A 56,008-nucleotide genomic window follows, 5' to 3' on the forward strand; every position below is an offset into this window, starting at 1 on the left:
GATCCGACATCGAGCGGGTCTACGTCTCCTCGATCACCGCCGGCACCCACGCGCTGAGCTGCAGCACCAACAACAACCGGCCGTGCGGCGCGCTGCACGGCTACGCCTGCAAGCACATCCGCATGCTGGCCGACGAGGCGGTCGTGCAGTACGGCATCGACCGGGTGGCCCGCTACCTGCGGGTCGAGGTGCCGGAGGGTGATGCGCTGATGAGCTGCCTCCACGGGCAGCCCGAGCGCACCCCGGCGGCCGTGGTGTTCAGCAGGTTCCTGCGCCATCTGGCCTACCTCGAGGTGCCCGACAGCACCGACCCGCTGGTCGAGCTGCACTGGTTCCCCTCGACGGCGGCGGAGACGGGAGCGGCGCGCTGATGCTGGACGTACAGCTGGAAGAGGTGCTCGCCGGCGCTCCCGAGGGGGCGGGCGAGGCGCTCGGCCTGGTGGCGGGGTTCGACGACGCGCTCGCACTCGGGTTCGCCAGGGTCGGGGAGGAGGCGGCCGGTGCGCTGGCCGCCCTGGCGGGCGCGCTGGCGGCCAGCCCGATCGGCGAGCGGGTGCGCGAGGCGGCGGGCAAGGTGGCTGCGGGATCGGTCGGCGACGAGCACCTGGCGGCGCTGGCCGGCGGGCGCGCCGCACTGTCCGGAGCGGTCCACGACGCCCTGCTCGGCCGTCTCGACACGGCTTCGGGCAGATCCCGCACCCCCTGGAAGCCGGCCCGGGACGGCCAGGGCGCCCCGGGCGATCTGCCTGGTGGTCAGGCGGCGCCGGGCGGTCTGCCCGATGGTGAGGGCGCGTCGGGCGATCCGTCTGACCGTCAGGCGGCGTCGGGCGGTTCGGCCGGTGGGGGACCGGCAGCCGGCAATCTGCTCGACGGTTGCCGGGTCTGGTTGCGCGAGCTGGCCATCGTCGGGTGGCGTGGCGTCGACCACGACCTCGCCGGCTCGGCCGACCAGACGATCGAGGCGCTGCTCGCCGTGCCGGAGCTGCGCGGGCTCGCGGTGCTGCTCGACGGCCTGGCGGCGGAGCTGCGGGCGTCGAGCCCGGTCGCGACGATGGACCGCCTGCCCGCGCGCAGGTGGGCCGACCTGTGGGCGCGCGGCCTGCTGCTGGCGCAGCGGGGTCCGTGGCAGGGCGGCGCCGAGCCGGTGTCGGGGCGGCTGCTGATCCTCGGCGCCGACGTGCACGAGCACGCGACCGTGGTGCGGGCGCAGGTGCACGGCGTCCTGGAGCCCGCGGGAGGCGGCCCTTCCACGCTGGTGCGCACCAGCGTGGCGGCCGCCAAGGTCGACACGATCGTCGGCCCGGCCGTGTGGCGGCTGATGGGCGGCCATCCGGTGCTGCTGGGCGCGCTGGCCGGTCACCACAGCCTGGAGATCACGGACATGCCGCTGTCGCCGGGCGGCGACCTCGTGTGGCACGACGACCGGGCCGCCGCGGGCGAGCCCGCCGACCCGTTCACGACGGCGCGGGTGGCGCTGTCCGGGGCGAGCGCTCCGGCGGTCCCGCCGCTCGACCGCCACCCCGTGCGCATCGCCGAGCCGGTCTTCCTGGAGGGCTACTCCGTCGACAGCGGTTCCTTCGGCCTGATGCCGGCGGGGGGAGGCCGCGCGCTGCCGCTCGACCTCGACCGCCTGCCGCGCGGTGGCCCGCTCACCCCCGAGCTGGTGGCCGCCTCCTCGGCGTGCATCGGGCTGATGCGCTGGGACGGCCGCTGGCTGCTGCAACCGCTGGCCGTCCAGGCCATGGTGAAGAAGAAGCCGGTCGCCGCGCACAACGGCGACTGGGCCATGGGCCCCACCGACCCCAAGGTGGTCAAGGCCGAGGCCAGGGCCGGCGACGTGGTCGCCGTGCTGCGCGAACGAGCGGGACGGCTGCTGCGGAAATGACCGACATCCTGGACGACGCCGACATGACCCGGCGCCAGGTGCTCTACTGGCGCCTGCTGTCCCGGCTGTTCGGCCCCGACGAGCAGCCGGCGCTCGAGACGGCCAGCATGGCCATCGTCGAGGACCTCGGCCTGCCGCCCGCGCTGCTCGACCCCGGGGTGTCGGTCGACACCCTGGTGCAGCGCTTCCCCAGCCTGGGCGACGAGCTGCAGGACCTGATGGCGGAGCAGGAGCACGAGCAGGGCGCCGAGGTCCGCCGCGCGGCCCTGGTCTCCAAGCTGCTGCTCAACGTCTTCGCCACCGGCACGGGCAACGTCACCGCGAGCCGGCTGGAGAGCTGGAAGAGCGACGCGGGCTGGTTCGAGAAGGGCATGGGCTGCGAGCCCGGCGGGCTGCGCCACCGCGTGGGCGACGAAGAGCTGGCCGCGGTGCTCGCCGGCATCGAGGGCGACCTGGTCAAGCGCATGCACCTGCGCGAGGTCCTGGCCGACCCGGTCCTGTCCAGGCAGCTCACGCCCAGCATGTCGCTCATCGAGCAGTTGCTGCACGACAAGCACAACCTGTCAGGGGTGGCGCTGGCCAACGCCAAGGCGCTGATCCGCAGGTTCGTCGACGAGGTCGCCGAGGTGCTGCGCACCCAGGTCGAGAAGGCCAGCGTCGGCGAGATCGACCGGTCGGTGCCGCCGAAGCGGGTCTTCCGCAACCTCGACGTCGAGCGCACCATCTGGAAAAACCTCACCAACTGGAGCCCGGAGGACGAACGCCTCTACGTCGACCGGCTCTACTACAAGCAGACCGCGCGCCGCACCACCCCCGCCCGCATGATCGTGGTCGTCGACCAGTCGGGGTCGATGGTGGACGCGATGGTCAACTGCACCATCCTGGCGTCGATCTTCGCCGGCCTGCCCAAGGTCGACGTGCACCTCGTGGCCTACGACACCCGGGCGCTCGACCTGACCCCGTGGGTGCACGACCCGTTCGAGGTGCTGCTGCGCACCACGCTCGGCGGCGGCACCGACGGCACGGCCGCGATGGCCGTCGCCAGGCCGAAGATCTCCGATCCGCGCAACACCGTGATGGTGTGGATCTCCGACTTCTACGACAACCGTTCGCTGATCACCGACTTCGAGGCGGTGCACCGCTCAGGGGTGAAGTTCATCCCCGTCGGCTCGGTCAACAGCTCCGGCTCCCAGAGCGTCGACCCGTGGTACCGCCAGAAACTCAAGGACCTGGGCACCCCGGTGCTTTCGGGCCATATCCGCAAGCTCGTGTCCGAGCTCAAGAACTTCCTCACCTAGGAGACCCCCGCATGAGTGACGATATGCTGCGCGCCCCCGCAGAGGTGAAATACGCCGAGGAGCTCGACTGGCTGGAGTCGGTCGACGACGGCCCCAAGCCGTTCTCGTGGCGGCTCAGCCCGCGCATGATCCGGCTGTTCATCCTCGGCTCCGAGCGCTCCGACGGGCTCGACCGGGAGATCGCGCAGAAGTGGTTCGGCGACCGCAGCTTCGTCGAGCGCAGCATCGTGACCCTGGCCTCCGACCGGGGCCTGCTGCTGATCGGCGATCCGGGCACGGGCAAGAGCTGGCTGGCCGAGCTGCTGTCGGCGGCCATCTGCCGCAACTCCACGCTCGTGGTCCAGGGCACCGCCGGCACCACGGAAGACCACATCAAATACTCGTGGAACGTGTCCATGGTCATCGCCAAGGGCCAGTCCCGCGACTCGATGATCCCTTCGCCGATCATGACGGCGATGGAGCAGGGCGTGATCGGCCGCTTCGAGGAGCTGACCCGCTCCACCAGCGACGTGCAGGACGCGCTCATCTCGATCCTGTCGGAGAAATACGTCTCCATCCCCGAGCTCGACGACGACAACATCGTCTTCGCCCAGCCAGGGTTCTCCATCATCGCCACCGCCAACAGCCGCGACCGGGGCGTCAACGACCTGTCGTCCGCGCTCAAGCGCCGCTTCAACTTCGTGCGCATCCCCGTCGTGACCAACAAGAAGAGCGAGGCGGAGATCGTCCGCTTCCGTACGGAAGAGCTGCTGCGCCGCCACCGGATCGAGCTGGACCTGCCGCCCACGCTGCTCGACATCCTGCTGCAGAGCTTCGCCGACCTGCGCTCCGCCGCGGCCTCGGCCACCAGCGACGACGAGAAGCTGGAGTCGGCGCTGTCGACGGCCGAGCAGATCGGCGTGCTGGAGGACGCCATCCTGCACAGCCACTTCTTCGGCGACCGCACGCTGCGCGCGCAGACGCTCGCCGGCTCGCTCGTCGGTTCGCTGGCCCGGCGCAGCCCCGAAGACCTGGCGATCCTGAACAAGTACTGGCACGGCGTCGTCGAGCCCCGCAGCAAGAAGGACGGCGGGCAGTGGCCGGAGTTCCTCGAGGGCGGCCGCGAGGCCATCGCCACGCTCTCATGATCGACCAGACGAGCACGTTCGGCTCGCTCCGCGAGCAGCTGCTCGACGCCGCCGCGGCGTTCGCCGACAGCCCTCTGGCCGTGTCCGGCATCCTGGCGGGGCTGGTCGACGACGTGGACAGGGCGCTGCGCGAGAAGCTGGAGATCTTCCCGGTCTGCCACCACTCGCCGGCGTCCGCGCTGGCGATGGTGCGGCGGCTGCGCGAGAAGCAGCCGAAGGTCATCTACCTGGAGCTGTGCGAAGACCTGCAGCCGCTGCTGACCGAGCTGCGCAACTGCCGGCTGCCGGTGGCGGTGCAGGCGTTCGCGACCGACCTCGACGGCTTCCCGAAGTCGTGGGCGCCGCTCAGCGTGGTGGCGCCGATCACCGAGGCGTCGGCCGAATACCAGGCCATCGCCTACGCCCTCGAAACGCCCGGCGTCGAGCTGGTGCTGGTCGACCGCTCGACCGACCACGTCTTCCAGTGGGCCCCGAAGGAGGAGGCCAAGGAGCGCAAGGAGGAGGCCGGCCTGCACGGCGACGCGGTGGGCGTCGAGATCGGCGACCTGCGCCCGCGCTTCGCCGAGCTGGAGGAGCACCTGCTGCACCACGGCAAGGTGCGCCACTGGTCGGAGTGGTGGGATCAGTATGTCGAACAGCCGCTCTCGGAGGCCGACTACGACACCTACCGCCAGGTCATGGTGCTGATCGGCAGCCTGTTCCGCCGGCTCACCCCCGACGGCGACCGGCTGGCCGTCGACGAGGACCGCGAGCGCTACATGTGGACCCGCATGCGCGAGCACCTGGCCGCCAGCGGCGCCGACCCCGGCGACTGCCTCTACGTCTGCGGCGCCTTCCACGCCGCCAGCCGCGTCGAGGAGTTCGGCCTCGACTCCACGGCCACGTTCGAGATCAGCCCCCGCACCGGCACGACATGGTTGTACGGGCTCATCCCCTCCAGCCACTCCGCCATCGAGGCGCAGTTCGGGCTGGCACCGGGGTCGGTGTCGATCGCGGCGGCGACCTGGGCGAAGGCGGTCACCCGCACCAAGCTGACCCCGTTCCAGCTGGCCGGCCAGAAGGGCACGCGCAAACGCGCCGGAGCCCGCGGAGCTCGCGGAGCTCGGGTCACGCTGCCGCCGCCGAAGGCCGGCGCCGCGCCCGCCGACCGGCTGACGGGGTTCCTGTCCCGGCCGCCCGCCCTCGACGCGCTCGACGAGGCCGAGCTGCTCGGCTGGTGCGTCGACATCGTCCGGCTGGCCCGGCGCAACGGCTACCTGGCCAGCACGGCCGACGCCATCGCCGTTTTCGAGACGTCGATCCTGCTGGCCGGGCTGCGCAACAGGGCCAGGCCCACCCCCTACGACTTCCAGGACGCGGCCGTCACCTGCATCGAGAAGGACGTCGTGCCGGGCCGCCGCGACGTGCGCCGCCTGTGCGAGATCCTGCTCGGCGGCGACCGCGTCGGGGAGGTGGGCTACGACGCCCTGCCGCCGCTGGCCAGGAACGTCTATGACCGGCTCGCGCCGCTCGGCCTCGACCTGGACAAGCGCACGATCCAGCGAGCGCTGATCGACCTCAACGCCCACCCCGAGCTGGTGCCCTGCTCCGACCTGCTCTGGATGTTGCGCTACCTCCTCCCTGACGACGCCGTACGTCCCATCATGGGCGAGCGCGGGTTGGGGGAGCGGTCGATCCAGGAGAGCTGGGACCTCGCGTTCGGCAAGCACCAGCGCTCCATCATCGAGCTCGGCTACGAGGGCGTCACCATCGAGCAGGTGCTGGAGCAGCGGCTGCGGCGCTCCGTGTGGGACCCCAAGGCCACCGCGGCCGTCGCGCTGGCGGCGGTCGAGGACGCGGTGCTCTTCCTCGGCAGCCGGCGCTTCGCCGACGAGCTGGGGGCGCGCGCCGTCGAGCTGCTCGCGGCCGAGCGCGGCGTCGACGACGCGCCGGAGGTGCTGCGCAGGATCCGGCGGTTGCTCGCGTACTACCGCGCCAACGAGCCCGAGCTGCCGGCCTGGTGCGAGGCGTTCGTGACCGCCGGCTACGCCCACTACTGCACGCTGCTGCCGACGGCCTTCGTGGACGACGACACCGGCGTGCGGCAGGTGGGCGCCATGCTGGGTTTCCTGTTCACGATGGAGAGCCTCGCGCTGGCGCTCGGCTGCGACCGGGCGCAGCTGGAGCTGGCCGTGCAGCAGTCGCATCCGGAGGCTCCGGCCAAGGTGGCGCTGTTGTGGGCGGCGCACACGCAGCTCGGGCTGCTCACGATGGCCGACCTGCGGGCTCGTTGCGACGAGCTGCTCGCCAACCCGCTGGTCATCCCGTCGGTCCCGCAGTACATCATGGGGTTCGTGCAGGCGATGGAGCCCGCTCCCGCGCTGTCCGGGTTCGTGGTCGAGGTGATCTCCAAGGCGTTCGGGCGGCTGCCCGACAGCGTGCTGCTGCCGTGGCTGCCCAAGCTGATCACCACGCTGCGCGCCGGGGCGGCCGAGCTGGTGCCGGTGCTCGTCCGGGAGGCCGGCCGTACGTTCCCCGCCTCGTTGCCTGCGGTGGACTCCTGGGTGCCGCCGTGGTCGGCCCGTCCCCAGCCCGCCGACGCCGGCGCGCCCGTGGCGTCCGGGCCGGTGGCGGAGCTGCTCATGGGGCATCCGGCGGCCTGCGACGGGGTGGCGGCGCTGCTCGGGTGCGAGGGTGAGTGGCGCGACCCCGGCTCGGGTGGCGGGCGCGCGGCACCCGAGGTGACCGCCCTCCTGGCGGCTCACCCCGAACCCGCCCTGGCCGTCGCGGGGCTGCTCGCCTGACGCCTCGCTTCTCCCGTGCGGGAACGCGAGCACCGTCCGTGGCGGCTGCGGCGCAGGTCGTGGCGCGGGGTCGCGGTGCCTCCGCCGAGACCAGGGCCCGGCCGCCTCGCAGGAGGTGGCCGGGCCCTGGCGGGGGTGTCGTGTCCGCCGTCTGAGGGGTGGCTCGCCGTCGCGGGCTCGCTTCGTTGCCTGGCCCAGGAGCCCGGCCGGGGTCATGACGCAGGTGGGTGGCAGGTGCTGCCGGGCGCGGGAAGGCGCAGATCGGTGAGGTAGGCGTCGGCGTGGGCGATGACGCAGGCGTTGCCCGTGAGATAGAGCCCGTGGCCGTGCCCGTCGAAGCGGACCGTCGCCGACCCCGGCACCCTGCGGACGATGTCGGCCGTGTCGTCGTGGTCGGTCCACGTGCCCGCGCCGAGGAACGGCGGCAGCCCGGACGGCAGCGGCTTGGCGGGGTTGGTCACCGGCACGGGCCAGCCCGTGCACCCGAGGCGGTGCCACAGCCCCATGCCGGCGAGGTTGGGGGAGACCCGCTCGCCCATCGCCCGCACGGCCCGGTATTCGCGATAGCCGCTGAAGCGCAGCCCGTCGGCGCACTGGGTGGCGTTCATGCCAACGAACGACGGCGGCTTCAGGCTTCCGACGCCGGCGTCGACATAGCTCGCGAACCCGGCGGCGTCCCCGCGCTCGGCCTGTCGCATGGCCGCGGCGAGCTGCCGCCAGCGCGGATAGCCGGGCGCGGGGCCCGGCCCGACCAGGTTCGGCATCGCGGCGACCTGCAGGTCGAACCCGCTGTACGCGACCGCCTCGCCGTCCGGCCGGCCCTTGACGGGGATCGGCGCGCGGTCCGCGCTCGCGACCAGCTTCCGCCAGCGCTCGCCCATGTTCTCGCCGCACACGTCCACCGTCCGGCACCAGGTCAGGAAGCGTTCGAACTGCGCCTCGTACGTGCGGTACCGCACGCGGGCGTCCGTCGCCGCGTCCCGCAGCTGGTTGACGGCCCCGTCCAGGTACATGGCCCGGACTCGTTGCGGGAACAACCGGGCGTAGGCGACGGCGGGCACCCCTCCGTACGACGTGGCGACGAAGCTCAGCTGCTCGTCCCCGAGCGCGGAGCGGACGGCGTCGATGTCCCGCGCCACGGAAGCCGAGTCGAGATGGTCGAAGAAGGCGGGGTCGAGCTTCCTGCACTCCTGCGCGCCGCGCCGCACTTTCGCTCCGAGCTTCGCGTACGCGCTGGGTGTGTCCGGCCGGGTGAGCCACGGCCCGGTGCCGAAGCACCTGACCGGCAGCCTGCCGTACGTGGTGGCGTTGCGCGGCTCGAAGCTGACCACGTCGAACCGCTTGCGCAGGCCGGAGAAGTTCCCGCCCCGGTAGGAGAGGTCGTCGATGCCCGACCCGCCCGGCCCGCCGGGGATGCTGAACACCGTCCCCTTGCTGGTCCCGGTCGCGGGCAGGCGGGCGATCCGCAGGGTCAGCGCGCGGCCCTCCGGTTTCCGCCAGTCGAGCGGCACCTGGATGGAGGCGCACTCCAGTTCCTTGGGGCGGTCGTCGCCCTGGCACGTCCCCCAGCCGAGAGCCTGGGAGGAGGGAACGACGGCGAGCGAGCCGAGCAGGAGGAGGCTGGTCGTTGTCAGATGCATGCCTCCCAGGCTGGCCGCCGCGCCGCCGGATCTCGATCGTGCGGCGGCCCGTCCTGGAGGTAGTGCCAGGACTACCGTCCCACGGGCCGATCTCCCGCGCAGGCCCGAACGCGGCGGATGGAGCGGCTAACCGAAGACGCGCGCGGCCGCCGGGCGCAGGTGATGGGCCGCTCAGCGGTTCCAGGAGCGCTGGAGGGCGTCGCGGAACCTGCGGCCGGCGGGTGGCGGCACCTCACCGTGGTCCCGGCTCTTACCGGAGCCGTTGCCCGAGCCGTTTCCACCGGGCAGGGCGGGCCGCGCGGCGGGTACGAGCACCGCGGTCTCCTCCTCGGTGACCGGCCGCTCGATCTCGCTGTACGCGCCGTCGTGGCCGCGGACGATGACCCCGGTCTCCACGCCGTGGGCGACGGTGTGCCGGTCGCGCGCCAGCAGCCCGAGGGCGATCCGCCGGGTGATCACGTAGCCCAGCACAGGCGCGGCGAAGATGGCGACGCGGAAGATCCACGTGGTGGCGTACAGCGAGATGTGGAACGTCGAGGCGATCACGTCGTTGCCGCCGGCCAGCCAGAGCACGCCGTAGTAGGCGATCCCGGCGACGCCGAGGCCGGCGCGTACGGGCACGTCCCTCGGCCGGTCGAGAAGGTGGTGCACGGCGTGGTCACGGGTGATCCAGCGTTCCAGGAACGGGTAGAGCGCCAGCGCCGTGAACAGCAGTCCCGGCGCCACCAGGGCCGGGATGATCACGCTCATGGTCACCGTGGACCCGAAGACGGTGAACTCCCACGGCGGCATGATGCGCAGCGCGCCCTCCAGGAAGCCCATGTACCAGTCGGGCTGCGAGCCCGCGCTGATCGTGCTCGGCAGGTACGGCCCGTACAGCCAGATGGGGTTGATCTGGAACAGCGTCGCCAGCAGCGTGATGACCGCCAGCACCCACAGGAAGAACACCGTCGTCTTGGCCAGGAACGTGGGGAAGAAGGGGGCGCCGCGCACCACCCGGTTGTTCAGCCCCTGCGCCCTGAACTGCGTGTGCGTCTGCCGCCAGGTCAGCACGATCGCGTGCAGCGGGATGAGCAGGAGCAGCAGCGCGGGGAACAGCAGCACGTGGAGGCTGTACAGCCGGGAGATGATGTCTCCGCCGGGGAACTCCCCGCCGAACAGGAACATGGCGAGATACGTGCCCACCAGCGGCACGGAGATCGTGACCCCGTGCAGGATGCGCAGACCGGCGCCCGACAGCAGGTCGTCGGGCAACGAGTAGCCGAACAGCCCGTTCAGCATCACCAGGCCGAACAGGGCCACGCCGATCAGCCAGTTCAGGTCGCGGGGCTTGCGGAAGGCGCCGGTGAAGAAGTTGCGCAGCATGTGGGCGACGATGGCGGCCAGAAAGACGAGCGTGCCCCAGTGGTGCATCTGCCGCATCAGCAGCCCGCCGCGCACGTCGAAGCTGATCTCCAGGGTGGAGGCGTACGCCTCGCTCATCGCGACGCCCTGCAGCGGCACGTACGAACCGTCGTAGACCACCTCCTGCATGCTCGGCTTGTAGAAGAACGTGAGGAAGACGCCTGTGAGCAGCACGACCACGAACGCGTAGAGGGCGATCTCCCCGAGCAGGAACGTCCAGTGGTCGGGGAAGACCTTGCGCATCGCCTTCTTCAGCCAGCCGGCCCCGCCGATCCGGTCGTCGAGTGCTCCGGCCAGTGAGCTGCCCTTCATCGTCAATCCGCCTATGTCTCGATGGGCTCGTCACCCATCTAGACGGAGAAGACGCGGAGAATGTGACACCCGGCGGGCGATCGGTCTCAGGCGAAGCGTTCGATCGTGACGGGGATCAGCCCCAGCGCGCGGATCGCCTGCCGGTGGTGGTGCAGCAGCGCGCCGAGCGCCGTGGCGGGGGCCGCGCCCAGCCGCGCGGTCACGTCCACGCACCAGGCGATGCCCGACCCGATCCGGCGCAGCTCCCAGGAGAAGCCGTGGCCGTCGGCGTCGGCCGCGGCGGCGCCGGCCACGCGCGGGTCGCCGGTCGGCTCCAGCCGTAGCGCCGTGCGCGCGCTCGCCAGCGCGCCGGTGCCCAACTCCCCGGCGAACAGGATGCGGTAGCGGCGCGCGCCGGGCGAGGTGCCCAGGTCGAGCGGCCTGTCCCCGGGAAGGGGCTGGCGCTCGGACCGTGCCCGCAGTTGCGGCTCGGCAGGCAGCTCACCGCCGCCGAGCCGCGCGTACGCCTGCGCCGCCGCCCGCCGGTCCACCGCCGTCATCCTCGCCCGCAACCCGGCGTCGGAGCGCAGGTCCCGGCTGAGCGGTGCACCGCCCGTCCAGGCCCCGGCCGCCGGCACCGCTGCCGAGCACGTGTGCCCGCCTGCGTGCCCGTCCGGTGCGGGGCGCGCAGCCGCCGGCCGCCACGCGGCGGTGTCGATGCCGGCGGCGGTGTAGTCGTCGCAGAGGACGAACTCCTCGACGAGGATCGCCGCCGGTGACGGGCCGCCCGCCGTGGCGGCGATCAGGTAGTAGTCCACCCGATGAATGATCCTCGGCGGCCGGACGCGGTGGCAAGCTCATCACCCGGCCGGAGCGCCACGACGGCTCCGGGCCGCATGGGTCCCGCCCGTTCCGGGCAGGTAGGCCATCTGGCACCACGACCCCTATCTGCCAGGCACGGGAGGCATGAGCGATGCGGAACGGCCGGACCGGCGGGGCGCTCGCCGGCACCCTCACGGCGGCGGTGCTCCTGAGCGCCGGATGCACGGCAGGCGGCGATCAGGCACCGGACGGGGAGCGGGAACCGGCGGCCAAGCTGTCGATCACGCCCGCGGACGGCGCCGGGAAGGTCCCCCCGGACACCGGCGTCAGCGTCAAGGCCACCGGAGGCAAGGTCGGCGCGGTGAGCGTCGCCGACGCCAGGGGACGCGAGGTGCGGGGCTCCGTGGGCGCCGACGGCACGTGGCGGCCCCGGTGGTCGTTGCGGCCCTCGACCACGTACACGGTCAGCGCCCGGGCGACGGGCACCGACGGCAGGCCGGTCACCGGCCGGGCGACGTTCACCACGCTCGAACCGGAGCGCGTGCTGAAGAGCGGCATCTCGCCCCTGGACGGCGAGACGGTCGGGGTCGGGATGCCCGTGCAGCTGCTGCTGTCCCGGCCGGTGACGGGCAAGGAGCACCGGGCCGCGGTCGAGCGGTCGCTGGAGGTGCGGATGTCCCAGCCGGTCGAGGGGGCGTGGAGCTGGGTGAGCGACCGCGAGGTGCAGTTCAGGCCGCGCGCGTACTGGCCGGTGGGGGAGCAGGTGACGGTCGTGGCGCATCTTGCGGGCGTACGGGCCGGTGACGGCCTGTGGGGCGCCAAGGACCGCAGGCTGACCTTCACCGTCGGGGCCGAGCACATCACCAAGGTCAGCGCCGGAGCTCACAAGGCGGTGGTGCGGAAGAACGGCGACGTCGTCAGCACCATGCCGGTCAGCCTGGGCAAGCCGGGCGACGACAGCTACTCGGGCGTCATGATCGCCCAGGAGAAGGCGCCGGAGATCGTCATGGACTCGGCGACCGTCGGCAAGCCGGGGGAGTACCGGATCCGTACGAAGTGGAACGTCCGGATGACCTACAGCGGCACGTTCTTCCACGCCGCTCCCTGGTCGACCGGCGCGCAGGGCAGCCGCAACGTCAGCCACGGCTGCGTGAACGCCAGCCCGGAGAACGCCCGCTGGTTCTACGAGTTCACCCAGCGGGGCGACATCATCGAGGTCACCGGCACGTCGAGGAAACTGCGGTTCGGCAACGGGCCGACGCCGTGGGCGAAGTCGTGGGAGGACTGGCTGGCCGGCAGCGCGCTCGGCACCCCGGTCAACGGCTGACGCCCGCCTCCGGGCAGGGCACCATGCCGGGGACGGGGTGTTCGGCCTTGACGTGGGCCTCGGAGATGTATCCCCACCCGCCGTGCGCCCACGGCTCGTCGGCCACGGTGCGGTACCAATGTCCGTCGCCCGTCTCGACCACGCACAGGAAGACGTCGGGGCCCTCCCGGTCGAGCCGCCCGACCTTCGCGGTCGCCGCGCCCGGCCCGGCGTGCACCGTTCCTCCGGCGTTCGCGCAGGCGAAGCCTCTCTCCCAGGTCACCCCGAGGTCGGGGTCCTCGACCGGCGGCTTGATGGACGTGCGGGGATCGGCCTTCGCGCACGCGGGCGCCTCGCCCGGGGACACGGGTGCGAGGACCAGGAAGCCGGTCACGACGACGGCGACCAGTGACACGGCCGCCGCCCGCACCGGCCCGCCGAACCACCGCGACGGCCCGGCGAGCAGCAGACCGGCGTGCACGGCCAGCACCGCCGCGAGCGCGCCCCACGACCACGGATCGCCCAGGTTTCCGGTGGCCAGGTTGCCGGTCACGCCCGTCGCGGCCGGGAAGAGCAAGCCGGCGGCCCTCCTGAGCGACCGGCCCCGCGCCCCGGGCTCCTCCCGTGCGCCGAGCGCGCCGTCCTGTGTCACTGGTCACCGCCATCGATCCGTACGGTCCGGCGTCACGTAGCGTACCTGGTCAACTACGGTTAGTGCGGCCCTTCTCTATGGTGTTCGCCCGGCGATGTCGTCGGGCCCAGAAACCGGGCGGACAAACCCCCTCACTTGACTGAATAGGGGACAATTCATCGGATGACATTTTCGCCCCTCGTCTGATCGAGCTAGGAGCAGGCATGCAGATCGTACGGTTCGCCAACCCTCTGACCGGCGCGGACGCGGTCGGCGTCGACGACGGTGAACAGGTGGTGGAGCTGTCCGGGGTCACCACCGTCGGCGAGCTCCTCGGGCTCCCGTCCGCCGAGTTCCGAGCGCGGTGCGAGGGCGCCGACGGCCCCCGCCACGCCTCCGCGGACGTGCGGATCCTGCCTCCGGTGGACGGCCGGATGGAGGTGTGGGCCGCGGGCGTGACCTACCGGCGCTCGCGCGAGGCCAGGGTCGTCGAGAGCGAGCGCGCCGCCGACGTGTACGAGCTGGTCTACGACGCCGAAAGACCCGAGCTTTTCTTCAAGTCGGCGGCGTGGAAGGTCTCCGGGCACGGCGGGCGCATCTCGGCGCGCGCCGACTCGGAGATCGACGTGCCGGAGCCGGAGCTCGGGCTGGTGCTCAACGCCTCAGGGGAGATCGTCGGCTACACGGTGGTCGACGACGTGAGCTCGCGCACCATCGAGGGCGTCAACCCGCTCTACCTGCCGCAGGCGAAGATCTACCTGGGCGCGTGCGCGGTGGGCCCGGCGATCAGGCCCGCGTGGGAGGTCGCCGACCCGTACGCGCTGGACATCACGCTCTCCATCACCAGGGGCGGCGAGACGGTGTGGGACGGCAAGGCGAACACCTCGCAGCTCAACCGGCGCCTCGACGACCTGGCCTCCTACCTGTTCCGCGCCGACGTCTTCCCCGACGGCGCGGTGCTGGCGACCGGCACCTGCCTGGTCCCCGACCTGCCGTTCACGCTGCAGGAGGGCGACACGGTGAGCATCGCCGTCTCCGAGGTCGGCACGCTGACGACCGGCGTGGTCAGGGGCCTGGACGCCATGCGCTGACCTCCTCGCACGCCGCCCCGCCCGGTCACGGGGCGGCGTGGCTCTCAGCCCGCGCTGCCCTCCTTCTCGAAGGAGCTCAGCGTGGGGTCGTAGTCGAGGGCGCCGATGTCGTACATCGGGGTCATCCAGTGGTAGAAGTTGTCGCCGCGCTCGCGCAGCAGGTCGTACAGGCGGCGCATCATGCGGCGGCGGACCGGGGCCAGCTCCTGATGGGTGTACCGGTTGCTCAGCTCGTGCGGGTCGGCGTGCAGGTCGTACAGCTCGTTGACCGACTCCGGGTTGACGACCAGCTTGTAGCGGTCGTCGCGGATCATCCGCTGCGGGTAGGGGAAGTGGTGGCCGTGGAACTCGGCGAGCAGCTCGCCCGGCCATGCCGGGCGCTCGCCGCGGACGATCGGCGCCAGGCTGCGGCTGTCCACGGCCGGCTTCGTGTCGCAGCCGGCCAGCTCCAGGATCGTCGCCGTGCAGTCGGTGAGCGTGACGAACTCGTCCCTGACCTGCGGCTGCTGGCCGGGGATGCGGACGATGCCGGGGATCCGGTAGATGTCCTCGTACATCGCGGGGCCCTTGTCGTGCAGCCGGTGCGCCCCGGTGAACTCGCCGTGGTCGGCGGTGAAGAACACCGCCGTCCGGCCGGTGAGCCCAAGCTCGTCCATCCGGTCGAGGATCCGGCCGATCTGCCGGTCGATCAGCGTGACATAACCCCAGTAGACCGCGATCAGCTTGCGGGTGACCTCGATGGGGATCGTGTCGAACGTCCAGTGCGCGCTGTAGTTGCGCTGCACCGGCGGCTTGCCCTCGAACGTCTCCGCGATCGACGGCGGCAGCTCCACCAGGCTCGGGTCGTACATGTCGAAGTACTCGTCCGGCAGCAGGTACGGCAGGTGCGGCCCGAAGAAGTGCGTGGCCAGGAAGAACGGCCGCCCGTCCGCGGCGTAGCGCTCCATGTGCTCGATCGCCCTGGTCGCCAGGTAGTGCTCGAACGTCGCCTCAACCGGCTGGTGCAGCCGCGCCGCCAGCAGGTTGCCCTGGTTGCCGTTGGGCGTGGTGCCCCGGATCAGGTCCGAGATCCGGTACGGCGGCAACCCCCGCTCCTCCAGGTACGCCAGATAGTCGGGGTGGTCGACCGGGTTGTGCCAGCCCGGCAGGTCGGGCCCGTCGAAGCCGTAGGAGGCGGCGTTGCGGCTGGTGCCGCCGTGCCACTTGCCGATCAGCCCGAGCTGGTAGCCGCGCTCCCTCAGCGCCTCCGGGAAGGTGAACGCGTCCTCCCGCAGGTCCTCCAGGTAGCCGACGTTGCGCTCGTAGTTCGCCAGCAGGCGGTGCCGGAACGGCGCCTGCCCGGTGAGCAGGCTGGCCCGCGCCGGCGTGCAGATGGCCGTCGGCGTGTAGAACCGGTCGAACCGGGTGCCGGTCGCGGCCAGCCGGTCCAGGTTGGGCGTGGCCACGTGCGGGTTGCCGTAGCAGCCCAGGGTGTCGACGCGGTGCTGGTCGGTCATCAGGAACAGCAGGTTCACTTGGTGTAGGCCTCCGTGTAGAGGTCGCCGGTGTAGTAGGTCGCCGGATCCGGGCGGGACTTGAGCTGGCCGGTGCTGACGAAGAAGTCGCTCAGGCTGTTCAGCCACGTGGCGACTGTGCCGTCCTTGGTCTTGGCGACCAGGTCGGAGGTGCTCATGACCTGCACGTTCGCCGCGTCGGCCTTGACCTTGGCCTCGTCGAGCCTGAGCAGCGCGGCCGCCTCGGTGATCGCTTCCTCGGGGTGTGCCGCCCGCCAGTCGTTGGCCGCCTGCAGCACCTTGATCACCTTGCGGGTGACCTCCTGGTCCACGCCGGTGCCGCCGACGAACGCGGTCGGGAACGAACTGTCCGGGAACTCCTTGGTGCTGGCCAGTTCCACCGTGTCCGGAACCTTCTGCTTGATCGTGTCGATCAGCGGGTACCAGATCCCGGCGCCGTCGATCTGCCCGGCCGAGAACGCCGAGACGACCGTGGCAGGTCCATCAGGGTCTCCCGAGGGGATTGTCGTCTTGAGGCGGCGGGTAAATCGGGAGCGGGAGGGCCGTCAAGGCCCGGGTGTGCCCTGACCTGTCAGGTCTGCGCATCACGGATGTCCTTCCTGGTTTTGTCGGCGCCAGCCGATATCGTGGCGATGTCGTTACCGAACGTGATGGAGGTGGGTGTGCGCAGGTCGTTCCGATTCCTGCTGCGCCCCACCGCCCGGCAGGCGGCAGCGCTCGCGGCGTGCCTGGAGGACCACCGCCAGCTCTACAACGCCGCCTTGGAGCACCGCCGCACCGCCTACGCCAGGGCGGGGGTGAGCGTCCGGTACGGCGAGCAGTCGGCCGAGTTGAAACACATCCGGGGTGATGACCCGGACGGGCAGGGGTGTTGGTCGTTCTCCTCGCAGCAGGCCACCCTGCGACGGCTCGACAAGGCGTTTCGCGCGTTCTTCGACCGGGTCAAGGCCGGGCGCACGCCGGGGTTCCCGCGTTTCAAGGGGCGCGGCTGGTTCGACACGGTCGAGTGGCCGAAGGACGGCGACGGCTGCCGGTGGGACTCCCAGCCCGGCCACCCCACCACGACCTACGTGCGCCTCCAGGGGGTCGGGCACGTCCGCGTCCACCGGCACCGGCCCGTGCGCGGCCAGGTGAAGACGATCAGCGTCAAGCGCGAGGGCCCCCGGTGGTTCGTGGTGCTGTCGTGCGACGACGTGCCCGCCGGACCGCTGCCCGCCACCGGCGCGGTGGCCGGGATCGACATGGGCGTGGCGTCCCTCGTCACGACCAGCGACGGACAGCATCTGAGCAACCCCCGCCCCCTGGCCGCGTCCGCCGGCCGTCTGGCCGCCGCGCAGCGGGCTCTGGCCCGGAAGAAGCGGGGCTCCACGCGGCGGCGTGAGGCGGTGGCCCGCGTGGCCGCGTTGCACGCCAGGGTGCGCAGGCAACGTCTGGACGGCGCGCACAAGGCCGCGCTCGCCCTGGTCCGCACCTATGACGTGATCGTGCACGAGGGCCTGCGGATCGCGAACATGACCCGCTCGGCGTCCGGCACGATCGAAGCCCCCGGCCGCAACGTCGCACAGAAGTCCGGGTTGAACCGGAGCATCTTGGACGCTGGCTGGGGGGTGTTCCTGACGATCCTCGCGTACAAGGCTGAAAGCGCCGGTCGAGAGCTGATCGCGGTGAACCCCGCCGGCACCTCCCGCACCTGCGCCCGCTGCGGGCACTGTGCGAAGGAGAACCGCGTCACCCAGGCCGGGTTCGCCTGTACGGCGTGCGGGCATGCCGCGCACGCCGACGTGAATGCGGCGGTCAACATCTTGAGGGCAGGGCTTGCCCTTCGCCAGGCTGGGCAAGCGGCTTAGCGAGAAGCCGCTTCCTTCAGGGAGCGGAGGAGTCACGAGGAAGCCGATCGGGACAGCCAGCAGGGTGCCGTCGGCGATCAGCTCGCCCGCCTTGGCCGCCACCTGCAGAGGGCCGGGCAGGCCCTGCACGCCGATCGACGCCAGCAGCGTCCAGACGAGCAGGCCGATGACGACCGCGATCAGGTTGAGTGCGATGGCGCGCCGCGGGCGTCCGGCGCCGCGCCGTGCGGCCGGGGCCGCCGGTGACTTGCCCAGCGCGGTGAGCTGGGTCATGGGTTCTCCTTCGCCGGTCTCGTGCCGGGCTGGGTCGTCGGGGGGTCCTCCGCGAGCTCCGGGCCGGGCGGATAGCGCGAGAGCAGCGGGGACTCGTGCAGCACCAGGGCGATGCCGCCGAGGGCGCCGGCGACCTCGCCGAGGGTGGCGCGGCGCAGGCTCACCCGGTGCCGGGAGATCGGTATGACGTGGGCGCGCAACTCCCGCTCGATCGGGTCCATCAGCGCGCTCCCGGTCTCCGCCAGCTCGCCGCCGACCACGATCACGCTGGGACCGATCGCGTTGCACAGGGCGGCGAGCACACCGCCGATGCCGGCGCCCACGCCGTCCAGCACGGCCAGCGCCGCCGCGTCGCCCGCCCCGGCCGCCTTGGCCAGCTCGGGCACGTCGCCGGCGCGCCCGCCGGCGGCGCGGTAGGCGTCGAGGACGGCCCTGATCGAGGCGACGGTCTCCAGGCAGCCGGTGCCGCCGCAGTCGCAGCGGGCGCCGTCCTGGTCGACGGTGATGTGGCCGAACTCGCCGGACAGGCCGTACGCGCCGCGGTGCAGCGACCCGCCGACCACCAGCCCGCCGCCGACGCCGTGGGACAGGCGCAGGTACAGCACGTCCCGTACGCCGGCCGCGGCGCCCCAGATCGCCTCGCCCAGCGCGGCGAGCCTGGTGTTGTTGTCCAGCAGCACCGGAACGCCGAACCGCTCGCGCAGCAGCACCTGCGCCGGATGCGGCCCGGCCGGCTCCCCGACCGGGCCGACCACGCCGACGCCGATCGCGCTGAGCGCTCCCAGGCTGAGGGTGCCGCCGGTGAGCGAGCCGACGAGCCGGCCGGCCAGCTCGACCCGCTGCTCCCACGGCAGGTCGGCGTCGTGCGGCTCGCTGGCCGAGCCGACGATCTCGTGCGCCGGGTTGATGGCCGCGACGTGCAGCCCGCGCCGCGCGAAGTCGATGCCGATCGCCTGGCCGGCGTCCGGGTTGAGGGTCAGGGTCTCGGCCGGCCTGCCGCGCCCGCGCGGCGTCTCCCGCTCGCTCGCGGTGACGACCGCGCCGCCGGCCACGAGTTCGGCGAGGATGTCGTACAGGGTGGTACGGGACAGCCCGCAACGCCTGCCGAGCTCGCCGCGGCTGAGCGGGCCGTGCTTGCGCAGCAGTCCGAGCACGAGCTCCTCGTGCCCGCGCCGGAGCTGTGACAGGGGGCCACCGGGTTGTGACATACGGCAGAGTCTGCCTACTCACCGTCTTTTTCGTCAATAACCCGGAAAAATCCGTCCTGCCACCACGCTCGCTGCGCTGACCTGCGAAGAAGCGGACGCCAGAGGGCCCGAGGGCGGGCTATAACGTTCACGTAACGGCGCCTGGCGCGGCGGAACGCGAGGGGCGGCGACCGCCGGGGGAGGCACCCGGTGGCCGCCGCCAGGCGCGGGCCCGGCGTCACGAATCGCTCAGCCACACGTCCGCGAGCCGCTTGCCCTGATAGATCGGGCTGTCGTACAGATCCCGCACCCGCTCGCTGTAGATCGAGTAGTCGAACTTCTGGATCGGGTAGTAGACCTGGCGGATCACCGTCTCCATCCGGATCTGCATCTGCTTGTAGATCTCGTCGCGCCTGTCGTCGTCGAGCTCGGTGCGCGACCGGTCCACAGCGTCTCCCGAGGGGACCGTCGCCTTCAGTCGACAGGGGAATCGGGAGCGGGAGGGCCGCCAACGCCCGAGCGTGCAGTGACCCGCCTGGTCTGCACATCAGAGGTCTCCGTTCGTCGCATGTTAGATGGGCGGCACTGTTATAATGATCGTGTGACTCGGCACGTGCGCACTTCTCCCGGTGCAGCGTATGACCTCGGGTACCACGTGGTGTGGTGCCCGAAGTATCGCCGCCCGGTCCTTGGCGGCCGTGTGAAGGACCGCCTTGAGAAGTTGATCCGCGCCAAGGCCGACGAGCACGGGTGGGAGATCGTGGCGCTTGAGGTGATGCCGGATCACGTGCATCTGTTCGTCAAGCCCCACCCGAAGAACTCGCCGTCGTATGTGGCCAACCAGTTCAAGGGCTTCACCTCCCACCACCTGCGTGCCGAGTTCGGTCACCTGCGTTCCCAGTTGCCCACGCTGTGGTCACGGTCCTACTTCGTGGCCACGGTCGGCGCGGTGTCGGCCGAGACGGTGCAGCGCTATATCGAGACGCAGTACGAGCGCCCCAAAGGCGGTGGCCGTGCGTAGGTCGTACAAGTTCCTGCTCCGTCCCACGGGCAAGCAGGCCGCCACGCTCGCGGCATGCCTGGAGGACCACCGGCAGCTCTACAACGCCGCCCTGGAGCACCGCCGCACCGCCTACGCCAAGGCCGGGGCGAGCATCGGTTACGGCGACCAGTCGGCCGAGTTGAAGCACATCCGCGGCGACGACCCCGACGGGCAGGGCCGCTGGAGCTTCTCCTCCCAGCAGGCCAGCCTGCGGCGCCTGGACAAGGCGTTCCGCGCGTTCTTCGACCGGGTCAAGGCCGGGCGCACCCCGGGCTTTCCCCGGTTCAAGGGCCGGGGCTGGTTCGACACGGTCGAGTGGCCCAGGGACGGCGACGGCTGCCGGTGGGACTCCCAGCCCGAGCACCCGGCCGCGACGTTCGTGCGGTTGCAGGGCGTCGGGCACGTTCGCGTTCACCAGCACCGGGCGGTGAAAGGCCGGGTGAAGACGATCGCGGTGAAGCGGGAGGGCAGGCGCTGGTACGTGGTGCTGTCGTGTGACGACGTGCCCGCCGAGCCGCTTCCCGCCATCGGCGCGGTGGCAGGGATCGACCTGGGCGTCGCCTCGCTCGTCACCACCTCCGGCGGGGAGCACGTCGCCAATCCCCGCCACTTGGCCGCGACCGCCGACCGTCTCGCGGCGGCGCAGCGGGGCCTCGCCCGCAAGAAACAGGGCTCCAAGCGGCGGCGTAAGGCCGTGGCCCGCGTCGCGGCGCTGCATGCCAAGGTGCGCCGCCAGCGCCTGGACGGCGCGCACAAGGCCGCGCACGCCCTGGTCCACGCCTACGACATGATCGCGCACGAGGATCTGCGGATCGCGGGCATGACCCGCTCGGCGTCCGGCACGATCGAGGCCTCGGCCGCAACGTCGCCGCCAAGGCCGGTCTCAACCGTTCGATCCTGGATGCGGGCTGGGGGGTGTTCCTGACGATCCTCGCGCACAAGGCTGAAAGCGCCGGTCGCAAGCTGATCGCAGTGAACCCCGCCAACACCTCTCGCACGTGTGCCCGCTGTGGGCACTGCGCGAAGGAGAACCGCCCCACCCAAGCCGCGTTCGCGTGTACGGCGTGTGGACATACCGCGCACGCCGACGTGAACGCGGCGGTCAACATCTTGAGGGCAGGGCTTGCCCTTCGCCAGGCTGCGCAAGCGGCTTAGCGAGAAGCCGCTCCCTTCAGGGAGCGGAGGAGTCACCTTCCTGCCTCCAATCCGCCTCAGCGCGGCGGTTCCGAGGGACGGGGGGTTCGACCGGCCGTCACGTCGGTGGACACGTTCTGCTCGGTGGCGCGGGCCAGGCTCGGGGCCAGCCGGGACACCATGCGGCGCCCCCACCACAGGCCGGCGGCCCGATCGGCGGCCGACCGGTGCAGGCGGGGGTCGAGGTGGTCGCGCAGGGCGTCGCCGAGCAGGTTGAAGCTGAACACGGCGATCGACAGGGCGACGGAGGGCACGATGATCAGCCACGGGGCGCGTTCGACGTAGCGCACCCCTTCGGAGAGCATCAGCCCCCATGACGGGGTGGGCGGCGGCGCGCCGATGCCGAGGAAGCTCAGCGCCGACTCCGCGATGATCACGCCGGCGAAGATGAGGCTGCCCAGGGTCAGCACCGATGCCAGCATGTTGGGCAGCACGTGCAGGGCCAGGATGCGCGGCGCGCGTGCCCCGGTCGCCCTGGCGGCCTCGACGTACGGTTCCTGGCGGACCCGCAACGTCTCGGCGCGGGCGATCCGGTTGAACGACGGCGTGATCACCACGGTCAGCGCGATGATCGTGTTACGTACCGACGGGCCCAGGATCACCGCGATGAACAGCAGCAGGACGATCCCGGGGACGGCCTGCACCGCGTCCATCACCCGCTGCACGACCAGATCCGGCCCTCGGCCGAAATAGCCCGAGACCACGCCGATCACGGTGCCGAGCACCAGGCTGACGCCGGTGGTCGTGACGCCGACGACCAGCGACGTCCGGGCGCCGTGAATCGTCCGGCTCAGCACGTCCCTGCCCAGGTCGTCGGTGCCGAACAGGTAGGCCGCCGAGGGCGAGTCCAGGATGTCCCTGCGGAACTGTTCCAGCGGATCGTACGGAGCGATCCACGGCGCGAGCAGCGCCACCAGCACGAAGAAGCAGATCAGCAGTGACGCGGCGGCGCCCAGCGGCTGGGAGCGCATGAAGACGCGCAGCGCCTTCCTCCCGCGCCGGAGCGGGGCCCAGCGCGGCGGCCGGGGCGCCGGGGGGACCGGGCGCGTCCCGGTCAACGTCCGCTTCTCGGTCACGACAGCGCCTTCCCGGTCCGGATCCGCGGATCGACCAGCGCGTACAGCAGGTCGATCAGGATGATCGTGATGACGAACAGGCCCGCGTAGAAGATCGTGCAGGCCACCACCACCGGATAGTCACGGTCGAGCACGGCCTGGTAGATGAGCTGTCCGGTGCCCGGAAGCCCGAACATCCGCTCGATGATCACCGTTCCGCCGAGCACGGTGGCCAGCTCCAGGCCGAGCAGGGTGAGCACCGCGATCGTCGAGTTCCGCAGCGAGTGCTTGAGCACCACGGTGCGCTCCCGCACGCCCTTGGCGCGCACCGTGCGGATGTAGTCCGATCCCAGCGACTCCAGCATCGACGAGCGGGTCAGCCGGGCCACCGCGGCCATCCCGCCGGTGCCCAGCGCGAACACGGGGATCGCCATCTGCTGGGCCCAGCTCGTGAAGTCCTCGGTCGGCTCGGCGTACACCAGCGGCGGCGACCAGGCGAACCAGAGCGCGAACGCGGTCAGCAGCAGCAGGGCGACCACGAAGTTCGGCACCGACAGGAACGCCACCGCGAACACCCGCAGTGCGCTGTCCGTGGCCGAGCCGCGGGTGACCGCGGCGATGATGCCGACCGTGAGGCCGAGCGCCGTGCCGACCAGCATCGCCAGCAGCCCGAGCTGCACGGTCACCGGGACCCGGGCCAGGAACAGGTCGATGACCGGCTCCTTGTTGTAGAACGAGGCGCCCAGGTCACCCCGGACGGCGCCGGCGAGCCACTCCCACAGCTGCACCCACACCGGGTCGTCCAGGCCGAACTCGGCGCGCAGCGCGTCGGCCGCCTCCTTGCTCACGCCGGTGTCCTGCAACTGCAGGCTCACCGCGTCGCCGGGCACCAGCCGCATGATCACGAACACGAAGATCGTGACCAGGCACATGACCACCGCGCCGTACCCCAGCCTGCGCAGCGTGTAGCCGATCACCGCGCGCTCGCCTCCCGCCGGGCGTCGAACAGGTGACAGGCCACGGCCCGGCCGCCCGCCACGCCGTGCGGGGCGGGCGCCTCCTCCCGGCACCGCTCCACCGCCTTCGGGCAGCGCGGATGGAACCGGCAGCTCGGCGGGGGACTGCTCGGGCTGGCGGGCTCGCCGCGCGGCGCCGAGCGGCGAGCCCGCCCGTCGGCCCGCTCCGGCGCGAACTCGGGCACGGCGGACACCAGCATCTCGGTGTACGGGTGGCGGGGATCGGCGAACAACGCGTCGCCGTCGCCGCGTTCCACGATCTCCCCCAGGTACATGACGCACACCTCGTCGGCCATGTACCGCACGACGTTGAGATCGTGCGCGATGAACAGGTAGGACAGCCCGAGCTCGGACTGCAGCCGCTTGAGCAGGTTCAGCACCTGGGCCTGCACCGAGACGTCGAGAGCCGAGACGGCCTCGTCACAGACGATCAGTTCGGGGTCGGTGGCCAGCGCCCTGGCGATGCCGATGCGCTGCGCCTGCCCGCCGGAGAACTGGTGGCAGAACTTGTACAGGTCGCCCGAGCCCAGCCCGACCCGCTCCAGCAGCTCCACCACCCGGTCCACGCGGGCGGAGCCCTTGGCGATGCGGTGCACGGCGAGCGGCTCGCCGACCGCGTCGAGCACGCGCATGCGGGGGTTGAGCGAGCCGAGCGGGTCCTGGAAGACGATCTGCATCCGCCGCCGCAGTGCCTGCATCCGGCCCCGCGAGGCCCGCAGCAGGTCGACGCCGTCGAAGGTGACCTGACCCGAGGTGGGGTCGAGCAGGCGCAGGGCCAGCCGGGCGACCGTCGACTTGCCCGAACCGGACTCGCCCACCAGCCCGACCGTGCGGCCGCGCGGGATCCGCAGCGAGACGCCGTTGACCGCCTGCACCACGCTGCGCCGCGACCGGAACCGCTTGACCAGGTCGCGCGCCTCGAACAGCGGCGCCTCCGTCGTCGCGTCAGGCGACATGGTGCACCTCGCCGGCGGCCGGCGCGGGCGGGGCCTGCAGCGAGCCCTCGTGCAGCCAGCACCGGCTGGCCCGGCCCGGCCGCAGCTCGTACAGCGGGGGTTCCGCCTCCGGGCAGCGATCGTGCACCGACGGGCAGCGCGGGTGGAACCGGCAGCCCGAGGGCGCCTCCGCCGGTGTCGGCGCGCTTCCCGCGATGGCCGGCATGGGCCGGTCCCGCGGGGTGGCCGGGGTCGGGATCGAGTCGATCAGAGCCCGCGTGTACGGATTGCGCGGCGAGCGCAGCACCTCCGCCACCGGTCCCTGCTCCACCACCCGCCCGGTGTACATCACCACGACACGGTCGGCCATCTCCGCCACCACCGCCATGTCGTGGGTGATGAGCAGCAGCGCCGTGCCGTGCTCGCGCTGCATCGTGCGCAGCAGCTCCAGGATCTGCGCCTCGACGGTCACGTCCAGCGCCGTGGTGGGCTCGTCGGCGATGAGCAGCGCCGGCTCGCCCGCAAGGGCGATCGCCACCATGACCCGCTGCTGCTGGCCGCCGGACAACTCGTGCGGATAGGCACGTACGCGTCGCTCCGGATCCGGCAGCCCGACCTCCCGCAACAGCTTCACGGCCCGCGCCCTGGCGGCCCCGCGCGTCACGGGCCGGTGCGCCCGCAACGCCTCGACCAGCTGGTCACCGATCGTGAACAGCGGGTCCAGCGAGCTCATCGGGTTCTGGAAGATCATGGCGAGCTCGGAGCCGCGCAGTTGCCGCAGCCGCTCGGGGGCGGCTCCCACGAGTTCCTCGTCCCGCAGCAGCACCGAGCCCGCCGAGATGTTGCCCGAGCCGAGCAGCCCCAGCAGCGCCAGCGACGACACGCTCTTGCCGGAAGCCGCGCTGCCCGGCGCCGAGCACCAGCAGGGTGTCGCCCAGCCCCACGCCGCCCAGGTGGCAGGCCCAGCGCACGCCCGCGCCCAGCGGGTTGAACATCGCGGCCACCTCGGCAGGGAGGGCCGGGTCGATGGGGTGCAGAATCGTGCGGGGCGACAGGTACATGTACTCGGCGAACCCGCCCCACAGCGACGGCGCCACGTCGAGCGACGCGACTCCGTGGCCCGGCCTGCGGTTGGGGCACGACTGGTAGCGCCCGGTCAGGCACCTGCGGCAGGAGTGGCACGGGATGATGATCTCGACGGCCACCCGGTCGCCGGGCTTGACGCCCCACCGCTCGGCGGCCCGCTCGCCGACCTCCTCGACGATGCCCATCGGCTCGTGCCCGGGCACGAACGGCTTCGGATCGTCCTGGTCCATCGACCCGAGGTGTCCTCTGTAGATCTCGACGTCGCTGCCGCAGACGCCGTTGGCCTCCACGCGGAGCAGGCCGTCGTCCGGGCCGATCCTCGGGCGGGGGAACTCGCGCACCTCGATCTTGTTCGGGGCGACCTGCACTGCCGCGCGTACCGTGTCTGCCATCGAAAGGGGGCCTTCCTCCTGGTGGGTTTCGCTGTCAGGATGGCGGCGCCGGCAGGGGAACGCGACGAGGATTTCACGTCGCGGAAAGCATTCATGAACGCTGTTCACGGCCGCGCATTTGCTTTCCGCGACGCGAAAGTCAGGTGGCTCGCCGGCCGGCCCGCTGGGCATAGTGGAGCACCGCTGGCCATTGCTCAGAAGCATCGCCTCGACTACGACTCATGCGCCGCGGCCGTCCGTGCGTGACTCCGCCGCCAGTATCCGAGCACCGGCACTCCCACCTCCCGGAAGGACCATCAGTGATCAAACCCGGCTTCGTCGCGGCAGAGGACCGAGAGACCGTCACCGCGATGCTCCGCGCGCAGCTCGCCGGGCTGCCCGCGCGCTCTCCGTTCTACGCCGACCTGTTCGCCGGGCACGGGGTCGATCCGTCGGCGCTGGTCTCCCTCGACGATCTGCGCAAGCTGCCCTTCACGGACAAGCAACTCCTGCGCGACTCCCAGGCGGACTCGCCCCCGCTCGGCCGGCACGCGGGCGTCGACATGGTCGACGTGATCCGCGTCCACGCCTCCACCGGCACCACCGGCAAGCCGAGCTGGGTGGGGGTGACCCGGCGTGACGCCGGGACGTGGACCGAGATGGTGGCGCGGGCGTTCACGACCATGGGCGCGCGGCGCGAGGACGTCGTGCTGCACGGCTCCGGGCTGACGCTGTTCGTGGGCGGGCTGCCGATCAGGGACGCGCTGGAGCACATCGGCTGCACGATGGTCCCGATCGGCACCGGGGCGTCGGACAAGGCGGTCCAGGCGCTGGAGTCCCTGGGCGTCACCGCGCTGCACGCCACCCCCTCCTACGTGCGCTACCTGGCCGAGCACGTACGCAAGCTGGGGCGCGACCCCAAGGAGTTCGGCATCACCAAGATCTTCGTGGGGGGCGAGCCAGGGGGCGGCGAGCCCGCGTTCCAGCAGCGCATGGAGCAGGAGTGGGGCGCGCGCGTCACCGAGGGCCTGGGCAACGCGGACATGGCGCCGGTGTTGTTCGCCGAGCCTCCGGGCGCCGGCGGCATGCGGTTCACCGGCGGCCGGCACGTGGTGGTGGAGCTCATCGACCCGGACACCGGCGAGCCGATCGACCCCGAGCCGGGCGCGACGGGCGAGCTCGTCTACACCTCGGTCGACCGCGAGTGCTGCCCGCTCGTCCGGTTCCGCACCCGGGACCGCGTGCTGGTGACCGGGCTCGCCGGCGACGGCGCGCCGCTCATCCGGTGTGTGGGCCGTACCGACGACATGCTGATCGTGCTGGGGGTGAACGTGTTCCCCACGGCGATCCGCGATCTGGCGCAGACCCTGCATCCCCGGACGAACGGCGTGGTGCAGGTCGTCCTTCCCGGCCCGGGACCGCGCGTGGAGCCGCCGCTGCGGGTCGACGTCGAGCTCGGCGAGGAGCCCGGTGACCAGGAGCGGCTGCGGCAGGAGATCGAGGAGCTGATCCGGGCCCGGCTGACGGTGCGGGCCACGGTCGTCCTCGTCCCGCCCGGCTCGCTGGAGCGTACGGAGATGAAGTCCCGCCTGACCCGGGTCTGCGGCTGACGGACCGCCGGCGACCCGCGGGCGCACGGCCCGGCCACCCCCGCCGGGCCGGTCAGGCACACGAGGACAGGAGCAGGAAATGTCAGACGACCCGATGATCGATCCCTTCGCCGGCGCGGGTCCCCGGTGGATGACCGGGCGCACCGCGCTCGTCACAGGGGGCGGCCAGAACACCTCCTACCCGGGCGTCGGGTACGCCATCTGCCGGGTGCTGGCCAGGCACGGCGCCCGCGTCGCGGTGCTCGACAGGAACGAGGAGGCCGCCGAGCGCACGGTGAAGCTGATCGTGGGGGAGGGCGGTGAGGCGATCTCCGTGGTCGCCGACGTGACCGACGACCGGGCCTGCGCCGGGGCCGTGGCCGAGGTGGCCGACCGCCTGGGCGCGCTCGACACGGTGGTCAACAACGTCGCGGCCGGCGACCGCAGCGGGCTGTTCGACACCACCCCCGAGCACTACGACCGGCTGATGGACATCAACCTCAAGTCCGCGTGGTCGATCACCCGGCATGCCGTCCCGGTGCTGCCGCGCGGCAGCTCGATCGTGAACATCTCGTCCGTCGGGGCGCGCCGGCGCGGGCCCGGCCTGATCTACTGCGTGGCCAAGGCAGGCCTGGAGAACCTGACCGAGGGGGCGGCGACCACGCTCGGGCCGCAGGGCATCCGCGTCAACTGCATCGCGGTCGGCGCGATCTACGGGGCGTTCGCCGCGAAGGGCTCCATGACCCCGGAGATGCGTGAGCAGCGCCGTGAGGGCACCGCGCTGAAGACCGAGGGCACCTCCTGGGACATCGCGCACGCCGCGCTGTTCCTGCTGAGCGACCGGGCCCGGTGGATCTCCGGGCACATCCTGCCGGTCGAGGGCGGTCCCCCGCACCGCTACCCGGTCGAGCCGGTCACCTCCGTCCCGATGGGGGAGTGACCGGACGCGCCGGGAACGGCCCGCATCAGGGGAGCGGGCCGCTCCCGGCGCGTCCGGGTTTCCCGCGGGCGCGGGCTCTCGACCGGGTTTCCCGGGGTTGCGGACCCTCAGCGTCCCGCGGAGCCGGAGTACTTGACCTCGCGCACCTGCCAGTGCGCGGTCTGGCGCGGCACCCCGGCGCCGGTGACGGCCGAGGGCGCTCCGAGGGCGCGGGAGATGCTGCGGGAGGTCGCGGCGAGCGCGGGCACCAGGGAGTGCGGGGACGGCGAGCCGAGCGGCACGGTGATGCCGACCGCGGCCACGACGCGGTCGCGGGGGCCGCGGATGGGCACCGCGACGGCCATCGCGTCGTGGGTGAGCTGGCTCTGCACGATGGCGACGCCCGACTTGCGGACCTCGGCCAGGAAGTGCCGCAGCGCGTCGGGGTCGGTGAGCGTGTGCTCGGTGTAGCGGCGCAGCTTGGAGGCGAGCACCTCCTCCTGGAACTCCTGGGAGGAGTGGGCGAGCAGCACCAGCCCGGTGCCGGTCGCGTGCATGGGCCAGCGCCCGCCCAGCCTGCTCGGCACCGGGACGGTGTCGCGGGCGCGCAGCGACTCGACGTAGATGACGTCGTGCCCTTCCGGCACGCCGAGGTGGATGTTGCCCCGGGTGGCGTGCTGCAGGTCGTGCAGGTACGGAAGCGCGATCTCGCGCAGCTGTCCGCCCTGCGGCGCCAGGGTGCCGAGCTCCAGGATGCGTAGGCCGATGCTGTACTTTCCGTCGCTGTGCCGGGACAGCGCGCCCCAGCGGCGTAGTTCGTTGAGCAGCCGGTGGGTGGTGCTGAGCGTGAGTCCGGTTCTGCGGCTGATGTCGCTGAGGGACAGCGCCAGGTTCTCGGTGTCGAAGACGCCGAGGATGGAGAGCACGCGCTGGGCCGATGTCAGGCGATGGGGTTCGAGAGACTTGTCTGCCAGGACAGTCACCAATTCACCTGCCTGTCCGTTAATTCTTGACCTAGTTACGTGGGCGTTACCCAGGCTACATAAACGGACAGCCTTTCGATAGTAGCCCAAACTGGTCGAAAATCCCTTCCGCTGGACGGAAAAGGGGTTTCCCGTGCGGAAGGCCATCAGGGCATACGAACGAAATACCACTAGCCCTTCCGTGTCATGAAAGTCGAGATTTCTTCTGTAATGCCACGGTCTACATTGCTCTGAGCAGGGTCGTAGTCGCACCCGGTCACCCCCGCAGGACGTACCGGCGGCCCCGATCACGAGTGAGGCGAAGATGCGCGACGAAACACGTCTGGAGCAGATCCGGTCCACCCTGGCCGTCGACGGCTACCAGTTGAGCGTCGAGGAGGCCGGCTCCGCCTTCGACGTGCGGATCACCGCCGGAGCCGGCAGCTGCCCCGACTGCCTGGTCCCCAAGAACATGATGGTGAGCATGCTGGCGCCGATCCTCGGCGTGGGACCCGACGGCATCCGGCTGTCCTACCCCGGCGACGTCGCACCGGCGTGATGGGCCGAGCGGGTGGCGAGCCGCTGAGCTGATGAGAAGAGGTGTCTGAGGGATGTTCGACCGAATCCTTGACCCGACCGGCCTGTCCGTACGGCCCGCGCGCGCGGCGGTGGCCGCCAGGCGGGTGCCCAGCCTGGCCGGCGCCCGCGTCGGATTGTTGACCAACACCAAGCGGAACGCCGCGCAGCTGCTGGCCGGGCTCGGCGACCTGCTCCGTGACCGGTACGGCGCGGTGGTGGCGATCCAGCGCACCAAGCCGCATGTCGCCTTCCCGGTGGACGAGCCGATGCTCAGGGAGATCGCCGCGGTCAGCGACGTGGTGATCACCGGCGTCGGCGACTGCGGTTCGTGCAGCGCGTCGGCCGCGGCGGACGGCATCGCGTTCGAGCGGGCGGGCATCCCCGCCGCGGTGATCGTCAGCGACGCCTTCGAGGTGACCGCGCGCGCGATGGCCGGCGTGCACGGCGACGAGAACTTCGAGATCCTGCTGACGCCGCATCCGGTGGCCGTGCTGAACGCCGAGCAGGTCGCCGAGCGCGCCACGGAACTGCTCGCCGGCGTGGCGAACCGGGTCCGGGAGCCCGCCCGATGACCGGCGGCACCCTCGAAGGGCAGGTCACCGACGCCCTGGACGGCGCGCACAAGTCCATCGAGTACATGTACGACCATGGCTGGACCGACGGCCTGCCCGTCGTGCCGGCGACGCGCGAGCTGGTCGACACGTTCCTCGCCACCACGTCCCGGCCCGCCGACGAGGTCGTCGGCCGGCTCGACCACCTCAAGCGGGAGGTCTCGGTCGAGCTGGCCGCCGTCAACGCGGTGATGGCGGGCTGCCGGCCCGAATACTTCCCGGTGGTGCTGGCCGCCTGGGACGCGCTGATGGCCGAACGCTCCACCGTGGGCGGCGGCTGGCAGAGCACCAGCGGCCCCGCGCCGCTGATCGTGGTCAACGGCCCGGTACGCCGACGTCTCGGCTTCAACGGCTCCGGCGGCGTGTTCGGCCCCGGCTTCCGTGCCAACGCCACCGTGGCCAGGGCGATCGGGCTGATCGTCCGCAACGCGCTCGGCGTGGTGCCGCACGTGCTGGAGCAGGCGACCCAGGGCATCCCGGGGCGGTGGGCGATGTGCATCGCCGAGAACGAGGAGGAGAGCCCATGGGAGCCGCTCTCGGTGGACGGCGGGGTGGCCGCCGGCGTCGACGCCGTCTCCACGACCCTGCTCAGGACCAGCGAGTTCGTCGACAACCGGCACACCGACGACCCCGAGGCGCTGCTCGGCGACTTCGCCGACACGATCTCGCGCACGGGTAGCTGGATCTTCCGCCACGCCAGCGCCGGCGTGGTGTTCTGCCCCGAGCACGCGCAGCTGCTGGCCGCGGCCGGAATGAGCAAGGCCGGCGTGCGCGACTGGCTGATCGAGCGGTGCGGGCGGTCCGAGGCCGACCTGGCCAGGGCCGGCAAGAACCACGTGCACGGGAACGTCCGGCGCCAGAGCGACGACGGCGATCCCGGCGCGTTCCACCGGTACTTCGCCGACGGCGCGCCCAAGAACCTGCCGATCGTCGTTGCGGGGGCCCGCAACGCCGGGATCTCCATGGTGGTCCGGGTGTTCTCCAACTGGTCCGGCATCTCGGCCAGGATCGAGCCGCCGCGCGACGTCGCGACGACCCCGGAGGCGTGAGGAGCTCATGTCCGACGACCCGCCGGCCGACCCGCCGGCCGACCCGCCGGCGGACCCGCCGGTCGATCCGCTGGCTGATCCGTTCGCCGGGGCCGGTGCGCGGTGGATGGCCGGCCGGGCCGCCCTGGTCACCGGGGCCGGGCAGAACGGCGCGCTGCCGGGCGTCGGCCACGCCATCGCCCGGGTGCTCGCCGCGCACGGCGCGCGCGTCGCGGTGCTCGACCGGGACGCGGCGGCCGCCGGCCGTACCGTGAAGCTGATCGGCGAGAACGGCGGCGAGGCGGTCCCCGTGGTCGCGGACGTGACCGACGACCGGGCGTGCGCCGCCGCGGTCGCCGCGGCGGCCGGTCGCCTCGGCGGGCTCGACGCCGTGGTGAACAACGTGGCCTCGGGCGACCCCGCCGGGCTGTTCGAGGTCACCCCTGACCGGTTCGCCGAGCTGATGGCGGTCAACCTCACCTCGGCCTGGCAGGTCACCCGGCACGCCGTCCCCGTGCTGCCGCGCGGCGGGTCGATCGTGAACATCTCCTCGGTGACCGTGCGGGCGCGCGGGCCCGGCATGGTCTACTCCCTGGCCAAGGCGGGGCTGGAGAACCTGACCGAGGGCGCGGCGGCCACGCTGGGCCCGCGGGGCATCCGGGTCAACGGCGTGCGGGTCGGCATGATCTGGGGGTCGTTCGCCGCCGCCAACATGCCCGAGGAGGCACGCGCGGGGCGGCGCGAGAGCACCGCGCTCATGACCGAGGGCACCGCCTGGGACGTCGCCCAGGCCGCGCTGTTCCTGCTCAGCGATCGGGCCCGGTGGATCTCCGGGCACATCCTCGACGTCGACGGCGGGCCGCCCCGGCGGCCGCCGCCCGTCGCTGCCCCGGACGGCCGCGACCGCGACAGATGACGTAGGCCGGGTGCCGCAGATGACCCACGATCTACGGCGCCGGGCGAAATACGGTCCCTACAACTCCGCAAACCGCCGACACCCCACCCCCGCTCTGAGGAGTGCCACCCATGACGAACAACGGCACGTCCAAGCCTCCATCCACCAGAGGGCTCTTCGCCGCCAGCTTCATCGGCACGTCGATCGAGTGGTACGACTACTTCATCTTCGGCACCGCCGCCGCACTGGTGTTCCCCCGGTTGTTCTTCCCGGACGCGTCGCCCGAGGCCGCCACGCTCGCGTCGTTGTCGGCGTTCGCCGCCGGATTCCTGGTCAGGCCGCTGGGGGCCGCGGTCATCGGTCACTTCGGCGACAGGATCGGCCGCAAGTCGATGCTCGTCCTCACACTGATCCTGACCGGCGGTTCGACCTTCCTCATCGGGACGCTTCCCACGTACGCGGCCATCGGCATCGGAGCGCCGCTGCTGCTGGTCTCCCTCCGTCTCGTCCAGAGCTTCGGCGTGTCCGGCGAGTGGGGCGGCGCGCTGCTCATCTCCACCGAGAACGCCGCACCGGGGCGTCGCGCCGTCTACGGCAGCTTCGCCCAGTTCGGGGTGCCGATCGGCGTGCTGACCTCGAACCTGGCGTTCCTGGCCGTCTCCGGCATGGACGACGAGGCGTTCTTCTCCTACGGCTGGCGCATCCCGTTCCTGCTGAGCGCGGTGCTGGTCATCGTCGGCTTCGTCGTACGGCTCCGCCTGTCGGAGACGCCCGAGTTCGCCAGGGCGAAGCAGGAGCGGAAGATCAGCAAGGTGCCCTTCGCCGAGCTGCTGCGCCACCACCCGCGCAACCTCATCCTGGGCGGCCTGGCCGCGATCGCGCCGCCCGCGGTGGGCTACGCGGTCACCGTGTACATGCTCACCTACGGGACCCAGGTGGCCGGCTTCGAGCGCAACACGCTGCTCACCCTGATCCTGGCCTCGACCTCGGTGTGGATCATCGCGATCATCGTGTCGGCGATGTTGTCCGACCGCTTCGGCGCCAAGCGGCTCTACATCGTCGGCGCGATCACGGCGGTGGTGTGGCCGGTCCCGATGTTCGCGATGGTCAACACCGGCGAGACCGTTCCCGCGCTGATCGCGTTCCTGGTGGCCGCGGTGGTGCAGGGCATCATGGCCGGCGCGCAGGGCGGCCTGTTCAGCGAGATGTTCGACCTCAGGGTCCGCTACAGCGGCATCTCCATCGCGTACGCGGCCGGCGGCACCGTGGCCGGCGCCGCCACCCCGGCCTTCCCCGCGCTGTACGCCGCGTACGGCTCGTCCATGCCGGTCGCCGTGTTCCTGACCGTGCTGGGCGCGGTGAGCCTGGTGGCCGTGATCGGCATCAGGTACACCGCCTCGGTGCGGAAGCCCGAGAAGGTCGCCGCCCCGGTCGTGGCGCCCGAGCTCTGAACCGGGCACCATCGCGCCGCGCGGGGGCGAGGGGCGCCGGGCCTCCTCCCGCGCGGCGTACGTTCGTGCCCGGTGCGGATCCGCGGCGGGAAGCAGGAGGCCGGACGCGCGCCCGCATGCCGGGGCTGCGCGCCCGGGTCAGTCGCGGGAGGGCACGGCCATCTCGCCCAGCTCCGACCAGTCGTCCTGCGGGACGGTGGTGTTGACGATGCGCGGGGTCTCGGCGAGGTGGGGCGGCAGTGTCTGCCGGGCCTGCCGGAAGTGGGCCGAGCCCACGTGGTCCGCGCCGGCCTGGTCGTCGCGGAAGGCCTCGACCAGGACGTATTCGGTGGGGTCGTCGAGGCTGCGTGACCAGTCGAACCACAGGCAGCCGGGCTCGGCGCGGGTCGCCTCGGTGAACTCCGCGGTGATCTCCGGCCAGCGGTCGGCGTGTTCGGGCAGGACGCGGAACTTGGCGGTGATGAAGATCATTTGACTGCTCCAACGGTCGGCGGCGCCACGGGCCGAGCCTATCGGCTCCAGTATTTCCGTCATATCAAGTAGGGAATATTGACTTTAGGGATGCGGGCTCGTACCTTCGTGGCATGAGCCAGGGCCTTCATCTGACCCGCCGCCCGCACGTGGACTTCTGCCACGTCGCCAGCGCGCAGTGTCGCTGATCACGTACCACCGCCCCACCTCTCTTCTCTCCAGAGGAACCATCGTGATCACTCGCAGAACCGCCCAGGGGTGCCCGCCGGACGCCGGCACCCGCCGCGCGACGCGGCCACAGCAACGAAAGGCGCGAGCACCCATGGCCCACCAGACCGAGGACACCCTCCGGCTTCCCGGCGACGTGCACTGGTACGACCTGCCCGACGACGAGGCCGAGCTCGCCGCCGTCGTGGACCTCGCGGAGCTCGCGGAGCCCGACGAGCAGGACGGGCGGAGGACCACGTGACCCGCAAGCTGCACCTCAACGCCTTCCTCATGGGCGTCGGCCACCACGAGGCCGCCTGGCGGCACCCGCGCACCGAGCCGGCCAGACTCACCGACGTCCGCCACTACCAGGAGCTCGCCACGATCGCCGAGCGCGGCACGCTCGACTCCCTCTTCCTCGCCGACGGCCTGGCCCTGGGCAACATCCGGCACAACGCGCTCGACCGGCTCGAACCTCTCACGCTGCTGTCGGCCCTGGCCTCCGTCACCTCCCACATCGGTCTCATCGCCACCGTGTCGACGACGTACAACGAGCCCTTCCACGTGGCCCGCAAGTTCGCCTCGCTCGACCACATCAGCGGCGGCCGGGCCGGCTGGAACATCGTCACCTCCGCCGGCGAGCCGGAGGCCCGCAACTTCGGTGTCGAGCGCCCCTCCCACGCCGACCGCTACGCCAGGGCCGACGAGTTCCTGCAGGTCGCCAGGAAGTTGTGGGACAGCTGGGAGGACGACGCCGTCCTGCGCGACCGCACGGGCGGCCACTACGCCGACCCCCGCAAGATCCACCCGATCGAGCACGTGGGCGAGCACTTCGCGGTCAACGGCCCGCTCAACACCTCGCGCCCCCCGCAGGGCCATCCGCTCCTGGTCCAGGCCGGGTCGTCGGAGGACGGCACGGAGTTCGCCGCCCGCCACGCCGAGGCCGTCTTCACCGCGCAGCAGACGCTCAGGGAGGCCCAGGACTTCTACACCGGCCTCAAACGGCGCCTGGCCGCCCACGGCAGGCGGCACGAGGACCTGCTCGTCCTGCCCGGGATCTCGCCGATCATCGGCTCCACCGAGCGCGAGGCGCTGCGGCTGGAGAAGGAGCTGGAAGATCTGATCATCCCGGCGTACGGGCTGCGGCAGCTGTCCCGGATGACCGGGCTCGACCTCACCGAGGAGACGCTGGACGGGCCGCTGCCCGACGTGCCGGCGGAGAACGAGGGGGCGCAGAGCCGCCGCCGGCTCGTCGTCGACCTGGCCAGGCGGGACCGCCTCACGGTCAGGCAGCTGATCGGCCGCCTGGCCGGCGGGCGCGGCCACCGCGTCGTGGCGGGCACGCCGGAGCAGATCGCCGACGAGCTGCAGGAATGGTTCTTCGCCGGCGCGGCCGACGGGTTCAACATCATGCCGCCGATCCTGCCCGGCGGCCTGTCCGACTTCGTCGACCACGTCGTGCCGGAACTGCGGGTCAGGGGCCTGTTCCGGCACGAGTACGAAGGCCGCACGCTACGCGAGAACTACGGCCTGGCCAGACCCCCGTCCCCGCACGCGCGGCGCGCGGCGGCGGTGGCCCCATGAGCGTCGTCGCGCTGGTGGGCAACCCCCGGGCTGGTTCCAGGACCCTCGCCGTGGCCACCGAGGCCGCGGGGACGATCTCCCGCGGGCTCGGCGGCGAGGGGCGTCACGAGGTGGTCGACCTGTCCGCGCTCGGGCCCCACCTGCTCGCGCCCGGCTCGCACGCCGGGGTGGAGGTGGCGCGGGAGCTGGTGACCGAGGCGGAGGTGCTGGTGGTGGCCAGCCCCACCTACAAGGGCACGTACACCGGGCTGCTGAAGTCCTTCCTCGACCGCCTGCCTCCGGACGCGCTGGCGGGCACGGTGGCGCTGCCGCTGCTCGTCATGGGCGACCCCCGGCACGCGCTGGCGGTCGAGGTGCACCTGCGGCCGCTGCTCGTGGAGCTGGGCGCCGCCGTGCCCAGCCCGGGGCTGGCGGTGCTCGAATCGCAGATCCCGGCTCTGGGCGAGGTGCTGGCGCCCTGGGCGGACCGGGTCGCGCCCCAGGTCGCCGGTGCCCTCAAGTCCGCGCGCAAGGATGTCGGCCGCTTCGCCGCCCACCCCTGAGCGTCCGGCCGCCCCGTCTCCGACCGGGGCGGCCGGCGTCCGGTACCACGGTGTACGCCATACGCGGTCCCAGGGCCGAGGTGGTATGTCTGGGAGCCATGGGTCAAAGGACGTTCTATCCCCCGGTGGAGCCCTATGAGACGGGGACGCTTCGCTCCGTGTAGCGCGTTGCGCGACGAGCAGGAAACGGCTCAGGCTGCGAGTCCGACCCAAGTGAAGGTTCTGAACTCATGTCCATCCCATCCCCTCTCATGCCACGGTTATGACGACCTTATGACGATGATCGTGGATGATTACTCATGGCCAGCGAGGCACGGCATCTATGCGCGAGCACAGAAGCCCGAGGCATCGATTGGGCTGATCATCCGAGATTCATTCACAGGGTCAAGCCAAGAAAGGGGGATGGAGAAATAATGAAGGCGCGCTTAACAACGCTCATTCCAAAGGCCGTTATGCTCTCGGCGCTGGTGATCGGCACTGGTGTAACCGCTACAGGTACCGCGAGTGCCGATACCCCACCCAGCGGATGCGGATACTTCACCGAATACAGCCCGGGAGGGCCGTACGCCTATTGGCGGAACTGCACAATCTACAAGATAAAAATCAGCGTGGATGTTGTCTGGATGGACGACAGCACGAGGTGCACCCCGCCGAAGTCGGTAACCCTTCTGGGGCAGAGCGGGACAGGCATCGGCGACATACGCGGCGCGAAGAGCATCGGCAGGTGTTGACAGAGCCAGCCCCTCAGGCCTGGCTCGAAGTCTCGCTGCGCGTCCTTAGCCATCCATGCACGTGAGCGATAATGGGCAAGGCGGCCAGCTCCTTTGCTGGCCGCCTTGCCAATATCTGAATCGCCTGGTGGTCCTTCGCTTCCGATCCCTCTTCTTTTCTCGGAAATCCGTCTGCAGTAGCCGGTGAGTTCGGCACTGGCCACGCGCGGGTCATGGCCTGTGGCGTGCAGCACCACGCGAATCTCAAACTCTGCGAGCATTTCCCGTCGTTTGACAGAATCTCCTGCGTCCCATTTCCGGGCTAGCGGCCGGCCGGTGGGTAGCATTCGCATTCCCGGCTCGCGTTCTGGTAGCGCCTTCAGCGCCGCGATTTCATCCCGATCCGCCCATATTCGGTGCGGTACCATTCCGCTTCCTCCGGTCGTCGTATAGGCCGGCCTGCCGGTCCTCACGCAACCCGGGTACGTGTAACGCGACGACATGGTGCACGCCTACCATCGCAGGGTGTTCGATCCGGACCCGGCGGTGCACGTGCCGGCGGCGCGTGCGTGGGCCGCCGGGACCTCCATCTGGCCTGGCCGGAGGCCGAGTTCCACCTCGTCGACGACGCCGGCCACGCAGGTGCGGAGCCCGGCACGCTGCACCGGCTCGTCGAGGCCACCGACCGTTTCCGCGGCGAGCGCGGGGCCTAGGCTTGGAGCATGAAGTTCCTGTTGCTCATCTGCGGAGATCAGCAGGCCCACGAGGCGATGCTGGCCGATCCCGGCTTCCTGCCCGACTGCAAGGCGTGGGCCGAGGCCCAGGGGGACCGGTTGGTGCAGACCGGTGGTCTGGAGGCGCCGGCCGGGGCCACCACGGTCCGGGCGCGTGACGGCGAGGTCCTGCTCACCGACGGTCCGTTCGTCGAGGCCAGGGAGGTCGTGGCCGGGTTCAGCCTGATCGAGTGCGCCACCCGGGAGCAGGCGCTCGAAGCGGCCATGGCCCATCCCGTCGCGCGGCACGGCACGATCGAGGTGCGGGCGCTGCTGCCGTGAACGTCCGGGAGACGGCCGACGCGCTGTTCCGGGAGGAGTCGGGGCAGATCATCGCGACGCTCATCCGGATGACCGGCGACTGGGACCTGGCGGAAGAGTGCGCTCAGGACGCCTTCACCCAGGCGCTCCAGCGGTGGCCGGCCGACGGTGTGCCGGCCGCGCCCGGCGCCTGGCTCACCACCACCGCCCGCAACCGGGCGATCGACCGTCTCCGCAGGGCCGCCGTGGGCGCGGCCAAGCTGCGCGAGCTGGCCGTGACCGGGCCCGCGCGGCCGGGGGACGGCGAGGAGGCGTACGGCGACGACCGGCTGCGGCTCATGTTCACCAGCTGCCACCCCGCCCTGCCGTTCGAGTCGCGGGTGGCGCTGACGCTGCGCACCCTGGCCGGGCTGACCACGGCCGAGATCGCCCGCGCCTTCCTGGTCCCCGAGGCCACGATGTCCAAGCGGCTCACCCGGGCCAAGGCCAGGATCCGCGACTCGGGCATCCCCTTCCGGGTTCCGGACGCGGCGGAGCTGCCCGGCCGGCTCACCACGGTGCTGGGCGTGCTCTACCTGCTGTTCAACGAGGGGTACGCGGCCACCGCCGGTGGCGACCTGATCCGGCGGAGCCTGTCCGACGAGGCGATCAGGCTGGGGCGGATGCTCGTCTCGCTGCTGCCCGGCGAGCCGGAGGCGGCCGGCCTGCTGGCCCTGATGGAGCTGCACGACGCCCGGCGCCCGGCCCGGCTCGACGCGGGCGAACTGGTGCCGCTCGAAGAGCAGGACCGCTCCCTGTGGCAACACGAGCGCATCGGCGAGGCGGTCACCATGCTGGAGCGCGTGCTGCGCCAGGGCCGGGCGGGGCCGTACCAGATCCAGGCCGCGATCGCCGCCTGCCACGCGAGCGCCGACTCCTTCGAACGCACGCCGTGGGCCGAGATCGCGGCGCTCTACGGGCGGCTGGAGGCGCTCGTGCCGTCCCCTGCCGTCCGGCTGAACCGGGCGGTCGCCGTGGGGATGGGCGATCCGGCGCGCGGGCTGGCCCTCGTCGAGGCGCTCGTGCCCGAGCTGGGCGGCTACCACCTGCTGCCCGCCGCCCGCGCCGACCTGCTGCGCCGCCAGGGCCGCCGTGCCGAGGCGGCCGCCGCCTACCGCGAGGCCCTGCCGCTGGCCCCGACCGAGCCGGAACGCCGCTACCTCGCCCGGCGTCTCGCCGGGATTTCTTCCGGCGAGGTGTCCGCAGGGGCGCCCGCCGTTCGTGGGGAGGGCGAAACGGACCACCGGAAGGGGTAGTGACCATGACCTCCACACGTTCCGCCGACGGAACCGAGATCGTTTTCGACCTGCTGGGCTCGGGCAGCCCGGTCGTCCTGGTGAGCGGCGCCTCCTGCGCCAGGGGCGTCCACGCGCCGCTGGCCGAGCTGCTGGCGGACGGGCACACGGTGATCAGTTACGACCGGCGTGGGCGGGGCGACAGCGGCGACACCCCGCCGTACGACGTGCGGCGCGAGATCGAGGACCTCGCCGCGGTGATAGCCGCGACGGGCGGCTCTGCGGCCGTGTTCGGCAACTCCTCCGGCGCGGTGCTGGCGCTGCGCGCGGCGGCCGAGGGGGTGCCGATCACCCGGCTCGCGTTGTGGGAGCCGCCGTTCCAGCTCGACGCCGGTGCCCACGAGCGGGCCCGCGCGTACGCCGCCGAGCTGGCCGCCTGCCTGGCCGACGGCCGTCGCGGGGACGCCATGGCGCTCTTCCTGAGCTCCGTGGGCATGCCGCCGGGCATGATCGGCCAGATGCGGCAGGCGCCCATGTGGGCGTCGATGGAGGCGATCGCCCCGACCCTCGCCTACGACGCCGCGATCATGGGTGACGGCCGCCCGTCGGCCGAGCTGGCCGATGTCAAGGCGCCTGCCCTGATCCTGACCGGTTCCGGGACCGGCGCGTGGAGCCTGGCCGCGGCCGAGGCGCTGGTGGACCTCCTGCCGTCCCCCCGGCACACGGTGCTGCAGGGCCAGGACCACAACGTCTCGTGGGAGGTGCTGGCCCCGCACCTCCGGTCCTTCTTCTCCTGACATGGTCGAGGCCCGGCGGGTGGCCGCCGGGCCTCGGTGATCGCGGTGTGGTGATGTCTAGTAGATGCGGTACTTGCGGCCGCAGTTGTCGAACTTGCCCGCCCAGCAGGTGAACGTGTAGGCCCTCGTGATGCCCCGCCCGCTCCAGCTGCCGGCGACCTTGCCGTCCCAGGCCCTGTTGAACTTCTTCCAGTGGCCGTTCTGGTAGACCTCGAACCAGACCCAGGCCTTCTTGCCGCCGCGCCTGTCGACGCCGTACCACTTCGTGTGGACCTTGCCGTGCCGCTTCCAGGTCTTCCCGAAGGTGTACGCCTTGTGGTCGCTGGAGAAGAACTTGCCCCAGCTGCCGCCGTAGGAGGCGCCAGTGGTCGACACCGTGGTCGACACAGCCGTCGACACAGCCGTCGACGCGGTGGACTGCGTGGCCGCCTGGGCGGCGGGCGTGAGAGCGATGCCGGTGACGGCCATCGAGCCGGCCAGGGTCGCGATCGCAAGGGTCTTACGCATTGGGTTCCTCCCCGTGTCGTGTGCCGGTCGTTCCCGGCACCAGGGACATTACGGAGACTCGCCGCGATCATCTGTGGACAAATCCACACATGAAGCGTGTGTGGATAAATCCACAAATGAAGCACCTTGCGTGGGCCTGGCCGTGGCCCACCCCCGCCTGATCGCCGCCGGCCACGGCGGCGATCAGGCGGCGGGACCCGGCGGCGGGCGGTCAGCGCTTGACGGTCATCCGGCTCGTGGGGAGCGGCACGAACGGCTTCTTCTCCGACTTCGCGGTCGCGCCGCCCTTCCCGCACAGCGCGAAGAGCAGGTGGTTCGCCATCGCGGTGTCGATCTCACTGGGCTCCAGCTGGCCGTCATCGCCAATCTTCTGGTACTTCATGAGGTTCATGCCGAACGAGATCTGGCGGTTGCCGTCCGGGCTGGACAGCGACTGGGCGCCCATGCCGAAGACGGCTCCGTCGTGCCCCCAGAACCGGCCGCACGGCAGGTCGGCGGCGTAGAGGCCGAGGCCGTAGATCAGGTATCCGCCGCCCACGCTCACGGGCACCGTCTTCTGCATCTCGGCCAGCTGCTCCGCGCCGATCAGCCGCCCGCGCAGCAGCTCACGGTAGAACCGGTTGAGGTCGTCCATCGTGGACACCACGTCACCGGCGGTGCGCACATAGGACATGTCGTAGACGCTGTAGTCGCGCGGCGGGTCGATCAGCCCGTACCACGACTCGTACGCCTTCGAGTGGGCCCCGGGGATGCGCGGCGTGCGCGGGTAGGACGTGTGCCGCAGGCCCGCCTTGCGGATCACGTTGCGCGTGATGTGGCGCTCGGCGCTCTCACCGGTCACCTTCTCCAGCAGCAGCCCGATGAGCACGTAGTTGGTGTTGGAGTAGGAGCCGGGCGTCGCGCCGGGCTCGCCCGTCGGAGCGCCCTCCAGACCCAGCTTCACCAGCTCCGCCGGCTTGATCGAGCGGAAACGGTGCTCGTCCAGGCTGTCGGTCCTGCCCTCCAGCAGCGACGGGAACGCCGGGGCGAGGTAGTCGGCGATGTGGCTGGTGTGGTTGAGCAACATCCGCACGGTGATCTGCTCGCCGCGCTCGCCGGGGACGAGGCCGGGCAGGTAGCGGCCGATGGGGGCGTCCAGCTCGATGGTGCCGCGCTCCACCTGCCGCAGCACGGCCACGGAGGCGAAGGTCTTGGAGATGCTGCCGACCCGGTGCGTCATCCTCGGGTTCATCGGCCGCTTGGTGGTCACGTCGGCGACGCCGGTGGCGCCCTGCCACGTTCGGTTCCCGTCACGGACCGTCGAGAGCATGCCGTACATCCCCGCCTGGTGCGCGGCGTCCAGCGACCCTTGCAGCGCCTGCCGGTCGAGCGCGGGATCCTGAGCGGCCGCGGCCGTGCCCGGGGCCATCAGGGTCGCCGTGGTGAGCAGCGCGGCTGCGGCGGCCAGCCGCCTGGTGTGTCGCATTCGAGGGGAGATCATAGCCGGTATCCTGATGTATCTGGGCAGGTCGCGGGCAGCCCGCAGTGTCACCAGCTCCCTATGACACGTGTCATCTCGGCGTCATGACATCTCGGCCTCGCTCACGGGCCGAGCAGGCCGGCCTGGTGGGCGAGCAGGCCCGCCTGCGTACGGTTGGCGAGGTCGAGCTTGGCCAGCAGGCGCGAGATGTAGCTCTTGACGGTGGAGTCCGACAGGAACAGCCGGGCCGCGATCTCGCCGTTGGTCAGGCCCTCGCCGAGGCAGGCGAGGACGTCACGCTCGCGCTCGCTCAGGGCGGCCAGCTTCTCCCGCACGGCGACGTCCGCCGGCGCCGAGCGCGACACGAGGTGGCGGGCGGCGGACGGCGACAGCACGGTGGCGCCCTGGGCCGCCACCTTGACCAGGTCGAGCAGGTCTTCCGGCGGAGTCGACTTCACCAGGAACCCGCTCGCCCCGGCCTGGAGGGCGCGCAGCACGTGGGCGTCGGAGTCGAACGTGGTGAGGGCGACCACCACCGGTGGGGTGGGCAGCCTGGCGATCTCGGCGGTGGCGGTGATGCCGTCCACGCCGGGCATCCTGATGTCCATCAGCACGACGTCGGGCGCGGCGCGCAGCACGGCCTCCACCGCCTCCGCGCCGTCCTCGGCCTCCGCCACCACCTCGACCTTGCCTTTCGAGGTGAGAATGGTGCGGAGGTGATGGCGGACCATGGGATCGTCGTCGGCCACGAGCACTCTGATCATGAGACGTCCAGGTGGTCGTCCGTGGGCACGGACGCGGGCAGGATGGCCGACACCCGGAAGCCGCCACCAGACGCAGGGGCCGCCGCGAACCGGCCGCCGAGCAGGGTGATCCGCCGCTGGAGCCCGTCGAGGCCGAGCCCGGAGCCGCTCGCCGCGAGCCCGGACCCGCCGGGAGCGCACCCCGCCGGAGGAGCAGCGTTGGCCACCGTGACGGTCAGCGTGTCGCGGTCATGGACGAGCTCGACCTCGACGGCCGCACCGGGCGCGTGTTTCCTGACGTTGGTGAGCGCTTCCTGAACCACGCGGTACGCGCCCCTGGCGATCGCCGGGGTCACCCCCTCCGGCGTGCCGATGACCCGCAGGGTGACCGGGTTTCCCGCTGCGCTGGCGGAGCCGGTGAGGACGTCCAGGCCGGAAGGGTCGAGCGTGACACGCGCGGGCTCACCGGGCTCGTGCGCGTGGCCTCGGCGCAGGATGCCGATCAGGTCGCGCAACTCCGTCAGCGTGCGCGAGCCCGCATCTCGGATGTGCTCGGCCGCCGCCCGGACACCGTGGTCGGTCGCCGACACCTTCAGCGCCCCCGCCGCCAGGACGATCTCGGTGACGTGGTGGGTGACGATGTCGTGCATCTCGCCGGCCAGCCGCTGCCGCTCGGCCGCCCTGGCCCGCTCGGCGAGCAGCAGCCGCTCGCGCTCGGTGCTCGCCGCCCGCTCGCGCAACGACCGCAGCAGCTCGCGGTGGGCGCGCGTGTACAGGCCGAGCACGGCCGGCAGGACCGTGGCGATGACCCCGGCGTAGGCGGTCTCCCACTCGGGAGCCCACGGCCGGGTGGCGGCGAGTGCCAGGACCGCGACGTACGCCACCGCCTGCTGGCGCGGCACCCGGTTGACGACGAACCACACGATCACCGGCGTGCACAGCGGCGCGGTCACCGGCGTCACCGGATCGAGCGGCGTGAAGGACCCGGGGGCCAGCGTGTCGCCCACCGCCGCCAGCGCCGTGGCCGCGCAGGCGACCACGGCGACCGCTCTCGGGAAGCGCACCAGGAACGGCAGGCAGGCGTCGGCGAGCAGGCTCAGCGCCAGCCCTGCGGCCGGGCCGAGCGGGCCGCTGGTCCGCTGGACGCTGCGGAAGATGGCCAGGTCGAGCAGCGCGAACGCGGCCATGAGGACGACCAGGAAGGCCTGAGCCCTCCTGGTGTCGCTCGGAGGTGACGTGGCGCTGGTCATGGTCGGTCGAGGTGGGCGCACCGGGGCGCGGGCGTCGTCGAGGTGCTTCCCGGCTGATCGGTGATCAGGTGCGCGACGCGCGCTCCTGATCTCCATTGGCGCCAGGCACGGCCGCTGGAGGACGGAGTGCCGGTCCGCGCGAACGAGGTCCAGGCGGCCACCATATCCTGGGCCACCGACAGCTGGGTCTGGTTGAGCGGCACGGGCTCGCCGTTCAGGTTGATCGGCTTGTCCCGCACATCGAACAGGTACGCCAGCTCCGAGGCGTGCCCAGCACCGGCAGGGAACCCGGGCAACGACGGAACGAACGGCGGCGCGGTGTCGTCGGCGAAGACGTAGGCGAACACCTTCGTCCCGCGGGCCAGGGCGTCGCCGTCCCGCGCGTGGGGGCAGGCGAACATGGCGTCGGTGTTGGGGGCGGCCCACGCCTCGATCGGGGTGGCGTACTCGTCCCTGGGGTAGCGGCGGGCCATCTCCTCCGCCTTGCGGCCGAAGCCCTGACGGAGGAGATCAGGGAGGTTCTCGTCGGTGACCGGACTGCCCAGCAGGCTCAGTACGCCGGCGAACACCAGGGCCTCCTTGCTGGTGTGCCCGGTGAGCACGGGCACGCGGGCGAAGTCCCCCTTGCGCAGCGCCCGCTCGGGGGAGACGGGCAGGGAGGGGCCGCCGTACGACGCGGACGTGAACGACCCGGTGAGTTTCAGCAGCTCCTTGACCGGTTTGCCGCGCAGGCAGGCGAGCGTCTTCGCTGCGTCCTTGCCCACCGGGCAGCCCACCCGGCGGGCCGCCGACCGCGTGGCGGCGTACGTCTCCTTCAGCGGGCGCCAGAACGGATACCGCGGTGTCCCGGGGCCGGTGGCGTTCGGCAGGAGAGCCGTGCCGCACGAGCCGCTCTGGATGATCGCCTTGTGGAACAGACCTCTGCTGCCTGGCGCGGTGAGCTGGCCGCAGGTGGCGATGCCGCCGCCCGACTCGCCGAACAAGGTGACGTTGCCCGTGTCGCCGCCGAACGCCGCCGCGTTCCGCCGTACCCAGCGCAGCGCGGCCTGCTGGTCCTGCAGCCCGAACGTGCCCCCGCCGGACATTCCAGGCAGCGCGAGGTAGCCGAGCACGCCGATCCTGAACTCCACGGTGACCACGACGGCGCCGCCCTGGACGGCCAGGCGGCGTGGGTCGTAGTCGGCGCCGCGCCCCGCGGAGAAGCCGCCGCCGTGCAGCCAGACCATCACCGGCCTGGGCTCGCCGCTCACCTTCCGGGGTCCCGTCTTCCTGGGGACGGTGACGTCGAGGGTGAGGCAGTCCTCCTCCTCGCTGCTCTCCTTGGGGTTCTCGCTGGCCTGGGGGCAGGCGGGGCCGGACGTCGTCGCGTCGCGGACGCCCGGCCACCGGGCGACGGGCCGTGGCGGTTGCCAGCGCAGGTCGCCGGTGGGCGGCTGGGCGTACGGGATCCCGCGATATCGCGCGACATCGCCGTCATAGACCCCTCGAATCCGCCCGCTGTCCAGCCCCACCTCCGGACCGGCCGCGCTGGCGTGCTGCGTGGCCGGCGCGCTCCGCGTGGCGCTCGGCCCCGACAATGCGCCGGCGCTTTGTGAGGTGCTGGCCGCCGGCGTGCCGCAACCCTGGGCGAGCAGGAGCGCCGCGGCCCCTGCGATCATCGCGTGTCCTCTTCTCTCCATGTCCCGCACGTTAGGAACGCCGCCGCGCCCGCCGGTACGGCCGGAGGTTGCGACCGGCCACCTGATGGTTGACAGGTTGCCGGCCGGAACGGCGAACGGGCACGGTTCCGGCGTGAGTTACGACGGGCGTCGTCCCCGTGTGGGTTACGACGCGCTGATCCAGGAGGTGCTGGCCGCGCCGTTCGATGGGCCGTTCGATGGCTGGGACTTCGCCGTGTTCGACGTGCACCGCTACGGTGACCGGCTGCGCGCCCTGCACGACAACATGGAGCGCGGCCGCTCGCTACGGGCGACCGCGCGCCGTTTCGCGCTGGTCGCCCGCCGCACGGGCTGACCGCTCCCGTCTCGCGCATGGGAGCGGGCCTCAAGACACTAAAGTGGTCGTCGCGAGGGGAGGCCGGGGTGGCTGCAGTGACTCGACCGAAAGTCGACAGCATCTCACTGGGCGATCTGGTGGAGTTCGCACTGAATGGCCGGATGCGGGTGCCTTCTTTTCAGCGCTCTTATCGGTGGGAGCGTAGTGACGTCACCCAGTTGTTCGACAGTATTCTGCGTGGATATCCCATCGGCAACATGCTTGTTTGGCAACGGCCCGCGGAAGCGGGAAAGGTAGTGATCGGTCATCTCCAGATCGAGGCGGAGGCGGTCGGCGATGCATATTGGGTGGTCGACGGCCAGCAGAGGATCACGAGCCTGGTCGGTGCCCTGACCGCCACCGACGACACAGTCGACCCGCGTTTCCGCATATATTTCGATCTCGCTCGCGAAACCTTCGTCTCGCTGCCACGCCGGAGTCATCCTGGGAGCGATCAGTTGCCCATGTCCCTCGTTCTGGACACCGCTGAGACGAACGCGTGGATCCGTGCCCGGCCGCATCTGAGCGGCCAGCAGATCGTGCTCGCTGACCAGGTGGTGGCGGCCGTGCGTGATTACAAGATTCCGCTGTACATCGTCACCGGTGAGGATGATCGCACCTTGCGTGACATCTTCGATCGCATGAACACGTTTGGCAAACCGCTGAAGAGCGCGGAGGTGTTCAACGCACTGCATTCGATCACAGGGGACCAGAGGCCGGGCGACCTGGGAACACTGGGCAGCAGTGTCCGGACGTTCGGCTTCGGGGAGATCTCTGAGCAGATCCTCATGCAGAGCCTGCTGGCCATCCGCGGTGTGAAAGTGGATCGAGATTTCCGCGACGAGTTCGCCGACGAGGATGATCTGCACGGCGCTTTTGTCCGCACGGAGACGGCGTTGGGTCATGTGATCGACTTCCTGCGCGATGAAGCAGGCATTCCCCATGCCAAGCTCGTTCCTTATGCCCTCTATCTCCCGGTGCTGGCCAGGTTCATGGCGATATTCGGTCCGCCACGAGGGAGGACAGCGGAATTGCTCCGTCGCTGGATCTGGCGAGGAGCGGTTCTTGGAGTGGCGCCTCAGGGCAACACAGTGGGGCTACGGCAGGGTGCGGCCGCCGTGCACACCGATCCGCTCTTGAGCGCTCAACGGCTGATCGACCTTCTCCCGGTGGCGTCGCCATGGAGGCCCGACATCTCGAAGACCCGCCTCAATCGCGCACAGGCGAAGGTCAACGTTCTCGGGCTGCTCTCCCTGAACCCCAGGGATCTTGCTCCTGGCCATCTCGGCGAACCGATCGACGCCGCTCAACTGCTCGAGAGCGGCGGCCCACTTGTTCCGATCCTCGATGACAGAAGTGTGCTGGGAGGTGGGCTGGCCAACCGGCTCATCCAGCCGCTCCGTGGCGGCGACGTCGCCGAGTTGCTCCTTGGCCAGGGCCTCGACGAGCGCGTGCTGGCCAGCCACTGCTTGGATGAGGATGCCATCGCGCTGCTGCGTGACGGGCATCATGACGCCTTTCTGACGAAGCGTGCCGCAGAAGTCGGGAAGGTCATCTACCACCATGTCCAGAGCCGTGCACTGTTCGGCTTCCCGGACGGGCCGGACGTCACCGCGCTATTCGATGAGGGCGAGGACCATGACTGACGCGGCCACGGCCGGGGTGTTCCTTGGGGATCGCCGGGTCGGCACTCTCGGCTATCGCGATGGCAACACGTGGTTCGACTACGAGGACAGAGAGCCCGAGCATCCGGTCCTCGGGCAGGCGTTCGAGGCGAATCCGGACAAGCGCCGGACGGCGAGCGGTTCTGTGCCGGAGTGGTTCGCCAATCTACTGCCGGAGCAGGGCAGCGGGCTGCGCAACTTGATCGGAAGGGAACTCGGCCGAGCTCATCCGCATGACTTCCAGGTGCTGATGTTCCTGGGGGACGACCTTCCCGGAAACGTACGTGTCGTGCCCGAATCCGACGTTCCCGTGATTCCGGAACCGGCTGAACGGTCACATGATGACGGCACAGGAAAGGTGCGTTTCTCGCTGGCCGGGGTTCAGGCGAAGTTCTCCATGCGCTGGGAGGGGAAGGGATTGGTCCTTCCCATGTCGGGACAGGGGGGCGATTGGATCGTCAAGCTTCCCGATCGGCGTTTCCCCGAGGTGCTGGCCAACGAGTACTCGATGCTGACGTGGGCGAAGCTGGCGGGCATCGAGGTGCCGGAGATCCGGTTGGTACGCGGAGCAGAACTCATCGGCCTGCCGGGTGGGCTGGTCCATCCTGAGGAGACCGCCTTCGCGGTGCGGCGGTTCGATCGTCCGGACGGGGGACGCGTTCACCAAGAGGATTTCGCGCAGATCAGGGAGGTCGCTGTTGCCTCCAAATACGACAGGGCGACCTATGCCGGGCTGGCGAAGTTCATCAGCGTGGTTTGTCCGCAGGACCTGGAAGAATACGTGCGCCGGCTGACCGCGATCGTGGTCATGGGCAACCTCGACGCTCATCTGAAGAACTGGACGCTTCGCTATCCTGACGGTGTCACCCCCCGGCTCTCCCCGGCTTACGACTTCGTCTCCGTGTCCGCCTATGACGAGTTCCGCGCCGAAGAACTCGCCTTCCCGGTGAATGGCGGCAAAGTGGCCAGGCTCATCACGCTGGACAATTTCCGGAGCCTGGCCCGGCGCGCGGGTATCGACGCCAGCTGGATCATGGGTGTCGTCAAGGACACCGCGACCACGCTCGTCGAGACGTGGCCGCGCGTAAGGGCCGAAGAGCCCGTTCCCCCTTTCGTCGCCACTCACGTGCAGAAGCGGCTGAGGTCGCTCCCCCTGATCGCGGAAACGAGGCGGTGAGGAGCGCTGGAACGGCCGCTGGAACGGCCGGTGGGGTCAGTAGGTCCAGGCCTGGCGCAGCTCGGCTTGCCAGCCGTTGTTCGGGAAGTAGTTGTGGATGATGAACGCCGGCCCCATGCCCTTGGCGAAGATGTTGTCCCGCTGGTGGCGCAGTTCCAGGGGCCCGCCGACGTCGCCGTTGCCCCGGTTGTTGTCCTTCCAGATCTCGAACTGCTTGATGCAGCTCCGGCCCGCGAAGTACTTGTTGGCGCAGGTGGGGCCGGACGGCGGGAACCACACCTGCTTGTGGTAGAAGTCCACGTCGGTGCCGCCGGGGATGAGGATCTTCCCCCACGCCTCGAGGCAGTACGCCTCCGGCTGGATGGTCCACTTCACATAGTGCTGCTTGCCGTCGAGCGACAGCAGCGGCTTCATGTTCTTGCAGTTGACGTCGCCGATCTGCTCCCTGGTGACGCGCTGCTTGAGCATGCCCTCGTTGTTGCCGTAGCCGTCGAGCTTCACCCAGTCGCCGACGCGCTCGAACTTCTCGTAGTTGGCCGGCGGCCACTTGGCCGGGTCGCCCCACCTGATCTGCGAGACGTTGCCGCCCTTCGGCTCCCATGCCCACTGGTTGCGCCACGAGCCCGACCAGAACTGGCCGGCGCTCTTGTCGAACATGCGGGAGAAATCGCCGTACGTGCCCAGACCGGCGGCGTTCGCGGGTGCGGCGCCGGCGACGAACACCATGGCCAGCGCCACCGCGGCCATCGCGGACTTCCTGATAGCGGAGAACATTCGGCCGAGGCTAGCGGCCATCCCTGACGGGAGGTATCACTTCAAGAAACGGCTAATTGTCAAAGCGGGGTGGTGGCGCCGACGGGGCACGGCCTCGTGGCAGAGCGCGCCGGCGGTCAGCAGCGTTTCCGGCTCGATCCGGATCATCGTGCAACTACGGTTCGGAAGGCCTCTCGCCGGTGGGGATCTCGGGGATGTCCAGGCGCCATCCGGGTTCGATGTGATCAGGGGTGATTCCGTCGATGTCGTCGTTGGCCTCGTAGACGGTCCGCGCGTGCCGGGGGTCGCCGTACTCGTCCACGGCGATGTGTCCCAGCGTGTCGCCGGGCGCCACGACGCGCTCCCCGCCGCCCAGCGTGGGCGGCGTCTCGGGGACGGCCTGCTCCGGCTGCGGGGCGGGAGCACCGGACGTCCAGTCGTCGTGCTCGGGGACGGACAGTGCCGGCGTGTCGACCTGGCCGCGCGGCACCAGGCTGTAGGAGATCGTTCCGGGCAGGAGGCCCAGCAGGCGGCCCTTCACGAACGGCGAGCCGTCGAGGAAGGCGCTGACCGGCTTGGAGCTGAAGTTCAGCAGCCCCTGCGCGGGTGCCTGCACGGCCCTGGGCCAGGTGCTGATCTTGTTCAGCGCCGGCTGGGGGTTCCACAGCTGGAACTCCCGCGCCCTGGCCGACACGCTGTTCTTCGGCGCCCAGACGGTCGCGGGGTCGCCCGCGCCTCTCCCCACGACCGGCACGTACCCGTGCTTGGCGGGGTCCATCCAGGAGAAGAGGTGGCGCGGGGTGAAGCGCGCGTTCATCGGCGTCAGCGGCTTCGACGGGTCCGCCGCCGACAGCTTGAGATCCCACTTGTCCGCCTTGTGGAAGGCGTGGTGCCGCAGGCCGGTCCTGTCGCGCAGGAGACGCGCGTAGCCGCCGCCGAAGATCGCACTCACGGCGCCGACGGTCAGGCCGTCCTTCAGCGCCGCCCTCAGCGGCTTGCCGTCGTACAGCAGGCTGAGGCCGGTGCTGGCGCCCGCGTTGAGCGCCCCTTCGAGCCCGACGGCGAACGCCATCGGGTGGTTCTGCGCCAGCCGCGCCACGGGGGCGAGGCCCTTCACGAAGCCGACCCCTCCGCCGAGGACCGACAGGCCCGCCAGGGTGCCGGCCATCTTGACGTTCACCCCCCACGGGTCCTCTTTCCCTCTGAGGGTGTTCGCCAGGCTGGAGTTGACGTAGTTGGTGCCCGCCACGAGCGCGGAGTTCTTCACGTACGCCGACAGCGCCGCGCGCCCCGCCTCCTTGGCGCCCAGGAGCCTCGTGCCCGAGCGGAAGGCCAGTTTCTCGGCGACGCGGACGAGCATGGCGCCGAGCTTGGCGTGGCGGCCGGACAGCAGGAGCGTCACCCTGCCGAGGGCCTGCCGCGCCGCCAGCCTGTTGATGGCCCTCGCGCCCAGGCTCAGCGCCGCGCCGGCCCCGACGGCCACGCCGAGACTGGCCATGAGCAGGGTGACGTACTTCTTGGTCTCCTGGGTGGCCTTGATCGCGTTGTCGACGATCGCGGCCGCCTCGTCGCCGCGCGCGGCCAGGGCCGCGAGGCTCGGCGTCTCCGCGTTCCCCTCGGGCGGGTTCACGCGGGTGCGCCAGGTCTCGCGGAAGGCGTCGGCGGCGTCGCCGCGCCAGTCCGCCCGTTGCACGTGCGCCTCGATCGCGGAGACGTGCGTGTCGTGGATGCTTCTGAGGCTTTCTGCGGTGGCCAGGCAGCTCTCGCGCATCTGGGCGAGCCGCTCCTCGTACGCGCCGCCCATCCCGAGCATGTCCAGGGTGGCGTTCCAGATGATCGACACCGTGCCGGGCGACGGCGGCTCGACGGCCTGGACCACCGGCGGCGCCCCAGCCTGGCCGCTGTCGGCCGCGTCGTAGGAGACGGCGCCCGCCCGCAGCCCCTCCCCGAGCTGCCGCATGATCGTCTCGCGCTGCCACAGGGCTGACGACAGGCCGTTGAAGAATGCCTCGTAGCCCTTCGCGAACTCGGCGGCGCCTTCCTCGATGAGGTCGTACGTGTCCACGTCAGGGGCGGCGCCGGCCTGGAAGTCGCGGAGAATCCCGGACAGCGCGGCGGCCGTGTCGGCGCACGCCTTTCCCGCCTTGCCGAGCTCGTCGAGACCGCCGGGGCCGACGGACACGAACCCTTGACTCACACGAACACCTCTCCGACGCCTGGAGCAGGTGCGCGCACGCCGCTCGGTGAGGCGTTTTCCCTGCCGGCCACTCCGGGGAAATGTTCCATTGATGTGGATATAAATGCAACGACTTCTTGCACTCTTCAACTTTTTCCGAAGTGGAGTCCGCCCGCCGTACTCTCCCCGCAGAGAGCCGGGAGGTACGGTGAACGACTTCGACCCCGAGGACCTGGAACGCATCACCGCGCGGGCGGAGGAGATGCTGGCCCGCGTCGAGGAGCTGAGGAGCGAGATCGACGTGGCGGTCGGCCACGGCGCGGCGGCGGACGGCCAGGTGCGCGTGACGGTCGGCGCCTCGGGCCGCCTGACGGAGGTCGAGCTGGCGCCGCGCGCCATGCGCATGGACAGCCGGCGGCTGGCCGAGGCGATGTTGCGGGCCGCGCAGGAGGCCCAGGACGACGTGGCGCGGAAGGTGGAGGCGGTCATGGCGGGCACGCTCGGCTCCGACCTCCCCGACGAGCATTTCAACGATCTGCTGGAGTCGTACGAGGCGTCGATGGAGGAGCAGCTCCGCGCGCTGGAGGACCGGCAGCGCGACGCGCGCTGAGCGACATTTCCAGGTTGTTTGAAGGGACGGAACACGGTACGAGCCCGCCCCTAGTGTGTCCGCGGACACGTATGTGCGGAATCTCGCGGGATGTGAACAAGTGGCCATGAGGTGGCGTAGCGCGGCAGGGCGGCGCGCGGCGGGAGTCGTCGCGTCGGCGCTCGTCGCCGTGCTGGTGGGTGCCGGCCTGTTCCTGGGCACGGGCGTGTCGAGCGCCCGGCCGGAGCTCTCCGACGTGGGGGCCTGGCTGGCCAGCGCGCTCAACGGCGAGGTCGTGCACGCCAACGGCCTGTCCGGGCAGGTGGACGGCCGGGTCGACCTCGCCTCCGCCGAGGGCGACGCGCTCAAGGTGGTGCAGGACGGCGACAACGTGCTCGTCGTCGACGAGACCACGGGCAAGGTCAGCCGCATCGACTCCACCCAGCTGGAGGTCGCCCAGACCGGCAAGCTGAGCGCCGCCGGGACGGAGGTCGTGATGGCGGCCGGCAAGGCGTACGCCGTCGACCCGCGCGGCGGCACCGTCCAGCAGCTCGACCCGCTCACCGTGGCCACGATCGGCACGGCGATCAGCCTCGAGCCGCCGCTCGGGCAGGCGGGCATCGACAGGAACGGCACGCTCTGGGTGCCCGTCCCCGAGGAGGGCACGCTCGTCCAGGTCGACGGCGCCCAGAAGGGCAAGGCCGCGAAGGTCGGCGAGCCGGGTGACCCGCTCACGCTGACGATCGCGAACGGCGTGCCGCTGGTCACCAACTCCGCCGCCGCCTCCGCCATGGTGATCGGCTCCACCGGCACCCGGCTCCAGGTCAGCCTGCCCAGCACCGTCACCGACGCGGGCACCGCCGGCCTGCTGGTGCCCGCCGTCGCCGAGAGCGACATCGTGCCCGTCCTCGCGCCGGCGCAGGGCGCGCTCGTCCTGGTGAACACCTCCAGCGGCGCCCTCACGACCGTCGCGGTGAAGGGCGGCAAGCTCGGCCCGCCGCAGGCGCTCGGCCGGCGGATCTACATCCCGAACGAGAGCACGGGCCGGCTCATCGTGTACGACACCGTGGCCAAGAAGTTCGAGCCGGAGAAGGTCGTCACGGGCAAGGCGGGGCCGCTGGAGGTGTTCGTCAAGGACGGGCTGCTCTGGGTGAACGACCAGTTCAGCGAGACCGCCCTGGTCATCGAGAAGGACGGCAGCGGCCGCCGGGTCGGCAAGTACGACGAGGCGCTCGGCCAGAAGGACACGCCCACGCCCCTGCCGATCCCCACCTACACGCCCACGGCGGCGCAGCCGACCCGGTCGGCCGAGCAGCCCACGGGCACGCCGACGTCGGTTCCGACCAGGTCGGGGACGGCGCAGGCGACCGTGACCGTCACCGCCACCCCGACCCCGACCTCGACCCCGACCTCCAGGCCGACCCCCACCGAGACCACCGCGACGCCGACCCCGACGCCCACGCCGACCCCGACGCGCACCCCCGACCCTCCGAGGTCGGTCACGGCCGACTCGGGGCCCGGCTGGATGGAGGTCGTCTTCACGCCCTCCGGCCAGGGCGAGGTCACCGGCTACTCGCTGAAGGGGGCGCCTCCCGGCGCGGACGTCACCCCGGCCGAGGCCGGGCCGGACGGCCCCTTCCAATTCCGCATCACCGGCGGCCGGTGCGACCAGGAGTACACGTTCAGGGTCGCCGCCGAGTACGACGGCGGCGAGGCGGTGTCCGAGCCGTCGATCCCCGTACGTCCCTGCGTCGCGCCCGGCAGGCCGGCCGGCTTCACCGCCAAGGGCAAGAACCACGGCGCCGACCTGACCTGGTCGGCTCCGGAGAACGCCAGGGACGGCGGCGTCACGTACACGCTGGAAGGCCCCGGCGACCATCCGGCCGAGCCCGGCGGCACCGGCGCCGAGGTCACCGGGCTCAAGAACGGCCAGTCCTACACGTGGACGCTGCGGGCGAGGAACGAAGCGGGCGAGAGCCAGGAACGCGCGGAGGCGACCGCCGACCTGCGGCCGCCGCCCGCCCAGTTCCGCAACGCCAACAACGACCACAGGAACACGCTCATCCGGCCGGGACCGGGCCCGGGCGGCGAGGCGGGGCGCATCCCCAAGGGCGAGTACATCACCATGACCGTCGTCTGCCAGCAGAGAGGCGCCTCCTACACCGACACCGACACCGGCATGAGCAGCAACGTCTGGAACAAGGTCGAGTCCAGCAGGGGCAGCGGCTGGCTGAACGACGTGCTGATGGACACCCCGAAGGGGGGCTTCCCCGCCGCCCCGCTCTGGGAGTGCGAGTGATCACGAGGGCGGGCTGGGGCCTGGCCGCCGCCTCGGCGCTGGTCTACGCCGTGGGGGCGCCGTTCGGGTACGCCCAGGCGGCGGTCCTGGCGGTGGCCGGGATCGCCGCCGTGGGCGCGGGCGCGCTGTGGACGCTCAGGGGCGCCGGCCTCGACGTGCGGCGGGAGGTGACCCCGGCGAAGGTGGCGCGCGGCGAGCCGGCCGTGGCGATCCTGCACGTACGCAACACCGGCCGGTGGCGGCACGCGGGGCTGGTGGCCCGCGACACCTGCCGGGGCACGGCGGTGGCCGTGGAGGTGCCCGCGCTGGCCCGCGACACGGCGCGGACGGTGTCGTACCGGCTGCCCACCCGGCGGCGCGGCGAGACCCCCGTCGGGCCCCTGCGCCTGGACCGCACCGACCCGTTCGGCCTGGCCCGCCGCTCCGTCGCGTACGGGCGCCCCGACCTGCTGCTCGTCCGGCCGCGTACGGTGCCGCTCCGGCCGCCGGCCTCGGGGCGGCGGCGCCACCTGGACGGCCTGGCCTCCCGGTCGGCGCCGAACGGCGCGGCCGGCTTCAACGGGCTGCGCGACTATGTGGTCGGCGACGACCTGCGCCACGTGCACTGGCGCTCCACGGCCCGCACCGGCGTGCTCATGGTCAAGGAACTGAACGACGTCAACCTGCCCAGCGCCGTGACCGTCCTCGACACCCGGCACTCCGCGTACGAGGGGGACGACGAGTTCGAGCTGGCCGTCGACATCGCGGCGTCGGTGGCGTGCGCGGTGACCCGCGACCGTTTCCCCGTGCGCCTGTTCACGGGGGCGGGCGAGCTGCTGCACGCCAAGGGCTCCCCCAGAGAGGCGGAGGAGGTGCTCGACCGGCTCGCGCTGGTGGAGCGCGAGCCGCGGGCCGAGCCGCCCGTGC

The 56,008-nt window shown here is 71.4% G+C and carries 52 protein-coding genes and 2 pseudogenes (2 of these 54 cut by a window edge); 32 read left to right on the forward strand and 22 right to left on the reverse strand.

What is annotated here, in order from left to right:
* The 5 genes in view from ACTWPV_RS02895 to ACTWPV_RS02915 are tightly spaced (at most 11 nt apart) and all read left to right on the forward strand, a layout consistent with a single transcriptional unit that may run on beyond the window.
* Window positions 1–371, forward strand: the 3' portion of a protein-coding gene (locus ACTWPV_RS02895) for a hypothetical protein (protein WP_443150467.1). It extends 148 nt beyond the left edge of the window; 371 of the gene's 519 nt are visible here — the last part of the coding sequence; its start codon lies off the left edge, out of view; the stop codon is at window positions 369–371.
* The gene (locus ACTWPV_RS02900) at window positions 371–1,885 is read left to right on the forward strand and encodes a hypothetical protein (RefSeq protein ID WP_443150468.1); all 1,515 of its coding nucleotides are present in this window, start codon (window positions 371–373) and stop codon (window positions 1,883–1,885) included. The genes ACTWPV_RS02895 and ACTWPV_RS02900 overlap by 1 nt, the downstream gene beginning before the upstream one ends.
* Complete coding sequence (locus ACTWPV_RS02905) at window positions 1,882–3,183, forward strand: VWA domain-containing protein (RefSeq protein WP_443150469.1); 1,302 nt, start codon at window positions 1,882–1,884, stop codon at window positions 3,181–3,183. The genes ACTWPV_RS02900 and ACTWPV_RS02905 overlap by 4 nt, the downstream gene beginning before the upstream one ends.
* Window positions 3,184–3,194: 11 nt before the next feature.
* Window positions 3,195–4,310, forward strand: a complete 1,116-nt coding sequence (locus ACTWPV_RS02910; RefSeq protein ID WP_132641624.1) for an ATP-binding protein — start codon at window positions 3,195–3,197, stop codon at window positions 4,308–4,310.
* A complete protein-coding gene (locus tag ACTWPV_RS02915; RefSeq protein ID WP_443150470.1) occupies window positions 4,307–7,093 on the forward strand; it encodes a DUF5682 family protein in 2,787 nt (928 codons plus the stop codon). The genes ACTWPV_RS02910 and ACTWPV_RS02915 overlap by 4 nt, the downstream gene beginning before the upstream one ends.
* A 212-nt stretch (window positions 7,094–7,305) precedes the next feature.
* Here the strand turns inward: ACTWPV_RS02915 and ACTWPV_RS02920 are convergent, their stop codons facing one another.
* The 3 genes from ACTWPV_RS02920 to ACTWPV_RS02930 form a co-directional block, all read right to left on the reverse strand.
* Window positions 7,306–8,733 carry an alpha/beta fold hydrolase gene (locus ACTWPV_RS02920; RefSeq protein WP_347641933.1) on the reverse strand — a complete coding sequence of 476 codons (1,428 nt, stop codon included), beginning with the start codon at window positions 8,731–8,733 and terminating at the stop codon, window positions 7,306–7,308.
* A gap of 171 nt (window positions 8,734–8,904) precedes the next feature.
* Entirely contained in the window at window positions 8,905–10,449 is a 1,545-nt protein-coding gene (gene qcrB, locus ACTWPV_RS02925) for a cytochrome bc1 complex cytochrome b subunit (RefSeq protein WP_443150471.1), read from the reverse strand.
* Window positions 10,450–10,535: 86 nt separating this feature from the next.
* Window positions 10,536–11,246 (reverse strand): hypothetical protein, encoded by a 711-nt coding sequence (locus ACTWPV_RS02930; protein WP_443150472.1) that lies wholly within the window; start codon window positions 11,244–11,246, stop codon window positions 10,536–10,538.
* Window positions 11,247–11,401: 155 nt separating this feature from the next.
* On the opposite strand from ACTWPV_RS02930, the gene ACTWPV_RS02935 reads away from it, so the two are divergent.
* The gene (locus tag ACTWPV_RS02935) at window positions 11,402–12,577 is read left to right on the forward strand and encodes an Ig-like domain-containing protein (RefSeq protein WP_443150473.1); all 1,176 of its coding nucleotides are present in this window, start codon (window positions 11,402–11,404) and stop codon (window positions 12,575–12,577) included.
* Here the strand turns inward: ACTWPV_RS02935 and ACTWPV_RS02940 are convergent.
* Entirely contained in the window at window positions 12,567–13,208 is a 642-nt protein-coding gene (locus ACTWPV_RS02940) for a hypothetical protein (protein ID WP_443150474.1), read from the reverse strand. The genes ACTWPV_RS02935 and ACTWPV_RS02940 overlap by 11 nt on opposite strands.
* Window positions 13,209–13,411: 203 nt before the next feature.
* On the opposite strand from ACTWPV_RS02940, the gene ACTWPV_RS02945 reads away from it, so the two are divergent.
* A complete protein-coding gene (locus tag ACTWPV_RS02945) occupies window positions 13,412–14,278 on the forward strand; it encodes a fumarylacetoacetate hydrolase family protein (protein WP_443150475.1) in 867 nt (288 codons plus the stop codon).
* A 44-nt stretch (window positions 14,279–14,322) separates the two neighbouring features.
* On the opposite strand, the gene ACTWPV_RS02950 is transcribed toward ACTWPV_RS02945, so the two are convergent.
* Both ACTWPV_RS02950 and ACTWPV_RS02955 read right to left on the reverse strand, forming a co-directional pair.
* A complete protein-coding gene (locus ACTWPV_RS02950; protein ID WP_443150476.1) occupies window positions 14,323–15,792 on the reverse strand; it encodes a sulfatase-like hydrolase/transferase in 1,470 nt (489 codons plus the stop codon).
* On the reverse strand, window positions 15,789–16,172 hold the full coding sequence (locus ACTWPV_RS02955) for a hypothetical protein (protein ID WP_443150477.1): 384 nt from the start codon (window positions 16,170–16,172) through the stop codon (window positions 15,789–15,791). The genes ACTWPV_RS02950 and ACTWPV_RS02955 overlap by 4 nt, the downstream gene beginning before the upstream one ends.
* A gap of 282 nt (window positions 16,173–16,454) precedes the next feature.
* Between ACTWPV_RS02955 and ACTWPV_RS02960 the strand changes: the two genes are divergently transcribed.
* A complete protein-coding gene (locus tag ACTWPV_RS02960; RefSeq protein ID WP_443150478.1) occupies window positions 16,455–17,639 on the forward strand; it encodes an RNA-guided endonuclease InsQ/TnpB family protein in 1,185 nt (394 codons plus the stop codon).
* A gap of 269 nt (window positions 17,640–17,908) precedes the next feature.
* On the opposite strand, the gene ACTWPV_RS02965 is transcribed toward ACTWPV_RS02960, so the two are convergent.
* Together ACTWPV_RS02965 and ACTWPV_RS02970 are read right to left on the reverse strand one after the other, a co-directional pair.
* A complete protein-coding gene (locus ACTWPV_RS02965; protein ID WP_443150479.1) occupies window positions 17,909–19,120 on the reverse strand; it encodes an ROK family protein in 1,212 nt (403 codons plus the stop codon).
* A 217-nt stretch (window positions 19,121–19,337) separates the two neighbouring features.
* Window positions 19,338–19,547: a hypothetical protein gene (locus tag ACTWPV_RS02970; protein WP_443150480.1), complete on the reverse strand. Its 210-nt coding sequence runs from the start codon at window positions 19,545–19,547 to the stop codon at window positions 19,338–19,340.
* A gap of 153 nt (window positions 19,548–19,700) precedes the next feature.
* Here ACTWPV_RS02970 and tnpA point away from each other — a divergent pair, with 153 nt between their 5' ends.
* The 3 genes from tnpA to ACTWPV_RS02985 are packed head-to-tail and all read left to right on the forward strand — an operon-like array spanning window position 19,701 to window position 21,296.
* Window positions 19,701–20,120 (forward strand): IS200/IS605 family transposase, encoded by a 420-nt coding sequence (tnpA, locus tag ACTWPV_RS02975; RefSeq protein WP_443150481.1) that lies wholly within the window; start codon window positions 19,701–19,703, stop codon window positions 20,118–20,120.
* Window positions 20,113–21,066: an RNA-guided endonuclease InsQ/TnpB family protein gene (locus ACTWPV_RS02980; RefSeq protein WP_443150482.1), complete on the forward strand. Its 954-nt coding sequence runs from the start codon at window positions 20,113–20,115 to the stop codon at window positions 21,064–21,066. The genes tnpA and ACTWPV_RS02980 overlap by 8 nt, the downstream gene beginning before the upstream one ends.
* Window positions 21,057–21,296, forward strand: a complete 240-nt coding sequence (locus tag ACTWPV_RS02985; RefSeq protein WP_443150483.1) for a zinc ribbon domain-containing protein — start codon at window positions 21,057–21,059, stop codon at window positions 21,294–21,296. Before ACTWPV_RS02980 ends, ACTWPV_RS02985 begins: the two co-directional genes overlap by 10 nt.
* A gap of 56 nt (window positions 21,297–21,352) precedes the next feature.
* On the opposite strand, the gene ACTWPV_RS02990 is transcribed toward ACTWPV_RS02985, so the two are convergent.
* The 5 genes and pseudogenes from ACTWPV_RS02990 to ACTWPV_RS03010 all read right to left on the reverse strand — a co-directional run.
* Entirely contained in the window at window positions 21,353–22,411 is a 1,059-nt protein-coding gene (locus ACTWPV_RS02990; RefSeq protein WP_443150484.1) for an ABC transporter permease, read from the reverse strand.
* Window positions 22,408–23,367: an ABC transporter permease gene (locus ACTWPV_RS02995; protein ID WP_443150485.1), complete on the reverse strand. Its 960-nt coding sequence runs from the start codon at window positions 23,365–23,367 to the stop codon at window positions 22,408–22,410. Before ACTWPV_RS02995 ends, ACTWPV_RS02990 begins: the two co-directional genes overlap by 4 nt.
* On the reverse strand, window positions 23,364–24,362 hold the full coding sequence (locus ACTWPV_RS03000) for an ABC transporter ATP-binding protein (protein WP_443150486.1): 999 nt from the start codon (window positions 24,360–24,362) through the stop codon (window positions 23,364–23,366). The genes ACTWPV_RS02995 and ACTWPV_RS03000 overlap by 4 nt, the downstream gene beginning before the upstream one ends.
* On the reverse strand, window positions 24,352–25,224 hold the full coding sequence (locus tag ACTWPV_RS03005; protein ID WP_443150487.1) for an ABC transporter ATP-binding protein: 873 nt from the start codon (window positions 25,222–25,224) through the stop codon (window positions 24,352–24,354). The genes ACTWPV_RS03000 and ACTWPV_RS03005 overlap by 11 nt, the downstream gene beginning before the upstream one ends.
* A gap of 157 nt (window positions 25,225–25,381) precedes the next feature.
* A pseudogene (locus ACTWPV_RS03010) lies at window positions 25,382–26,023 on the reverse strand (alcohol dehydrogenase catalytic domain-containing protein); the annotation flags it as partial.
* Window positions 26,024–26,118: 95 nt separating this feature from the next.
* On the opposite strand from ACTWPV_RS03010, the gene ACTWPV_RS03015 reads away from it, so the two are divergent.
* Both ACTWPV_RS03015 and ACTWPV_RS03020 read left to right on the forward strand, forming a co-directional pair.
* A complete protein-coding gene (locus ACTWPV_RS03015) occupies window positions 26,119–27,408 on the forward strand; it encodes a phenylacetate--CoA ligase family protein (protein ID WP_443150488.1) in 1,290 nt (429 codons plus the stop codon).
* Between the two features lie 79 nt (window positions 27,409–27,487).
* The gene (locus ACTWPV_RS03020; RefSeq protein ID WP_443150489.1) at window positions 27,488–28,327 is read left to right on the forward strand and encodes an SDR family NAD(P)-dependent oxidoreductase; all 840 of its coding nucleotides are present in this window, start codon (window positions 27,488–27,490) and stop codon (window positions 28,325–28,327) included.
* Window positions 28,328–28,434: 107 nt separating this feature from the next.
* Here the strand turns inward: ACTWPV_RS03020 and ACTWPV_RS03025 are convergent, their stop codons facing one another.
* Window positions 28,435–29,289: an IclR family transcriptional regulator gene (locus ACTWPV_RS03025; RefSeq protein WP_443150490.1), complete on the reverse strand. Its 855-nt coding sequence runs from the start codon at window positions 29,287–29,289 to the stop codon at window positions 28,435–28,437.
* A 304-nt stretch (window positions 29,290–29,593) separates the two neighbouring features.
* Here ACTWPV_RS03025 and ACTWPV_RS03030 point away from each other — a divergent pair, with 304 nt between their 5' ends.
* The 5 genes from ACTWPV_RS03030 to ACTWPV_RS03050 all read left to right on the forward strand — a co-directional run bounded on the left by ACTWPV_RS03030 (window position 29,594) and on the right by ACTWPV_RS03050 (window position 33,832).
* Window positions 29,594–29,827 carry a hypothetical protein gene (locus tag ACTWPV_RS03030; protein WP_347641951.1) on the forward strand — a complete coding sequence of 78 codons (234 nt, stop codon included), beginning with the start codon at window positions 29,594–29,596 and terminating at the stop codon, window positions 29,825–29,827.
* Window positions 29,828–29,879: 52 nt separating this feature from the next.
* A complete protein-coding gene (locus tag ACTWPV_RS03035) occupies window positions 29,880–30,419 on the forward strand; it encodes a UGSC family (seleno)protein (RefSeq protein ID WP_443150491.1) in 540 nt (179 codons plus the stop codon).
* Window positions 30,416–31,507, forward strand: a complete 1,092-nt coding sequence (locus ACTWPV_RS03040) for a hypothetical protein (RefSeq protein ID WP_443150492.1) — start codon at window positions 30,416–30,418, stop codon at window positions 31,505–31,507. Before ACTWPV_RS03035 ends, ACTWPV_RS03040 begins: the two co-directional genes overlap by 4 nt.
* Window positions 31,508–31,514: 7 nt before the next feature.
* The gene (locus tag ACTWPV_RS03045; RefSeq protein WP_443150493.1) at window positions 31,515–32,402 is read left to right on the forward strand and encodes an SDR family NAD(P)-dependent oxidoreductase; all 888 of its coding nucleotides are present in this window, start codon (window positions 31,515–31,517) and stop codon (window positions 32,400–32,402) included.
* Window positions 32,403–32,512: 110 nt separating this feature from the next.
* Window positions 32,513–33,832: an MFS transporter gene (locus ACTWPV_RS03050; protein WP_443150494.1), complete on the forward strand. Its 1,320-nt coding sequence runs from the start codon at window positions 32,513–32,515 to the stop codon at window positions 33,830–33,832.
* Window positions 33,833–33,970: 138 nt separating this feature from the next.
* On the opposite strand, the gene ACTWPV_RS03055 is transcribed toward ACTWPV_RS03050, so the two are convergent.
* On the reverse strand, window positions 33,971–34,303 hold the full coding sequence (locus tag ACTWPV_RS03055) for a putative quinol monooxygenase (protein ID WP_443150495.1): 333 nt from the start codon (window positions 34,301–34,303) through the stop codon (window positions 33,971–33,973).
* A gap of 322 nt (window positions 34,304–34,625) precedes the next feature.
* On the opposite strand from ACTWPV_RS03055, the gene ACTWPV_RS03060 reads away from it, so the two are divergent.
* The 8 genes and pseudogenes from ACTWPV_RS03060 to ACTWPV_RS03095 all read left to right on the forward strand — a co-directional run bounded on the left by ACTWPV_RS03060 (window position 34,626) and on the right by ACTWPV_RS03095 (window position 40,451).
* On the forward strand, window positions 34,626–34,772 hold the full coding sequence (locus ACTWPV_RS03060) for a hypothetical protein (protein ID WP_443150496.1): 147 nt from the start codon (window positions 34,626–34,628) through the stop codon (window positions 34,770–34,772).
* Complete coding sequence (locus ACTWPV_RS03065) at window positions 34,769–36,094, forward strand: LLM class flavin-dependent oxidoreductase (protein WP_443150497.1); 1,326 nt, start codon at window positions 34,769–34,771, stop codon at window positions 36,092–36,094. Before ACTWPV_RS03060 ends, ACTWPV_RS03065 begins: the two co-directional genes overlap by 4 nt.
* Window positions 36,091–36,636 carry an NADPH-dependent FMN reductase gene (locus ACTWPV_RS03070; protein ID WP_443150498.1) on the forward strand — a complete coding sequence of 182 codons (546 nt, stop codon included), beginning with the start codon at window positions 36,091–36,093 and terminating at the stop codon, window positions 36,634–36,636. The genes ACTWPV_RS03065 and ACTWPV_RS03070 overlap by 4 nt, the downstream gene beginning before the upstream one ends.
* 452 nt (window positions 36,637–37,088) lie before the next feature.
* A complete protein-coding gene (locus ACTWPV_RS03075) occupies window positions 37,089–37,367 on the forward strand; it encodes a DUF6355 family natural product biosynthesis protein (protein WP_443150887.1) in 279 nt (92 codons plus the stop codon).
* 560 nt (window positions 37,368–37,927) lie between these two features.
* Window positions 37,928–38,059, forward strand: a pseudogene (locus tag ACTWPV_RS03080) (prolyl aminopeptidase); the annotation flags it as partial.
* Window positions 38,060–38,068: 9 nt separating this feature from the next.
* Window positions 38,069–38,401, forward strand: a complete 333-nt coding sequence (locus ACTWPV_RS03085; protein WP_443150499.1) for a YciI family protein — start codon at window positions 38,069–38,071, stop codon at window positions 38,399–38,401.
* Window positions 38,398–39,675 (forward strand): RNA polymerase sigma factor, encoded by a 1,278-nt coding sequence (locus ACTWPV_RS03090; RefSeq protein ID WP_443150500.1) that lies wholly within the window; start codon window positions 38,398–38,400, stop codon window positions 39,673–39,675. Before ACTWPV_RS03085 ends, ACTWPV_RS03090 begins: the two co-directional genes overlap by 4 nt.
* Before the next feature lie 5 nt (window positions 39,676–39,680).
* Entirely contained in the window at window positions 39,681–40,451 is a 771-nt protein-coding gene (locus tag ACTWPV_RS03095) for an alpha/beta fold hydrolase (RefSeq protein ID WP_443150501.1), read from the forward strand.
* 57 nt (window positions 40,452–40,508) lie between these two features.
* Here ACTWPV_RS03095 and ACTWPV_RS03100 read toward each other — a convergent pair whose 3' ends face one another.
* The 5 genes from ACTWPV_RS03100 to ACTWPV_RS03120 form a co-directional block, all read right to left on the reverse strand.
* Window positions 40,509–40,958 carry a hypothetical protein gene (locus ACTWPV_RS03100; RefSeq protein WP_443150502.1) on the reverse strand — a complete coding sequence of 150 codons (450 nt, stop codon included), beginning with the start codon at window positions 40,956–40,958 and terminating at the stop codon, window positions 40,509–40,511.
* Window positions 40,959–41,169: 211 nt separating this feature from the next.
* A complete protein-coding gene (locus tag ACTWPV_RS03105) occupies window positions 41,170–42,423 on the reverse strand; it encodes a serine hydrolase domain-containing protein (protein ID WP_443150503.1) in 1,254 nt (417 codons plus the stop codon).
* Window positions 42,424–42,539: 116 nt separating this feature from the next.
* Window positions 42,540–43,181, reverse strand: coding sequence for a response regulator (locus ACTWPV_RS03110; protein ID WP_443150504.1), 642 nt, complete (start codon window positions 43,179–43,181; stop codon window positions 42,540–42,542).
* The gene (locus ACTWPV_RS03115; protein ID WP_443150505.1) at window positions 43,178–44,410 is read right to left on the reverse strand and encodes a sensor histidine kinase; all 1,233 of its coding nucleotides are present in this window, start codon (window positions 44,408–44,410) and stop codon (window positions 43,178–43,180) included. Before ACTWPV_RS03115 ends, ACTWPV_RS03110 begins: the two co-directional genes overlap by 4 nt.
* A complete protein-coding gene (locus tag ACTWPV_RS03120) occupies window positions 44,407–46,089 on the reverse strand; it encodes a carboxylesterase/lipase family protein (protein ID WP_443150506.1) in 1,683 nt (560 codons plus the stop codon). Before ACTWPV_RS03120 ends, ACTWPV_RS03115 begins: the two co-directional genes overlap by 4 nt.
* 112 nt (window positions 46,090–46,201) lie before the next feature.
* On the opposite strand from ACTWPV_RS03120, the gene ACTWPV_RS03125 reads away from it, so the two are divergent.
* From ACTWPV_RS03125 to ACTWPV_RS03135, 3 genes are all read left to right on the forward strand, one after another.
* Window positions 46,202–46,423: a hypothetical protein gene (locus ACTWPV_RS03125; protein WP_443150507.1), complete on the forward strand. Its 222-nt coding sequence runs from the start codon at window positions 46,202–46,204 to the stop codon at window positions 46,421–46,423.
* 68 nt (window positions 46,424–46,491) lie between these two features.
* Window positions 46,492–48,090 (forward strand): DUF262 domain-containing protein, encoded by a 1,599-nt coding sequence (locus ACTWPV_RS03130; RefSeq protein WP_443150508.1) that lies wholly within the window; start codon window positions 46,492–46,494, stop codon window positions 48,088–48,090.
* The gene (locus ACTWPV_RS03135; RefSeq protein WP_443150509.1) at window positions 48,083–49,285 is read left to right on the forward strand and encodes a type II toxin-antitoxin system HipA family toxin; all 1,203 of its coding nucleotides are present in this window, start codon (window positions 48,083–48,085) and stop codon (window positions 49,283–49,285) included. The genes ACTWPV_RS03130 and ACTWPV_RS03135 overlap by 8 nt, the downstream gene beginning before the upstream one ends.
* A 36-nt stretch (window positions 49,286–49,321) precedes the next feature.
* Here the strand turns inward: ACTWPV_RS03135 and ACTWPV_RS03140 are convergent, their stop codons facing one another.
* Together ACTWPV_RS03140 and ACTWPV_RS03145 are read right to left on the reverse strand one after the other, a co-directional pair.
* Window positions 49,322–50,059, reverse strand: a complete 738-nt coding sequence (locus tag ACTWPV_RS03140; RefSeq protein WP_443150510.1) for a hypothetical protein — start codon at window positions 50,057–50,059, stop codon at window positions 49,322–49,324.
* A gap of 154 nt (window positions 50,060–50,213) precedes the next feature.
* Window positions 50,214–52,235 (reverse strand): LysM peptidoglycan-binding domain-containing protein, encoded by a 2,022-nt coding sequence (locus ACTWPV_RS03145; protein WP_443150511.1) that lies wholly within the window; start codon window positions 52,233–52,235, stop codon window positions 50,214–50,216.
* A 187-nt stretch (window positions 52,236–52,422) separates the two neighbouring features.
* Here ACTWPV_RS03145 and ACTWPV_RS03150 point away from each other — a divergent pair, with 187 nt between their 5' ends.
* The 3 genes from ACTWPV_RS03150 to ACTWPV_RS03160 form a co-directional block, all read left to right on the forward strand.
* Window positions 52,423–52,824 carry a YbaB/EbfC family nucleoid-associated protein gene (locus ACTWPV_RS03150; RefSeq protein ID WP_347641969.1) on the forward strand — a complete coding sequence of 134 codons (402 nt, stop codon included), beginning with the start codon at window positions 52,423–52,425 and terminating at the stop codon, window positions 52,822–52,824.
* Between the two features lie 106 nt (window positions 52,825–52,930).
* Window positions 52,931–55,102, forward strand: coding sequence for a hypothetical protein (locus tag ACTWPV_RS03155; protein WP_443150512.1), 2,172 nt, complete (start codon window positions 52,931–52,933; stop codon window positions 55,100–55,102).
* A protein-coding gene (locus tag ACTWPV_RS03160; RefSeq protein ID WP_443150513.1) for a DUF58 domain-containing protein crosses the window boundary here: on the forward strand, window positions 55,099–56,008 show its 5' portion. It continues 215 nt past the right edge of the window; only the first 910 of its 1,125 coding nucleotides appear in the window; the start codon lies at window positions 55,099–55,101; the stop codon falls past the right edge of the window. Before ACTWPV_RS03155 ends, ACTWPV_RS03160 begins: the two co-directional genes overlap by 4 nt.

This window comes from Nonomuraea sp. KM88 (assembly GCF_052245635.1).
Taxonomy (GTDB): domain Bacteria; phylum Actinomycetota; class Actinomycetes; order Streptosporangiales; family Streptosporangiaceae; genus Nonomuraea.

Bases quoted from the DNA above. Each gene is read 5' to 3' on its own strand.
- ACTWPV_RS03040 (WP_443150492.1), top strand. From the start codon at position 30,416: ATGACCGGCGGCACCCTCGAAGGGCAGGTCACCGACGCCCTGGACGGC.
- ACTWPV_RS02905 (WP_443150469.1), top strand. From the start codon at position 1,882: ATGACCGACATCCTGGACGACGCCGACATGACCCGGCGCCAGGTGCTC.
- ACTWPV_RS02945 (WP_443150475.1), top strand. From the start codon at position 13,412: ATGCAGATCGTACGGTTCGCCAACCCTCTGACCGGCGCGGACGCGGTC.
- ACTWPV_RS03115 (WP_443150505.1), bottom strand. From the start codon at position 44,410: ATGACCAGCGCCACGTCACCTCCGAGCGACACCAGGAGGGCTCAGGCC.
- ACTWPV_RS03060 (WP_443150496.1), top strand. From the start codon at position 34,626: ATGGCCCACCAGACCGAGGACACCCTCCGGCTTCCCGGCGACGTGCAC.
- ACTWPV_RS03140 (WP_443150510.1), bottom strand. From the start codon at position 50,059: ATGTTCTCCGCTATCAGGAAGTCCGCGATGGCCGCGGTGGCGCTGGCC.
- ACTWPV_RS03085 (WP_443150499.1), top strand. From the start codon at position 38,069: ATGAAGTTCCTGTTGCTCATCTGCGGAGATCAGCAGGCCCACGAGGCG.
- ACTWPV_RS03155 (WP_443150512.1), top strand. From the start codon at position 52,931: ATGAGGTGGCGTAGCGCGGCAGGGCGGCGCGCGGCGGGAGTCGTCGCG.
- ACTWPV_RS03100 (WP_443150502.1), bottom strand. From the start codon at position 40,958: ATGCGTAAGACCCTTGCGATCGCGACCCTGGCCGGCTCGATGGCCGTC.
- ACTWPV_RS03045 (WP_443150493.1), top strand. From the start codon at position 31,515: ATGTCCGACGACCCGCCGGCCGACCCGCCGGCCGACCCGCCGGCGGAC.
- ACTWPV_RS03030 (WP_347641951.1), top strand. From the start codon at position 29,594: ATGCGCGACGAAACACGTCTGGAGCAGATCCGGTCCACCCTGGCCGTC.
- ACTWPV_RS03070 (WP_443150498.1), top strand. From the start codon at position 36,091: ATGAGCGTCGTCGCGCTGGTGGGCAACCCCCGGGCTGGTTCCAGGACC.
- ACTWPV_RS03000 (WP_443150486.1), bottom strand. From the start codon at position 24,362: ATGTCGCCTGACGCGACGACGGAGGCGCCGCTGTTCGAGGCGCGCGAC.
- ACTWPV_RS03035 (WP_443150491.1), top strand. From the start codon at position 29,880: ATGTTCGACCGAATCCTTGACCCGACCGGCCTGTCCGTACGGCCCGCG.
- ACTWPV_RS02900 (WP_443150468.1), top strand. From the start codon at position 371: ATGCTGGACGTACAGCTGGAAGAGGTGCTCGCCGGCGCTCCCGAGGGG.
- ACTWPV_RS03095 (WP_443150501.1), top strand. From the start codon at position 39,681: ATGACCTCCACACGTTCCGCCGACGGAACCGAGATCGTTTTCGACCTG.
- ACTWPV_RS03020 (WP_443150489.1), top strand. From the start codon at position 27,488: ATGTCAGACGACCCGATGATCGATCCCTTCGCCGGCGCGGGTCCCCGG.
- ACTWPV_RS03105 (WP_443150503.1), bottom strand. From the start codon at position 42,423: ATGCGACACACCAGGCGGCTGGCCGCCGCAGCCGCGCTGCTCACCACG.
- ACTWPV_RS02920 (WP_347641933.1), bottom strand. From the start codon at position 8,733: ATGCATCTGACAACGACCAGCCTCCTCCTGCTCGGCTCGCTCGCCGTC.
- ACTWPV_RS03055 (WP_443150495.1), bottom strand. From the start codon at position 34,303: ATGATCTTCATCACCGCCAAGTTCCGCGTCCTGCCCGAACACGCCGAC.
- ACTWPV_RS03135 (WP_443150509.1), top strand. From the start codon at position 48,083: ATGACTGACGCGGCCACGGCCGGGGTGTTCCTTGGGGATCGCCGGGTC.
- ACTWPV_RS03110 (WP_443150504.1), bottom strand. From the start codon at position 43,181: ATGATCAGAGTGCTCGTGGCCGACGACGATCCCATGGTCCGCCATCAC.
- ACTWPV_RS03120 (WP_443150506.1), bottom strand. From the start codon at position 46,089: ATGGAGAGAAGAGGACACGCGATGATCGCAGGGGCCGCGGCGCTCCTG.
- ACTWPV_RS03075 (WP_443150887.1), top strand. From the start codon at position 37,089: ATGCTCTCGGCGCTGGTGATCGGCACTGGTGTAACCGCTACAGGTACC.
- ACTWPV_RS03050 (WP_443150494.1), top strand. From the start codon at position 32,513: ATGACGAACAACGGCACGTCCAAGCCTCCATCCACCAGAGGGCTCTTC.
- ACTWPV_RS02915 (WP_443150470.1), top strand. From the start codon at position 4,307: ATGATCGACCAGACGAGCACGTTCGGCTCGCTCCGCGAGCAGCTGCTC.
- qcrB (WP_443150471.1), bottom strand. From the start codon at position 10,449: ATGAAGGGCAGCTCACTGGCCGGAGCACTCGACGACCGGATCGGCGGG.
- ACTWPV_RS02910 (WP_132641624.1), top strand. From the start codon at position 3,195: ATGAGTGACGATATGCTGCGCGCCCCCGCAGAGGTGAAATACGCCGAG.
- ACTWPV_RS02965 (WP_443150479.1), bottom strand. From the start codon at position 19,120: ATGTCACAACCCGGTGGCCCCCTGTCACAGCTCCGGCGCGGGCACGAG.
- ACTWPV_RS02935 (WP_443150473.1), top strand. From the start codon at position 11,402: ATGCGGAACGGCCGGACCGGCGGGGCGCTCGCCGGCACCCTCACGGCG.